The sequence below is a fragment of the Aeromonas sobria genome, from assembly GCF_000820145.1.
Taxonomy (GTDB): domain Bacteria; phylum Pseudomonadota; class Gammaproteobacteria; order Enterobacterales; family Aeromonadaceae; genus Aeromonas; species Aeromonas sobria.
Map to the genome: position 1 here is coordinate 171,430 of NZ_CDBW01000017.1, position 57,671 is coordinate 229,100.

General features: G+C 58.6%; 43 protein-coding genes, 5 tRNA genes and 4 pseudogenes (2 of these 52 only partly in view). 21 read left to right on the forward strand and 31 right to left on the reverse strand.

What is annotated here, in order from left to right; all coding sequences use genetic code 11:
* Both BN1135_RS09440 and BN1135_RS09445 read right to left on the reverse strand, forming a co-directional pair.
* Positions 1-123: the 5' portion of a patatin-like phospholipase family protein gene (locus BN1135_RS09440; protein WP_042020572.1), read on the reverse strand. Its footprint begins 627 nt before the window's first position; 123 of the gene's 750 nt are visible here — the first part of the coding sequence; its start codon is at positions 121-123; the stop codon falls past the left edge of the window.
* A gap of 48 nt (positions 124-171) precedes the next feature.
* Positions 172-1,710 (reverse strand): sensor domain-containing diguanylate cyclase, encoded by a 1,539-nt coding sequence (locus tag BN1135_RS09445; protein ID WP_042020573.1) that lies wholly within the window; start codon positions 1,708-1,710, stop codon positions 172-174.
* A 198-nt stretch (positions 1,711-1,908) separates the two neighbouring features.
* Here BN1135_RS09445 and BN1135_RS09450 point away from each other — a divergent pair, with 198 nt between their 5' ends.
* The 3 genes from BN1135_RS09450 (at position 1,909) to BN1135_RS09460 (ending at position 8,724) form a co-directional block, all read left to right on the forward strand.
* Entirely contained in the window at positions 1,909-2,958 is a 1,050-nt protein-coding gene (locus BN1135_RS09450) for an efflux RND transporter periplasmic adaptor subunit (protein WP_042020574.1), read from the forward strand.
* A complete protein-coding gene (locus BN1135_RS09455) occupies positions 2,958-6,074 on the forward strand; it encodes an efflux RND transporter permease subunit (RefSeq protein ID WP_042020575.1) in 3,117 nt (1,038 codons plus the stop codon). Before BN1135_RS09450 ends, BN1135_RS09455 begins: the two co-directional genes overlap by 1 nt.
* Before the next feature lie 220 nt (positions 6,075-6,294).
* Positions 6,295-8,724 carry a YgiQ family radical SAM protein gene (locus tag BN1135_RS09460; protein WP_042020577.1) on the forward strand — a complete coding sequence of 810 codons (2,430 nt, stop codon included), beginning with the start codon at positions 6,295-6,297 and terminating at the stop codon, positions 8,722-8,724.
* A gap of 196 nt (positions 8,725-8,920) precedes the next feature.
* Here the strand turns inward: BN1135_RS09460 and BN1135_RS22075 are convergent, their stop codons facing one another.
* Positions 8,921-10,915 carry a hypothetical protein gene (locus tag BN1135_RS22075; protein WP_139245083.1) on the reverse strand — a complete coding sequence of 665 codons (1,995 nt, stop codon included), beginning with the start codon at positions 10,913-10,915 and terminating at the stop codon, positions 8,921-8,923.
* 852 nt (positions 10,916-11,767) lie between these two features.
* Positions 11,768-13,024, reverse strand: a complete 1,257-nt coding sequence (locus BN1135_RS09465) for an adenylosuccinate synthetase (RefSeq protein ID WP_042020579.1) — start codon at positions 13,022-13,024, stop codon at positions 11,768-11,770.
* A gap of 170 nt (positions 13,025-13,194) precedes the next feature.
* On the opposite strand from BN1135_RS09465, the gene BN1135_RS09470 reads away from it, so the two are divergent.
* Positions 13,195-14,109, forward strand: a complete 915-nt coding sequence (locus tag BN1135_RS09470; RefSeq protein ID WP_042020581.1) for a LysR family transcriptional regulator — start codon at positions 13,195-13,197, stop codon at positions 14,107-14,109.
* Between the two features lie 129 nt (positions 14,110-14,238).
* On the opposite strand, the gene BN1135_RS09475 is transcribed toward BN1135_RS09470, so the two are convergent.
* Together BN1135_RS09475 and BN1135_RS09480 are read right to left on the reverse strand one after the other, a co-directional pair.
* A complete protein-coding gene (locus BN1135_RS09475) occupies positions 14,239-15,672 on the reverse strand; it encodes a TAXI family TRAP transporter solute-binding subunit (protein WP_042020582.1) in 1,434 nt (477 codons plus the stop codon).
* 83 nt (positions 15,673-15,755) lie between these two features.
* Positions 15,756-16,901 carry a MalY/PatB family protein gene (locus tag BN1135_RS09480; RefSeq protein ID WP_042020584.1) on the reverse strand — a complete coding sequence of 382 codons (1,146 nt, stop codon included), beginning with the start codon at positions 16,899-16,901 and terminating at the stop codon, positions 15,756-15,758.
* A gap of 204 nt (positions 16,902-17,105) precedes the next feature.
* Between BN1135_RS09480 and BN1135_RS09485 the strand changes: the two genes are divergently transcribed.
* Positions 17,106-18,278, forward strand: a complete 1,173-nt coding sequence (locus BN1135_RS09485; protein WP_042020585.1) for an MFS transporter — start codon at positions 17,106-17,108, stop codon at positions 18,276-18,278.
* Between the two features lie 15 nt (positions 18,279-18,293).
* On the opposite strand, the gene BN1135_RS09490 is transcribed toward BN1135_RS09485, so the two are convergent.
* Together BN1135_RS09490 and BN1135_RS09495 are read right to left on the reverse strand one after the other, a co-directional pair.
* Complete coding sequence (locus BN1135_RS09490) at positions 18,294-19,208, reverse strand: LysR family transcriptional regulator (RefSeq protein WP_042020588.1); 915 nt, start codon at positions 19,206-19,208, stop codon at positions 18,294-18,296.
* Positions 19,209-19,362: 154 nt separating this feature from the next.
* Complete coding sequence (locus BN1135_RS09495; RefSeq protein WP_005334909.1) at positions 19,363-20,118, reverse strand: YciK family oxidoreductase; 756 nt, start codon at positions 20,116-20,118, stop codon at positions 19,363-19,365.
* 222 nt (positions 20,119-20,340) lie between these two features.
* On the opposite strand from BN1135_RS09495, the gene sohB reads away from it, so the two are divergent.
* Together sohB and BN1135_RS09505 are read left to right on the forward strand one after the other, a co-directional pair.
* A complete protein-coding gene (sohB, locus tag BN1135_RS09500; RefSeq protein WP_042020589.1) occupies positions 20,341-21,348 on the forward strand; it encodes a protease SohB in 1,008 nt (335 codons plus the stop codon).
* Positions 21,349-21,504: 156 nt separating this feature from the next.
* Positions 21,505-22,773, forward strand: coding sequence for an MFS transporter (locus tag BN1135_RS09505; RefSeq protein WP_263053671.1), 1,269 nt, complete (start codon positions 21,505-21,507; stop codon positions 22,771-22,773).
* A 34-nt stretch (positions 22,774-22,807) separates the two neighbouring features.
* Here the strand turns inward: BN1135_RS09505 and BN1135_RS09510 are convergent, their stop codons facing one another.
* Positions 22,808-23,890 (reverse strand): diguanylate cyclase, encoded by a 1,083-nt coding sequence (locus tag BN1135_RS09510; RefSeq protein ID WP_042020591.1) that lies wholly within the window; start codon positions 23,888-23,890, stop codon positions 22,808-22,810.
* Between the two features lie 175 nt (positions 23,891-24,065).
* Entirely contained in the window at positions 24,066-24,419 is a 354-nt protein-coding gene (locus BN1135_RS09515; RefSeq protein WP_042020592.1) for a DsrE/DsrF/TusD sulfur relay family protein, read from the reverse strand.
* 158 nt (positions 24,420-24,577) lie between these two features.
* Between BN1135_RS09515 and BN1135_RS09520 the strand changes: the two genes are divergently transcribed.
* On the forward strand, positions 24,578-24,970 hold the full coding sequence (locus BN1135_RS09520; protein ID WP_042020593.1) for a DUF1090 domain-containing protein: 393 nt from the start codon (positions 24,578-24,580) through the stop codon (positions 24,968-24,970).
* Between the two features lie 74 nt (positions 24,971-25,044).
* On the opposite strand, the pseudogene BN1135_RS22700 reads toward BN1135_RS09520, so the two are convergent.
* The 4 genes and pseudogenes from BN1135_RS22700 to BN1135_RS09535 all read right to left on the reverse strand — a co-directional run.
* Positions 25,045-25,128: pseudogene (locus BN1135_RS22700) on the reverse strand (YfhL family 4Fe-4S dicluster ferredoxin); the annotation flags it as partial.
* A 24-nt stretch (positions 25,129-25,152) separates the two neighbouring features.
* The gene (locus tag BN1135_RS09525) at positions 25,153-25,401 is read right to left on the reverse strand and encodes a YfhL family 4Fe-4S dicluster ferredoxin (RefSeq protein WP_042020594.1); all 249 of its coding nucleotides are present in this window, start codon (positions 25,399-25,401) and stop codon (positions 25,153-25,155) included.
* 1 nt (position 25,402) lies between these two features.
* The gene (gene trhP, locus BN1135_RS09530; protein ID WP_042020596.1) at positions 25,403-26,764 is read right to left on the reverse strand and encodes a prephenate-dependent tRNA uridine(34) hydroxylase TrhP; all 1,362 of its coding nucleotides are present in this window, start codon (positions 26,762-26,764) and stop codon (positions 25,403-25,405) included.
* A gap of 260 nt (positions 26,765-27,024) precedes the next feature.
* Entirely contained in the window at positions 27,025-27,762 is a 738-nt protein-coding gene (locus tag BN1135_RS09535; RefSeq protein WP_042020778.1) for an EAL domain-containing protein, read from the reverse strand.
* A gap of 237 nt (positions 27,763-27,999) precedes the next feature.
* Between BN1135_RS09535 and BN1135_RS09540 the strand changes: the two are divergent.
* Positions 28,000-28,721: pseudogene (locus BN1135_RS09540) on the forward strand (hypothetical protein).
* 30 nt (positions 28,722-28,751) lie between these two features.
* Positions 28,752-31,928, forward strand: a complete 3,177-nt coding sequence (locus tag BN1135_RS09545; protein ID WP_189987084.1) for a CS1 type fimbrial major subunit — start codon at positions 28,752-28,754, stop codon at positions 31,926-31,928.
* On the opposite strand, the gene BN1135_RS09550 is transcribed toward BN1135_RS09545, so the two are convergent.
* From BN1135_RS09550 to astB, 5 genes are all read right to left on the reverse strand, one after another.
* Positions 31,902-32,192 carry a hypothetical protein gene (locus BN1135_RS09550; protein ID WP_042020598.1) on the reverse strand — a complete coding sequence of 97 codons (291 nt, stop codon included), beginning with the start codon at positions 32,190-32,192 and terminating at the stop codon, positions 31,902-31,904. The two genes, BN1135_RS09545 and BN1135_RS09550, sit on opposite strands and share 27 nt — an antisense overlap.
* 141 nt (positions 32,193-32,333) lie before the next feature.
* Positions 32,334-32,418, reverse strand: a tRNA-Tyr gene (locus BN1135_RS09555).
* Positions 32,419-32,462: 44 nt separating this feature from the next.
* A tRNA-Tyr gene (locus BN1135_RS09560) sits at positions 32,463-32,547 on the reverse strand.
* Between the two features lie 39 nt (positions 32,548-32,586).
* A tRNA-Tyr gene (locus tag BN1135_RS09565) sits at positions 32,587-32,671 on the reverse strand.
* 239 nt (positions 32,672-32,910) lie between these two features.
* A complete protein-coding gene (gene astB / locus BN1135_RS09570) occupies positions 32,911-34,248 on the reverse strand; it encodes an N-succinylarginine dihydrolase (protein ID WP_042020600.1) in 1,338 nt (445 codons plus the stop codon).
* A gap of 356 nt (positions 34,249-34,604) precedes the next feature.
* Between astB and topA the strand changes: the two genes are divergently transcribed.
* Positions 34,605-37,226, forward strand: a complete 2,622-nt coding sequence (topA, locus tag BN1135_RS09575; protein WP_042020602.1) for a type I DNA topoisomerase — start codon at positions 34,605-34,607, stop codon at positions 37,224-37,226.
* Positions 37,227-37,334: 108 nt separating this feature from the next.
* Positions 37,335-37,499 carry a hypothetical protein gene (locus BN1135_RS22080; protein ID WP_162850141.1) on the forward strand — a complete coding sequence of 55 codons (165 nt, stop codon included), beginning with the start codon at positions 37,335-37,337 and terminating at the stop codon, positions 37,497-37,499.
* A 16-nt stretch (positions 37,500-37,515) separates the two neighbouring features.
* On the opposite strand, the gene BN1135_RS09580 is transcribed toward BN1135_RS22080, so the two are convergent.
* From BN1135_RS09580 to BN1135_RS09625, 10 genes are all read right to left on the reverse strand, one after another.
* Complete coding sequence (locus BN1135_RS09580; protein WP_042020604.1) at positions 37,516-37,860, reverse strand: MGMT family protein; 345 nt, start codon at positions 37,858-37,860, stop codon at positions 37,516-37,518.
* Positions 37,861-38,015: 155 nt separating this feature from the next.
* Positions 38,016-39,896, reverse strand: a complete 1,881-nt coding sequence (locus BN1135_RS09585) for a beta-N-acetylhexosaminidase (RefSeq protein ID WP_042020606.1) — start codon at positions 39,894-39,896, stop codon at positions 38,016-38,018.
* Positions 39,881-40,753, reverse strand: a complete 873-nt coding sequence (locus BN1135_RS09590; RefSeq protein ID WP_042020607.1) for a glucosamine kinase nucleotide-binding domain-containing protein — start codon at positions 40,751-40,753, stop codon at positions 39,881-39,883. The genes BN1135_RS09585 and BN1135_RS09590 overlap by 16 nt, the downstream gene beginning before the upstream one ends.
* Positions 40,746-42,503 carry a glycoside hydrolase family 9 protein gene (locus tag BN1135_RS09595; RefSeq protein WP_042020608.1) on the reverse strand — a complete coding sequence of 586 codons (1,758 nt, stop codon included), beginning with the start codon at positions 42,501-42,503 and terminating at the stop codon, positions 40,746-40,748. Before BN1135_RS09595 ends, BN1135_RS09590 begins: the two co-directional genes overlap by 8 nt.
* A gap of 114 nt (positions 42,504-42,617) precedes the next feature.
* Entirely contained in the window at positions 42,618-43,610 is a 993-nt protein-coding gene (locus BN1135_RS09600; protein WP_042020610.1) for an ABC transporter ATP-binding protein, read from the reverse strand.
* An 11-nt stretch (positions 43,611-43,621) separates the two neighbouring features.
* Positions 43,622-44,641 carry an ABC transporter ATP-binding protein gene (locus tag BN1135_RS09605; protein WP_042020612.1) on the reverse strand — a complete coding sequence of 340 codons (1,020 nt, stop codon included), beginning with the start codon at positions 44,639-44,641 and terminating at the stop codon, positions 43,622-43,624.
* The gene (locus BN1135_RS09610) at positions 44,638-45,558 is read right to left on the reverse strand and encodes an ABC transporter permease (RefSeq protein ID WP_042020613.1); all 921 of its coding nucleotides are present in this window, start codon (positions 45,556-45,558) and stop codon (positions 44,638-44,640) included. The genes BN1135_RS09605 and BN1135_RS09610 overlap by 4 nt, the downstream gene beginning before the upstream one ends.
* Before the next feature lies 1 nt (position 45,559).
* On the reverse strand, positions 45,560-46,543 hold the full coding sequence (locus BN1135_RS09615) for an ABC transporter permease (RefSeq protein WP_042020615.1): 984 nt from the start codon (positions 46,541-46,543) through the stop codon (positions 45,560-45,562).
* 118 nt (positions 46,544-46,661) lie between these two features.
* Positions 46,662-48,347 (reverse strand): ABC transporter substrate-binding protein, encoded by a 1,686-nt coding sequence (locus tag BN1135_RS09620; RefSeq protein ID WP_042020617.1) that lies wholly within the window; start codon positions 48,345-48,347, stop codon positions 46,662-46,664.
* 416 nt (positions 48,348-48,763) lie between these two features.
* A complete protein-coding gene (locus tag BN1135_RS09625) occupies positions 48,764-52,201 on the reverse strand; it encodes a hybrid sensor histidine kinase/response regulator (protein WP_042020619.1) in 3,438 nt (1,145 codons plus the stop codon).
* Positions 52,202-52,449: 248 nt separating this feature from the next.
* Between BN1135_RS09625 and BN1135_RS09630 the strand changes: the two genes are divergently transcribed.
* Positions 52,450-52,525: transfer RNA gene (locus tag BN1135_RS09630), tRNA-Gly, on the forward strand.
* A gap of 57 nt (positions 52,526-52,582) precedes the next feature.
* Positions 52,583-52,656: transfer RNA gene (locus BN1135_RS09635), tRNA-Cys, on the forward strand.
* 47 nt (positions 52,657-52,703) lie between these two features.
* Here the strand turns inward: BN1135_RS09635 and BN1135_RS09640 are convergent.
* Positions 52,704-52,997, reverse strand: coding sequence for a hypothetical protein (locus tag BN1135_RS09640; RefSeq protein ID WP_042020621.1), 294 nt, complete (start codon positions 52,995-52,997; stop codon positions 52,704-52,706).
* A 210-nt stretch (positions 52,998-53,207) separates the two neighbouring features.
* On the opposite strand from BN1135_RS09640, the gene BN1135_RS09645 reads away from it, so the two are divergent.
* The 6 genes and pseudogenes from BN1135_RS09645 to BN1135_RS09670 form a co-directional block, all read left to right on the forward strand.
* A complete protein-coding gene (locus BN1135_RS09645; RefSeq protein WP_042020622.1) occupies positions 53,208-53,408 on the forward strand; it encodes a YbfA family protein in 201 nt (66 codons plus the stop codon).
* Between the two features lie 439 nt (positions 53,409-53,847).
* Positions 53,848-54,111: a BufA1 family periplasmic bufferin-type metallophore gene (locus tag BN1135_RS09650; RefSeq protein ID WP_042020624.1), complete on the forward strand. Its 264-nt coding sequence runs from the start codon at positions 53,848-53,850 to the stop codon at positions 54,109-54,111.
* Positions 54,112-54,183: 72 nt separating this feature from the next.
* Complete coding sequence (bufB, locus tag BN1135_RS09655; RefSeq protein ID WP_042020625.1) at positions 54,184-55,032, forward strand: MNIO family bufferin maturase; 849 nt, start codon at positions 54,184-54,186, stop codon at positions 55,030-55,032.
* Positions 55,025-55,777: an HvfC/BufC N-terminal domain-containing protein gene (locus tag BN1135_RS09660; RefSeq protein ID WP_042020627.1), complete on the forward strand. Its 753-nt coding sequence runs from the start codon at positions 55,025-55,027 to the stop codon at positions 55,775-55,777. Before bufB ends, BN1135_RS09660 begins: the two co-directional genes overlap by 8 nt.
* Positions 55,774-56,217 (forward strand): DoxX family protein, encoded by a 444-nt coding sequence (locus BN1135_RS09665; RefSeq protein ID WP_042020629.1) that lies wholly within the window; start codon positions 55,774-55,776, stop codon positions 56,215-56,217. Before BN1135_RS09660 ends, BN1135_RS09665 begins: the two co-directional genes overlap by 4 nt.
* A 97-nt stretch (positions 56,218-56,314) precedes the next feature.
* Positions 56,315-56,694 (forward strand): annotated as a pseudogene (locus BN1135_RS09670) (N-acetyltransferase family protein); the annotation flags it as partial.
* On the opposite strand, the pseudogene BN1135_RS09675 reads toward BN1135_RS09670, so the two are convergent.
* Positions 56,679-56,924 (reverse strand): annotated as a pseudogene (locus BN1135_RS09675) (transposase domain-containing protein); the annotation flags it as partial. The pseudogenes BN1135_RS09670 and BN1135_RS09675 overlap by 16 nt on opposite strands.
* A 582-nt stretch (positions 56,925-57,506) precedes the next feature.
* On the opposite strand from BN1135_RS09675, the gene BN1135_RS09680 reads away from it, so the two are divergent.
* Positions 57,507-57,671: the 5' end (the start) of a bifunctional 2',3'-cyclic-nucleotide 2'-phosphodiesterase/3'-nucleotidase gene (locus tag BN1135_RS09680; RefSeq protein ID WP_042020631.1), read on the forward strand. The gene runs 1,860 nt beyond the window's last position; the window shows 165 of its 2,025 coding nt (coding positions 1-165); its start codon is at positions 57,507-57,509; the stop codon falls past the right edge of the window.

Consider the following 57,671-nt stretch of genomic DNA (forward strand, 5'->3'; position numbering starts at 1 on the left):
GCAGCCAGCGATCAAGTCCGGTTTGATGCCGAGACGCTCAAGAGCGCGGATGACGCCGATGTGGGCCCATCCTCTGGCGGCACCGCTCCCGAGAGCGAGCCCTACGCGGGGTTTACGTGGCACGACTTTCCTCCAAAAAGGGTTGAAGCCATCAGCTTACGTCGAGAGTTATCAGGCGTCACCCTGCCATTTTTCGCTGCGGTTGCGGCCGTTAGCCTTGGCCTGATAGAGCGCCGCGTCGGCACGGCGCACCGCTTCCTGGAGCGGGGTGCCATCTGCGTGGGGGTGATAGCCGAGGCTGATGGTCACCGCCAGTGCAGGTTCAATGGCTGCCCAGTCATTACCGGCCACGGCTGTTCTGAGCCGCTCCGCCATGTCGGCGAGCTGCGTTTCGTTGCAATCGTTGACCAGCAGCAAAAACTCTTCGCCCCCCCAGCGGATCAGGCAGTCTTGTTTTCTTAGCTGTTGCTGACAGAGCTGCACCAGCCGGATCAGCACCATATCGCCCACCGCATGGCCGAAGTTGTCATTGACCCGTTTGAAGTGATCCGCATCGAACATCAGGATCCCCGGCCGCTGTCGCGTCAGCTCGCCCGACTGCTCCAGCTGCGCCAGATAGTGGCGGTTGAAGGCGCCGGTGAGGGCATCATGACAGGAGAGATAGTTAAGCCGCTGGTTGAGACGATGGGATCTCAGGTTGGAGAGCACCGCCAGCAGCATAAAGAGGATGGCGAGCAGGGGGGGCGCTGACTGGCAGAGCATGGCCCACGCCAGCGGCAGCAGGGTAACGCTGTGTACCAGCCGCAAGGGGGTGTCCGGGATCGCCAGGGTCAGTTGCAATGCCCCTTCCCGCCACTGGTACTCTGCGGTTGGCTCGGCGTTTTTCGGCACCACGGGCTGCGGCGTACTGCTGGCCAGCACCTGCTGGTACTGATTGAGCAGCAGATACTTGCCGAGTGCCGGAGTCAGGGTATTGAGTTGCTGCTGCAGGTGAGCAAGCAAGATATCGATGTTGATCATGCCGACCAGGGTGTCGTCTTGGTAGAGAGGCTGCGACAGGGTGATCATGGTGCCAAGGCCAGCGAAATCCTCGTAAGGGCGGGAGATGATGGTCGCTTTGGTCGGGTTGGGGGTGGCCAGTGCATCCTGCCAGGCGTGTTTTTCATAGATGTTGTAGGAAAACCGGTACCGACTGGAGGGGACCCAGGGGTAGAGATAGATGAAGTTATCCACCCCGGTGAAATAGACCCAGGCAATCTCTTTGCCCAAGCGTTGGCTGGCGGTGGCCAGCAAGGGGGAGAGGCTCAGGGCCAGATGCATACTCGCCTCCCGTTCGCTGCCCGGTGGCGGCAGCGGCCCCTCACCCGTTAGGTTACCCGCCAGTCCCGCAGGCAGCTCAGCGGGCAGATGGTCGAGCACCAGTCCCTGATCAGGCAGTGGCTGAATATGATGGTAGAGCTGGCGGGTGAGCACTGACTGGGGGTCGCTGCGCAGTCGCTCTTCGGCCTGACCGCGCATTGCCTCCAGAAATACCTCGGTCTGCTTGAACTGGTCCCGCAGGTAGATGGCGCTGTTGAGGGTATCGCTCTGGTAGAGGCGTTCTATCTGTTTCAGGCTTTGCCGCAGGGTCAGACCAACCAGCAGGATGACCAGTGCCAGCAGCAACAGGGTCAGGCGTGAGAGGGCGGTTCGGTCGGACATCATCGGCATAGGCAGGGATCTGTGTTTGCGAAGAAAAGTGTCGTTAGTGTATGTGAAGAAGACTGAAAACAAACTGAACTACACAAAGCGCAGTGATCTCGCCCCTCTCCTGTTACGTTTTGTCACATTTATACATAGTTACGGCATAGTATGGGGCTAAAATGGCCCCAATCTGGATTTACCTTCCAACTCTTCATGGATCGTTCGATGAAAATGCGTATCTGGCTCGGTGTGGGCCTTTTCTTGATTGTGATTGCTGCTGTCTGGACGATGCGCCACAGCCAACCCGCCGCCAAAGCCCCGACCAGAGAGGTCAATATTCGTAGCCAAACGGTCGCGCAGAGCCTGGCCGAGCCGACCCTCAAACTGGTGGGCAAACTGGTTGCCAACAATTCGGTGGTGATCAGCCCCGAGGTGACCGGTCGCATCGTCAAGATCGCGGTGCAGTCGGGTCAGCAGGTCAACCAGGGCGATACCCTGATTGCGCTGGATACCGGCAAGCAGCAGGCGGCGGTGGCTGAGCAGAGTGCCAGCCTGCGGGATGAAAATCGCAAGCTGGGGGAGATGCGTAAACTGGTCGCCCGTGGCGCCGTGACCCAATCTCTGCTGGATGGGCAGGAGGCCATGGTGGCGCAGGTGCAGGCGCGCCTCGATGCCGCCCGTTATGAGCTCTCCCTGCGCACCTTGCGGGCGCCGTTTGCCGGCACCGTGAGCCTGATTGATCTCAGCGAAGGGGCGTTGGTCAACAGTGGCGATACCCTGCTGCATCTGGACGAGATCGACAAACTGCGCCTCGATCTGGCGGTGCCAGAGCGTTACCTCTCCCTGCTGCGGCCGGGCATGGCGGTCACCGCCACCAGTACCGCCTGGCCGGATCAACACTTTAGCGGCACCCTCACTACTCTGGATAGCCGCGTTTCCAACGATACCCAGAATATCAAGGCGCGGGTGATGATCCCCAATGGCAGCGGCCAGCTGCGTCCGGGCATGCTGCTCAACGTGGCGCTGGCACTGCCCGCCCAGCAACTCACTCTGATCCCCGCCCAGTCGGTGGAGTACGCCGGTGAGCAGCGCTTTGTTTACCGTCTCGAGGCCGATGGCCGGGTCAAACGGGTGCCGGTGGTGCTCGGCGAGACCGAAGGGGAGACCGTCTGGGTCACCGAGGGGCTGAAAGTCGGCGATCGCATCGTGGTCGAGGGCTTGGTCAATCTGCGTGATGGGGTGCAGGTGCGCGATCTGGCCGAGGTGAACGGCTGATGTGGCTCTCCGATATTTCAGTACGCCGCCCGCTGGTGGCGGTAGTGCTCAGCGCCCTGCTCACCGTGTTCGGGCTGGTGGCTTTTTCCAAGTTGACGGTACGGGAGATGCCCGATGTGCAGACCCCGTCGGTCTCTATCACCACCACCTATGAGGGGGCGGCACCCTCGGTGATGGAGAGTCAGGTCACCAAGCCCATCGAGGATCAGCTCTCCGGCATCAGCGGCATCAAGAACATCAACTCCATGACCCGCAAGGGGCGCTCGATGATCACCGTCGAGTTCAAGCTCGGCTGGAACATGGTGGAGGGGATCTCCGATGTGCGCGATGCCCTTTCCCGCGCCCGGCCACGGCTGCCCGATGACGTGGACGAGCCGCTGGTGACCAAGGACAGCGGCAGTGGCGATGTGGCGATCTGGCTCAACTTCAGCAGCAGCCAGATGGATCGCACCGCCATGACCGACTACGCCAACCGGGTGCTGGTCGACCCCCTGAGTCTGGTGGACGGAGTGAGCGAAGTGGCGCTCTCCGGTGACCTGACCCAGGTGATGTATGTGCGGCTGCGGCCCGCCGACATGGCGGCCCGTGGCATCACTGTGGCGGATGTGGAAGATGCCCTCAAACGGGAGAACATCGAGCTGCCGGGTGGCGAGATCCGCAACAACTCCATGACCATGGCGGTGCAGATCGCCCGTCTCTACCACACAGCGGAAGACTTCCAGCAGCTGCAAGTCACCACAGCCGCCAACGGCCAGAGCGTCTATCTGGCCGATATCGCCGACGTGGAGGTGGGGGCCAAGAACGAAGACAGCGCCTATCAGCGCAACGGCAAAGAGAGTCTGGGTATCGGCATCGTCGCCCAGTCCACCGCCAACCCGCTAGCGGTGGCGCAGGGGATTGAGAAGAAACTTGGCGAGATGCAGCGCTTCCTGCCGGAGGGGGCCAAGCTCGAGGTCGATTACGACTCAACCATCTTTATCAAGCAGGCCATCGACGAGGTGTACGAGACCCTGGCCATCTGCGCCGTGCTGGTGGTGGCGGTGCTCTATCTGTTCCTCGGGCAGGCCCGCACCACGCTGATCCCGGCCATCACTGTACCCGTGTCCCTGATCTCCGCCTTTATCGGCGCCTGGTACTTTGGCTTTTCCATCAACCTCATCACCCTGCTGGCGCTGATTCTGGCCATCGGCTTGGTGGTGGATGATGCCATCGTGGTGGTGGAGAATATTCACCACCATCTGCAGCGGGGTGAACCACCGCTGCTGGCCGCCTGGCACGGCACCCGCGAGGTGGGCTTTGCGGTGATCGCCACCACCGCCGTGCTGGTGATGGTGTTTGTCCCCATCGCCTTTATGGATGGCATGGTGGGGCGGCTCTTTACCGAGTTTGCGATCCTGCTTTCGCTGGCAGTGCTCTGCTCCTCGCTGGTGGCGCTGACTCTCACCCCGGCCATGGGCTCCTGGCTGATGCGCCCGCTCGATAAACCGAACCGGCTGACCGCCGGGCTCGATCGCGGGCTCGGTTGGCTGGAGGGGCATTATCGCCACCTGCTGGGTTGGGTGCTGCGTCGCTCCCGCTGGATGCCGTTGCTGTTGCTGCTCTGTCTGGGCGGTATCGGTGCCCTGTTTACCCAGCTGCCGACCAGCCTCACCCCCACCGAGGATCGCGGTGTCATCTATGTCTTCGTCAAGGGGGCAGAGGGGACCAGCATCGAGCGGATGAAGCGCAACATGCAGCAGGTGGAGTCCGCCATCATGCCGATGCTCGGCAAAGGGGTGGTGCAGGCGCTGAGCTTCAGTACACCCGCCTTTGGCCGTGGCGGCGATCAGACCGGTATGGTGATCATCCAGCTCACCGACTGGGCCGATCGCGACGTCACTGCCACCGAGTTTTCCCGTTCGCTCGGCGCCAAGCTCTCCGGCATTCCCGATGTGATGATCCGCACCTTCCAGCCCGGTTTCCGGGGCGGCTCCACCGCGCCAGTGCAGTTTGTGCTGCAGGGTAACGACTATGGCGAGCTCTACCAGCAAGGGTTGGCACTGCAAAAGGCGGCGCTGGCCAGCGGCCTGATGCTGAGCCCGGATCTCGACTATGCCGAGAAGACCCCCGAGCTGCAGGTGACCATCAATCGCGACAGCGCCAGCCAGCTTGGCATTCCGGTCTCCACCGTGGCCAACAGCTTGCAGACCTTGCTGGGCGGGGCGAGCAAGACCACCTATGTGGACAGGGGCGAGGAGTATGACGTCTACCTGCGCGGCAATCAGACCGAGTTCAACGGCATCTCGGATCTCGGTCGCATCTACCTGAAGGCCGCCAACGGCGAGATGGTCAGTCTCTCGACTCTGGCCACCGTCAAGCAGGTGGCGACCGCCAACCGCCTCAACCACTACCAGCGCCAGAAGGCGATCACCCTGACTGCCGATGTGCACCCGGATCACACCCTCGGTGAGGCCCTCGATTTCCTCGATGGCTGGGCCAACGCCAACCTGCCCACCGGCATGACGGTGGATTACGCCGGTGATTCCAAGGATTACCGCGACAATCAGGGGGAGATGGTGCTGGTGTTCGGCCTCGCCCTGCTGGTGGTCTATCTGGTGCTGGTGGCCCAGTTCGAGAGCACCCTGACCCCGGCGGTGGTGATGGTGACGGTGCCGCTCGGTATCTTCGGTGGCCTGCTCGGCCTCTGGCTAACGGGGCAGGAGATGAGCATCTACAGCCAGATCGGGATGATCATGCTGATCGGCATGGTGACCAAGAACGGCATCCTGATCGTCGAGTTCATCAACCAGCTGCGCCAGCGGGGGGAAGGGTTCGAGGAGGCGATCATCGCAGGCTCGGTGCGCCGTCTGCGCCCAATCCTGATGACCTCGCTGACCGCCATTATCGGCGCGGTGCCGCTGATGCTCTCCATGGGGGCGGGCTACGAGAGCCGGATGGCGGTGGGTACCGTGGTCTTCTTCGGGCTGTCGTTGGCAACCCTGGTCACCCTGCTGGTGGTGCCCGCTATCTATCATCTGCTGGCGCGCCGCGCCGGAATGACCGGCGCGCGGGATCAGCAAGTGGACGAAGCGCTGGCCGCCAAGGGGGCAGGGGAGTCGCACCCTCCGGCGCTCTGATCAGCGCCTTGGCCTGAACTCTGGCCTGAACCCTGACCTGAATCCTGACTTGAACCCAAGCGGGGCCAGTTGTCAGCCTCATCATCACAAGGGCGCCTGCGGGCGCCCTTGCTATTGCTGGCTGCGGCCTATTCCGCGGTATCTATAGGGACAAAAAGCCATCGCTCCCCTTGGCCGCAACCGGTATAATGCGCGACCCGAATTTTTCCAGGTGTTCAAAATGCAGCCGGTACCCAACCTTTTCTCCTATCCCCGCTATTGGGCCGAGTGCTACGGCACGGCGCCCTTCCTGCCCATGTCCCGCAAAGAGATGGACAAGCTGGGTTGGGACAGCTGCGATGTCATTCTGGTGACCGGGGATGCCTATGTGGATCACCCGAGCTTCGGCATGGCGGTGATTGGCCGCATGCTGGAATCCCAGGGCTTTCGGGTCGGCATCATCGCCCAGCCGGACTGGTCATCGAAGGATGACTTTATGCGCCTTGGCAAACCGAACCTCTTCTTCGGGGTGACCGCGGGCAACATGGACTCCATGATCAACCGCTACACCTCCGACAAGAAGCTGCGCCACGACGACGCCTACACCCCGGGGGATGTGGGCGGCAAGCGGCCGGATCGCGCCACCCTGGTCTATACCCAGCGCTGCAAAGAGGCGTTCAAAGAGGTGCCGGTGCTGATTGGCGGCATCGAGGCATCCCTGCGCCGCATCGCCCACTACGACTACTGGTCCGAGACCATTCGTCGCTCCATCCTGCTTGATGCCAAGGCCGATATCCTGATTTACGGCAACGCCGAGCGGCCGCTGATCGAGGTGGCCCACCGCATCGCAGCGGGGGAGAGCATCGACACCATGCAGGATATTCGCGGCACCGCCGTGATCCGCAAGGAGCCGCTGCCGGGCTGGAAAGGGGTGGATTCAAGCAAGCTCGACCAGATTGGCCGCATCGATCCCATCATGAACCCCTATATGGAAGGGGCCCCCTGCTCGGATGACGCCACCGACGCGGCCCCTGCGGCGCAAGAGGCCCAGCCGATGCTGGTGCAGCCGCCCAAGCCCAAGCCGTGGGAGCTGACCTATGTCAAGCTGCCAGCGTTCGAGCGGGTCAAAGAGGACAAGGTGCTCTATGCCCACGCCTCGCGCATTCTGCACCACGAGACCAACCCCGGCTGTGCTCGCGCCCTGTCGCAGGCCCACGGCGATCGCATCATCTGGGTCAACCCGCCCGCCTTCCCGCTGGAAACCGACGAGATGGATGGCGTGTTCGGCCTGCCCTACCAGCGGGTGCCGCACCCGGCCTATGGCAATGAGAAGATCCCGGCCTTCGAGATGATCAAGACCTCGGTCAACATCATGCGCGGCTGCTTTGGCGGCTGCTCCTTCTGCTCCATCACCGAGCACGAAGGGCGCATCATCCAGAGCCGCTCGGAAGAGTCGATCTTGAAAGAGATCGAAGATATCCGCGACAAGGTGCCCGGCTTTACCGGCGTCATTTCGGATCTCGGCGGCCCCACCGCCAACATGTACAAGCTGCGCTGCCAGAGCCCCAAGGCCGAGCAGACCTGTCGTCGTGCCTCCTGTGTCTGGCCCACCATCTGCGCCCACATGGACACCGACCACACCCCGACCATCAACCTCTATCGCAAGGCGCGTGACCTCAAGGGGATCAAGAAGATCCTGATCGCCTCCGGGGTGCGTTACGACATCGCGGTGGAAGATCCCCGTTATATCAAGGAGCTGGCCAAGTACCACGTTGGCGGCTACCTCAAGATTGCACCGGAACACACCGAGGAGGGGCCGCTCTCCAAGATGATGAAGCCGGGCATGGGCAGCTACTACCAGTTCAAGGAGCTGTTCGACAAATACTCGAAAGAGGCGGGCAAGCAGCAGTACCTGATCCCCTACTTCATCTCCGCCCACCCGGGCACCACCGATGAAGACATGGTGAATATGGCGCTGTGGGTCAAAGAGAACCGCTTCAAGCTCGATCAGGTGCAGAACTTCTACCCGTCGCCGCTGGCCAACGCTACCACCATGTATTACACCGAGAAAAACCCGTTAAACAAGGTGAGCCGTACCGGTGGCGATGTGTTCGTGGTCAAGGGTGAACGCCGTCGCCGCCTGCACAAGGCGCTGCTGCGCTACCACGATCCGGCCGGTTGGCCGATGATCCGCGAAGCCCTGCTCGCCATGGGCAAGGGCCACCTGATTGGCAATGGCCCCGGCTGTCTGGTGCCGCCAGAAGGGCGTGGCGAGGCGGTGGCCTCACGCAGCACCAACAAGGGGCTGAAACCGGCCCTGACTCGCCATAGCAACATCAGTCACCAGCGTGGCAATGGTGGTAATGGTACGGGTAACAAGGCCACTGGTGGCCAGAGCAACGGACGTGGCACCAGTGCTGCCCGCAGCGAGGCTGGCGCAGCTAATGCCCCGGCGGCCAGCAAACATGGCGGCAAGGCGGGCAATGGCAAACCGGTTGGTAGCCAGTTGCAGAAAGGGGCAGGCAACGGCAAGCCCGCAGCTCCAGATGCTAAACCGGCAGGGCAGGGGAAACCCGCTCACAAGGGCAAGGCGCCAACCCGCGCTGGCTCTGTCAAACCGGGTGCCAAACCTGCGGCCAAAGGGAATGGCGCCAAGCGACCTGCTCGGTAATATTTCCTGACTGGAAAGCGATATAAAATAAAAAGGCGACCGGATGGTCGCCTTTATTGATATGAGAGTATGAAGATGGAATTGTTTTGACCGAAATCTACGAGAACTGATGTTAGGGTTATTATATTTGTACATTTTGCATCTAAGATGATGGTGTTCTCGCTGAGTTATATTGTCAAAAATAAACTAAATCATTTCATTTACTATAGATACGTTGATATTTTTGCTGTTCAGATTCGCCATTGTTAACGTTTCCATATTTTTCTGCATGTTGCTTGCAACAACTACCACATTTGCAGATATACAGGCCTTCATCACACTGCGCTGTTAAATCTCTACTGTCTATTATATTGTAACACTTATAGTTTAAACAGTGGTTAATGTAATAATTATTACCACATTGAATACAATCTGGATTATTGCAATGAAACACAGTGGCGCGATAAGCTGCATGGGTCGGTTTCATTACAAAATCATTTTTGTACTCGTCATAGATCAACGTTTCTGTCTTTGCATATTTTTTATTTGCGGTCATCAGTACACCACACTGGCGGCAGTGTAAGCGGGTATAGATCTCTCTTACTCGATTAAGATAACCTGCCAACTTAACCGCAAAATCAATTTTTAACGGCTTGTTTTCCGATGAATAACTATAGCCGTAGTGTGCTAACCAATCGTAAAAACTATAATCTAAAAAATGGCGTTCTAAATATGGTGTAAATTGAGGGTCGCCACAACGCTTCGAACGGCAAAGAAATATATTTGGATCATAATTTCCTGTGTTAATTATTTGCTTGTAAGTCATCAATTCTGTATTGATTTTTTTACCTTTGCGATTATAAGCGACATTATATTTATTATAGTTTGCCTCTGTTTCACTTTCTGTTTCGGTTCTCCAGTAAAAGGCTTCACACGAAAGTCTAATGCCAGAGTCATTTCCCGCCATCAACTTTGACATTCTTGAACAAGAAGGGAATAGTGATAATATTGCTGGATTATTGATATCAAAGCGCTTATTTTGCAAGGCAATCCATACCTCATTAAATATAGTATTGGCTACCTGCTCTAACGGTTTTCTGGCGTGTAGCAAGGGAAGTGCTTTAGTTAAGATAAATACTTCAGGGTCATTTGCTACTGAGGTTTTATAAAATCCTTCTATAATAGGGCGAAACTCCTTTTTATAAAACTTATGTTTAATCTGTGCCTTTAGAAATAAATCTCGTACTAAAGGATGGTGGCTAAAATCAGCCATGGTGGGATAAAGTGAATGATAGGCTTCCCAAACGAGCGGTGCTACGTGAGTTGATTCGATACCTTTATATAACTCTTTAACCATAATAGCTAAATTATCGTGATACTTTGCTATCACTTGCGGTATATCTAGCACCCTATACAGGCTCAGATAGAGGATGCTATTAAATGACAGGTGATCGATAAGATTACCCGTTATTTTTACAAGTATTGAAGGCTCTGCGTCAATAGATGTACCTGTCAAAGCATTAAGCCATGCTTTAAACTCCACTATATTTTTTTCAATAAAATTAGCACTAAAAAAACATGGCGAAATGTATGCTAAGATTTTTGAAAAACCTTCAGTTTGTACGATTTTTTCAATGACTGAGCGTGATATTAGTTCTAATGGAATGCCGGAGTTTAGTGCATCGGCTAAGCTATAATCTTCAACGTATTTATCAATTGTTTGGCTTGTCACCCAATCTAGCAAATAGTGCTGTGATACAAATTCCTTAAAGCCAAGAGATAATGCCAAGTTATCGATGTGTGATTTAAAATTAGTCGCAACATTTTTGCCATAGCAACCATTATAGATTTTCAATAAGTATTTTTTAAATGCTTCTTGTCGCAGCAATGATGATTGCTTTGATTCTTTTAAATATTTAAATGCAATTATAGGAATATGTATATCTTCGACTTTGAATAAAAACACATCATTAGCGCAAGGCTTACCATTGTTACCTTTGATTTGGCGATACAATACGATGTCCTCATTATTTAATGAGGGGGTGTTAAATAACGCATCTCGGTGAACATAGATATCATCACCAATCAAAGAAGAGATAAATCCAAAGTTATTATCTCTTTCTTTTTGTCTGTTATATCCACCAAACCATTTAACTTGTCCCAGTTGCCATTCGCTGCTAGGGCCAAGTTTTTTGATATCTATGTCACTCATCATGATTTCCATATTAAAAATTACCCGACATTTAGCGATCAATAGATACATTGAAAATATTGGGAGAGATTTTAGACAAACTCATATTTCTGTGGTTCGAATTTGTTGCATTTCACTATGCTCGGTACCAACCAACCAACCAACCAACCAACCAACCAACCAAAAACAAGTTACTGCCCGTGGATTACAGATTCCAACATGCTTCATTAACCATCCCGTATGTTGGGCTAAAAATCGTAGGTTGGTGCTGAATGAAGTGAAGCCCAACGTTTACCGAGAAATGTAACTGGAGTTTGTTTTACCGAACTGCGACATCCATGTTTATCCCGCTCTGGTTGGCGCAATAATACTCGCCTGTTGGGCTTCGCTGCGCTCTGCGCCAACCTACGAAAATGAAAGACGCTACCGCCCGTGGATCACAGCTTCCAATATGCTCCCTTGACCCGCGCTGGCAGTAACCCATCGCAGCTCAACAGGTTCTGTATGGCTATGGTAAGCCAAACGAAACTGCTTAGGTGAGCCATAAAGTGATACAGCCATCAGAAATGTCTCGTTTTTTGACCGGCATCAAACTCTCTTGCTCCCGTTTCCATCCCTCCGTCCCGACATCTGGGACACCCACATTTTTGACCGCACTTTTTGATTGCTGTGTGCATCCCGTATGTTGGGTTAAAAATCGTAGGTTGGTGCTGAACGAAGTGAAGCCCAACGTTGACCTGGCAGTGCAGGGCGCTTGGCTTGCGCCATTGCATCGGGTGAGCATCGGATGACCCAAGGGCGAGAGCTAAATGGCAGCCATAAAAAAACCGGCATCATGGATGCCGGTTTTTTGTTTGACGATGAGCGGGCTGCTTAGCGCAGGATCATCTCGTCACGGCCCGGGCCGACGGAAACCATCGGAACCGGCACACCCAGCAGTGCTTCAATGCGCAGCACGTAGTTCTGAGCGGCTTTAGGCAGGCTTTCGAAGGTGCGGCAGCCGGTGATGTCTTCACTCCAGCTTTCCATCACTTCGTAGACAGGCTTGAGGGCTGCAGTCTGTGGCCAGATCGGGTTCTCGGTGTGAGCACCTTCATAAGCGACGCAGATCTTCAGATCCGGCAGGCCGGTCAGGCAGTCCAGCTTGGTCAGGGCAACTTCGGTCGCCGCTTGCAGCTCAACACCGTTCTTGGTGGCGACGGCATCGAAGTAGCCAACGTCACGGGGACGACCGGTGGTAGCACCGAACTCGTTGGTGATCTTGCGGAACTCGTCCTGGTTCTCCATGGCGGTCAGCAGGGTGCCGGTACCGACAGAGGAGCTGAATGCCTTGGCCACGGCGATGATGCGCTCTGGGCGCAGTGCCGGCAGGCCGCCACCGATACCGGCATAAGCACCGGAAACGTGGGAGGAGGTGACCCATGGGTACTCACCATAGATGAGGTCACGGCCAGCACCCAGCTGCGCTTCGAACAGCAGGGTCTTGCCTTCTGCCTGCAGCGCTTTGAGCGGCATGCTGACGTTGCAAACGGCGTCGATCCACGGTGCAGAGACTTCCAGCAGCCAGTCGGCCATCTCTTGGGCGGTCTGGGTGAATTCGAAGGTCGGATAGATAGCCTTCATCTGCGGCAGTTTCCAGTCCAGCATGAACTGGATGCGCTCGACCAGTACGTCCGGCTGCTTCAGCCAGCCAACCAGGATCGCTTTCTTCATCACGCGATCGCCGTAGGCAGGAGCAATACCTTGACGGGTAGAGCCATAGGCGCCATCGCCCAGACGCAGCTCTTCCAGGGTATCTTCCAGCGCGTGCAGCGGCAGGCAGAGGGTTGCGCGATCAGAGATTGCCAGCTTCGGAGTCACGCCGGAGGCTTTGACTTCATCAAGCTCAACGGTCAGTTTCTCTGGGCTGATCACCATGCCAGGGCCGAGAACAACCAGGCAATCCGGGCTGAATACGCCACTGGGGATTTGGTGCAGCTTGAATGTGCCAAGATCGTTGACCACGGTGTGGCCAGCGTTGTTGCCGCCCTGGAAGCGAATGCTGGCGCCAGCTTGACCTGCCAGATAATCAACGATGCGGCCTTTGCCTTCATCACCCCAGTTAGCACCTACGACTACGATAGACGACATGACTCTTTCTCCTAAGACGTTAGGCGTCCATCCTAGGAGCCTGATGCGGATTAGAAAAATTAATTATTTTTATAATTCCGATAAGAAAGCCATATAATGGTGGCCAATTAAGCGGCAAACGGCCCAATTTTGCCGTGCAGACCGCGTCAATAGCGGGTTGAGGGACTCTTATGCTGGATATTCACTGGCTGCAAACCTTTGTCACCCTGGCCAGATTGCAACATTTTGGCCAAACCGCCACCGAGCTGCACATGACCCAGCCCAATGTCAGCCTGCATCTCAAGCGGCTGGAGCAGGCGACCCGGGTGCGGCTGATCGAGCGCAGCCCGTTTCGGCTGACGCAGGCGGGGGAGCGATTGCTGCAAAGTGCCGAGCGCACCATCGCCGAGCTGCAGCTCTGTCAGTCCGATCTCAATGCGCTCAATCAGTTGAGTCAGGGCACGCTGGCCATCGCCGCCAGTGACATCATCTCGCGGCTGTTGCTGATCCAGCCGTTCCAGCGCTTCAAGCGGGAGTTTCCCGGCATCGATCTCACCCTGTTCAACACTACCTCGGATCAGGCCGCCGAGCTGGTCAAGGCGGGCAAGGCGGATCTGGGCTTCGTGATGGCGCAAAAGCGCAGCGAGCCGCTGTTCTATACCGAGCTGCAGCAGGTGACCTGGTGTGCGCTGGGCCACGGGCTGGCACGTTGGCAAGAGCGGGCCATCGCGGGAGAGAGCGATCCCCTCGATGAGCCGACCCTGATCTTGTTGGGTCATGACACCCGTACCCGGGCGGTGATCGATCCGTCCCTGCCGCTGCTGGCCTTGCCCCCCTGCCGCATCATGGAGGTGGGCAGCGTGGATGCCCAGCTCGATTGGGCCGAGGCCGGCTTTGGCGTCGCCATAGTGCCGGATTTTTCCTTGCATCCGCGCCTCAACCTGACTGCGCCGGTCACCAGCCTGAGCGATTTTCCCGGCACCAGTCTGGGCTATGTGGTGCGTCAGAATCAGGTGCTGTCGCGGGCCATCAAGCAGTTGTTGCACTGGGTGGAGGAGGAGATCCAGAAGCCCAATCCCTATCTGACCCGGGGTGGGGCGCAGTAGCAGGGCAGTCAGGTTGCGCGACAATATCTACAAGCCAATTGTCACGAGTCACAAGCCAATTAGCGCAAGTGGGCACTCACAATCAGGGCAGCCGAGGCTGCCCTGATGCATTTCTCTGTGCTGCCCGATTCAGGGTTGCAGCGGCGCTGCTGCGCTGGTGGTGGGTGAGAGGGGTGCGTCAGTTTTATCCTGCGGTGGGGTTTCGCTAGCAACCGCGCTGCTGGCCGGCTGTTTTTCCTGCTCTTGCGGCGCACTGGCCGCAGAAGCGCTCTGTGGCAACTGGGTCGAAACGGCTGCCGATGCAGCAGGAGCGGTTGGCGCAGCGGCGGAGGCCGGGGGGATCAGGCTGGCGTTGGTCACAACCTCGGTGGCTGGCGTTGTCAGCTCAGGGGTAACCTCGAGAGCGGCCTCGGGCAAGGGGGCGCTCTCGGTGGCCAGCGCTGCGCTCCCGGTGGCCAGTGCTGCGCTGCTGGTGGCGGTGGCATCCGATGGGATGTCGGGAAGGGTTGTCGTCCCTTCGGCGGCACTGGCCTGTGCCGCCGTTTGCTCTGCACCTGAGGTCAACGGCGCCACTGTTAACTGTTCTGGCGCTAATTGCTCGGGGGTCAGTGATACCGGCTCGGGTGGCTGATCCGACATCCCCGGGTGCAAAGGCAGCTCGGTTTGGGCCTGCAACTGCTCGGGGGTTACCTTGCTCAAGGCTGGATGGAGGCGGCTGAACTGCTTGACCCGGGCCAGCAGGGTATCGCGCACCGTACGAACGATGGGGTCCGGCAAGCTGTCCAGCGTCACCAGTTCGGCACTCATCCCGATATTGTTGAGAGAGCTGGTCTGCCCCGGATAGAGGTTGGCCGCGATGCGGCTGCGCTGGTAGTAGGGATGACGTTTGAGCAGCTTGTCGACCTGCTCCCCTTCGATGGGGATGAGGCGAACTTTGCAGCGATTGATGAGATCGCCAATAGAGAGGCTGGGATGACCCTCGACCACAAAGGCGGCATCCAGCGAGCCATCACACAGCCCTTCCAGTGGTTCACTGTTCGACTTGAGCTGGTAGGCGACAAACTGCCCCGGCTGCCACCCCATGGCCGCCATCAGGGCCTTGCTGGTGATCTGTTCACCGGTGCCGGGGTTGCCCGGATAGACCCGCTTCCCTTCGATATCCGCCAGGGTGGTGATGCCGCTATTGGGGGCGGCCAGCAGGGTCAGCGACTCCTGATAGAGACGAAACAGACTGCGCAGCTCATGGTTGGCGCCCTGCCCGCTGAAGGGGCCGCTGCCGTGCAGGGCGTGATGCAACACATCGGACTGCACCAGCGCCAGCTGTACTTCCCCCTTGTTCAACGCCTTGAGGTTGGCCATGGAGCCACGGGTGCTCTGCACGGTGCAGCTGTCCCCATGGAGGGCATGGCCGGCATTGAGCACCCGGCAGATGGCACCGCCAGTCGGGTAGTAGACGCCATTGAGCGGGCCGGTGCCTATGGTCAGTGCCTGGCTGCTCAGGGGGAGCAGCGCAGGTAGCGCACAGAGGGGAAGAATAAGGTGACGCAAGATCCGTAGAGACATAATTGACCGTTAACTGAGTTGAGCTGTGGCTGACGATGCCGGGTAACAAAGGATGGGGCTGACCCCATCCCGTTGCCGCTTGACTAGGGCTTGCTGTGGTTGAGGATCGCCCCTTCCATCCGCGCCAGCGCGTCGGTCAGCCGTGCCCTGGTGCAGCCGAAGTTGAGCCGCACGAACTGGCCGTCGCCAAATTGGGCACCCGGTGAGAGACCGACTCCGGCCTGCTCGAAGAAGGCGATGGGGTCGGCAAGGCCAAGGGCGCTCACATCGATCCAGGCCAGATAAGTAGCCTGATGGCTGGCCAGCTTGACGCCGGGCCAGCGGGCAACCGCCTGCTGGATCTGGGCCAGATTGGCCGCCAGATAGTCGAGTTGCTCGGTCAACCACTGCTCGCCACCCTCATAGGCTGCTTCGGCGGCGACAAAGCCCAGCAGGTTGACATCGGCGCTGATGCCGCGCATCGCCTGCTGCAGCCGGAAGCGCAGACGGGCGTTGGGGATGATGGCGAAGGAGCAGCACAGACCGGCGATATTGAAGGTCTTGCTCGGGGCCATCATCACCGCGCAGCGTTCGGCCGCTTCTGGACTGATGGCGCCGTAGGGAATGTGGCGGGCATTTTTATCCAGCAGCAGATCGCAGTGGATTTCATCGGAGCAGATCACCAGATTGTGGCGCGCGGCGATGGCATCGATGGCCAGCAGTTCGTCACGGGTGAAGATGGTGCCGCCCGGGTTGTGGGGGTTGCAGAGCAGTAGCAGATCTGCGGCGGGGGCCTGACGCTCCAGCTCTGCCAGATCCAGCACCCAGCGGCCTGCCTCTTCAATCATCGGCACTGTGAGCAGCGGACGGTCGTTGAAACCGGGGGCCTGCAGGAAGGGGTAATAGACCGGCTTGGGAGTGATAATGCCGCGGCCATTCTGGCTCCACGCCTTGCAGGCGAGGTTGAGCCCGGGCACTACGCCCGGCAGGAACACCAGCCATTCGGGCTCGATAGCCCAGCCATAGCGGGTCGCCATCCGTTCGATAATGAGTTCGATCAGGCGCGGCGAGGGGCGCGAGTAGCCAAAAATGCCGTGGGCAACCCGGGCGGTCAGCGCCTCGACCACCGCAGGGGGGGAGGCAAAGTCGGTATCGGCAACCCACATGGGCAGCACATCCTGATCCTTGTACTTGTCCCACTTCAGGCTCATGGTGCCACTGCGCTCTATTTCCCGATCAAAATCAAACATGCGAACTCCTTGTGCTGGTCGGATGGGGGTTCACTCTACGGGGTCACGGCCCGAGTCGCAAGGCGTACACAGTCCCATGCCAGCTGATGTAATCCTTGGGCAAACCTTGAGCCAGCTGTTGATAATGACATAAGATATGTGCCGCTATTTTATACGGCCGTAGTCAGTTGGCCCGCCTTTTTCCTTCCAATCAGTGGTAACGCAATGAGCTTGTCGATAGCGGCGGTAAAACGTCCGGATCCGGTGTCCCTTTCATTTCTGGCGGTGACCTTCATGACCGGCGTCGCGGTGGCGCTGCAGGTGCCGACCTTGAGCCTGTTTCTGGCCGAGGAGGTGCAGGTGCGCCCCGTTCTGGTGGGGCTTTTTTACACCATCAATGCGGTGGTGGGCATTCTGGTCAGCCAGTGGCTGGGTCATCGCTCCGACAACAAGGGGGATCGCAAGCGACTGATCCTGCGCTGCTGTTTTGCCGGAGTTGCCCTTTCGCTGCTGTTTGCCTGGAACCGCAACTACTGGTTATTGGCGAGTCTGGGGGTGTTGCTGGCGGCACTGGCGGCCACCGCTAGCCCACAGCTGTTTGCCCTGGCGCGGGAGTATTCTGACAGCCGTAACAAGCGGGCAGACATGTTCAGCTCGGTGATGCGGGCTCAATTTTCTCTGGCCTGGGTCATAGGCCCGCCCATCGCCTTTGCGCTGGCCATAGGCTATGGCTTCGAGCTGATGTACCTTGCCTCGGCGCTGGCCTATCTGCTCTGCGCATTTGTGGTGTGGCGCTGGTTACCCTCCCTGCCGCTACCCAAAATGGCTGAAGAGACCGAGCGGGTCAGCAGCTGGCGGGATCCGGCCGTGCGGGCGCTCTTTATCGCCTCCACCCTGATGTGGACCTGCAACAGCATGTACCTCATCAATATGCCGCTTTATATCACCCGGGAGTTGGGACTGGATGAGAAGCTCGCAGGGATATTGATGGGCACTGCCGCTGCCATCGAGATCCCCTTTATGTTGCTGGCAGGCTACTACACGGCCCGTTTTGGCAAGCGCCCCATGATGTTGCTGGCGGTGTTGTCCGGCGCTTTTTTTTATACCGGACTGGTGACCCTCACTGATCAATACGCCCTGATTGGGCTGCAACTATTCAATGCCATTTTCATCGGCATAGTGGCGGGAATCGGCATGTCTTACTTTCAGGATCTGATGCCGGGACGGGCAGGAGTGGCGACCACCCTGTTTGCCAACAGCATCCGTACCGGTTCCATTATGGCGGGGGCCATCGCCGGTGTGGTGGCGGAGGTGTGGAGTTTTCACGGGGTCTTTATGGTGGCACTGGTATTGGCGCTGGTGGCACTGGCCGCCTGCTGGCGGGTGCCCAACGTCTGACGGGGGATTTAGCTGTTACTTGCCGTGCCGGGGCTGGGCGTGCGGGAGCTGGGATGACTCACTCTGATATTCGTTGCGCAGGCAGCGCAGCAGCAGTTCGGTAGCGGGGCCGAGGGATTCGGGAGAGAGGGTCAGCAGATAGGTGTAGAGGTGGCGCTCGTTGCCACTCTCCAGATCCAGCTGTATGAGTGAACCTTCCGCCAGCTCCCGCTCCACCAGATGGCGCGGCAGCCAGGCGTAGCCAAGGCCAAGACGCAGCATGGCGGTCACTTCGTGGTAGTGGGTGGCCTTCCAGCCGATGTCATCCGCATCGTTCCAGTCTACCGAGCGGTGAATGGGGGGATGCAGGCTTATCTGGTTGTGGCCGGTCAATACGTCGCTGCGGATCGCGCCCTTCTCCTGTGCCAGCGGATGGCTGGCGGCGCAGAGGGGCAGCAGGGATACCTCGTCCAGCGGCAGGCCTGCCCGATCGCCGGGCAGGTGCTCGGAGAGCATCAGGTCTCCCGGTTGCAGGGCATTGAAGTGGCAGTGAATACGTTCGTGCAGATTGACCCGGCAACCCCGGCTGCGGGGATAGAAGCTGGCCAGCGCCCGATAGAGGCGATCCCTTGGCTGCAACGCCGAGACATAGAGGTTGATCTGCGGCTCCCAATGGCGCTCTAAATTGTTGGCCAGATTCTCCAGCTCTTCCACCTGCTGGCTCAACTGACGGGCCCGCTTGAGGAAGATCTCTCCCGCAGGGGTCAGCACCGCCTTGCGACCGCGCACCTCCAGCAAGGGCACCCCCAAACTCTGCTGCAACTTCGCAACCGCATGATTGAGGGAGGATTGGCTCTTATTCAGCGCCTCAGCCGCCTGGGCGTAGCCGCCGCAATCGACTACCGCCTGAAAGATCCGCCATTGCTCAAACGTGCTCTTGGGACGAAACATAATTCAACCTGATTGGAGATAGGATGGTCAGGGGCTGCTACAGGGAGCCGGAGCTCCCTATTCAATTTAATCCCTGCGGCACAACACTCTGGGTATTTTATTGATTTATTTGGGCTGGGCCACGCAACTTGTTTATTTAGGCTGCGCCATCTGTTTATTTCGGCTGAGCCACAAAGGTCTGGCCGGTTTTGCCGCGGCTGTCTGATCCCATCAGGTAGAGGTAGAGCGGCATCAGATCGGCCGGGGTCTTGAGGTTCATGGGATCTTCCGCCGGGAAGGCGCTGGCGCGCATCTTGGTACGGGTGCCGCCCGGATTGAGGGTATTGACCCGCACGCCGGTGTTCTCCAGCTCGTCGGCCAGCACTTCCATCATCCCCTCGATGGCGAATTTGGAGATGGCATAGGTACCCCAGTAGGCGCGCCCTTTGCGCCCCACGCTGGAGGAGGTGTAGACAATGGAGGCATCGCCCTGCGCCTTGGCGGTCTGGCGCAGCAGTGGCAGCAGCGCCTGAGTCAGCAGGAATTCCGATTTGACGTTGACCTGCATCACCTCGTCCCACTCCTTCTCCTGAATGTGTTCAAACGGGGATAGGGTGCCAAGCAGACCGGCATTGAACAGCACGCCGTCGAGGCGGCCAAACTGCTGGGCGAAGGTTTCGGCCATGCCACGGTAGTGGGCGGCGGTGGCCCCTTTCAGATCCACCGGCACGATGGCGGGCAGCGGATAACCGGCGGCTTCAATCTGGTCATACACGGCTTCGAGTTTGGCGCTGGTGCGGCCGAGCAGGATCACGGTGGCACCGTGGGCGGCGTAGGTGAGGGCGGCTTCGCGGCCGATCCCGTCGCCGGCACCGGTGACCAGAATGACTTTATCCTTGAGCAGATCGCGGGGCGCCTGATAATCGAGCATGACAACTCCTGTTAACAAATTCCGGCCATAAGTGCATGGCAATCGGCGCCAAGTGTACTGATCCGCGCGCCTGTTTGACCAGCTAGCGACAAGAAAAATGTGAACAAAATAGAGAGGTTGTGATGGTACAGTTGGTTTTTCGGCACGCTGACTGCGATTTTTTGCGCGCATCCGCCAAACTCCCTAGAATGTGACGAAAACCGATCCATTCTGGAGTCCATCGTGACATTTCTGACCGAATACGGCCTGTTTCTGGCCAAGACAGTGACTTTCCTGCTGGCCATCGGCGCCATCATCCTGATGATCGTCAGCAGCCGCCAGCCGAAAGCGCGCAAGGGAGAGCTGGTGGTGACCGATCTTTCGAGCGAGCTGGAGCAGGGGCAGTTTGCGCTCAAGAGCGCGCTGGCCAGCAAGGCCGAGCGCAAGGTGCTGGAAAAGCAGCAGAAAGAGGAACAGAAAAAGCGCGCCAAGGCGGGTGATGAGCGCAGCCGCCTGTTCGTGATCGATTTCAACGGCAGCATGGATGCCAAAGAGGTGGCCTCCCTGCGCGAGGAGGTGAGCGCGGTGATCGGCGTGGCCCAGCCCGGCGACGAGGTGCTGCTGCGGCTCGAATCCGGTGGCGGCGTGGTGCACGGTTACGGCTTGGCTGCCTCCCAGTTGCAGCGGCTGCGCGATCGTGACATCAAACTCACCGTGGCCATCGACAAGGTGGCGGCGAGCGGCGGCTACATGATGGCCTGTGTGGCGGATCAGATCCTGGCGGCCCCCTTTGCGATCGTCGGCTCCATCGGGGTGATCGCCCAGCTGCCGAACTTCAACAAGTTGCTGAAAAAGCACGACATCGAATTTGAAATGCACACCGCCGGCCAGTACAAGCGCACCATCACCATGTTCGGTGAGAACGACGATCTGGGGCGCGAGAAGTTTCGCGAGGAGCTGACGGCGATCCACGAGCGCTTCAAGGCCTTTGTGGCCGAACACCGCCCGCAACTCGATATCGATCAGGTCACGACCGGTGAGCACTGGCTGGCGAGTCAGGCCAAGGGGCTGGGGCTGGTGGATACCCTCTGCACCAGCGATGACTACCTGCTGGCGCAGGCCAGCCACCACAAGGTGATCGGCATCAGCTATCGCAAGCCAAAAAGCCTGGCCCAGAAGCTGGGGCAGCAGGGCGCTCAGGCGCTCGAAGCCGGATTGGGCCGTCTGTGGCAACAGAGCCCCTGGCGCTAAGCCCACCCCTCTGGCATTAGCCCGAGGGGAATCCCGTGATAAAAAGGCCAGCCGATGCCCACCGGCTGGCCTTTTTGCATCCGGTTGCACCTTGTCGGTGAGCGAGCGTTGTTTCTATTGAAGCCCTCTGTTACAACTGAATGCTTTCCCCGTTTAATGAAGGATCTTGTGGTAACAGCTGCGGGGTCATGGAGCATAGCTATGTTATGGAGCACCTTCAGGCACTTTACCCCGCTGGTCTGGATCGTCATTCTGGGCACCTTCATGGTGCGCACCAGCTACTACATGGTGTGGCCCTTCCTCTCCATCCTGCTCTATCGGGAGTATGACCTGTCGGCCACCTTCATCGGCCTGTTGCTGGGGGGCTCTATGGCCCTCTCCACTCTGGTGAGTTTTTATGGCGGCTGGCTCTCTGATCGCTTCGGGCGGCGCAGCATACTGCTGACCGGTTGTCTGGTGGCGATGCTCTGTTTCGGCCTGCTCGGTTTTTCGCACACTGTGTTCTGGCTCGGGATCGGGGTGATGGGCAGTGGCCTCTCGTCGGGGCTCATCGATGCCCCCGGCAAGGCATTGATGGCTGACAGTCTGGCCTCGGCCAAGGCGCGGGAGCTGGCACTGCACCTGCGCTATTTTTTGCTCAACCTGGGGGCCGCGCTGGGGCCGCTGCTCGGGGTGACCCTCGGGATCAACGCCCAGCAGGAGACCTTCCTGTTTTTGGTGGTGAGCTATCTGCTGCTGGCGCTGGCCTTTGGCTGGGGATTTCGCCAGGCCGGTAGCACTGGCAAGCCGGGGACGGCTGGCCCCGGCTTGCGGGATGCCATCAAGGTGTTGCTGGCGGATCGCGCCTTCCTGCTGCTGGTGATGGCCAACCTGTTGATGGTGCTGGTCTACTCCCAGTTTCACTCGCCGCTGGTGCAATACCTGACCCGGGCTGGCATGCCGCAGGTGGCCGAGCTGATTGCCCTGCTGGTGGCGACCAATGCCCTCACCGTGGTGCTGCTGCAATTTCCGCTGCTGCGGTTGCTGTCGCGCTGGCCGGTGCGGGTGCGGCTTCATATCGGTATGGCGCTGTTTCTGGCGGCCCAGCTGCTCTTCGCGCTGGGAGACCCGACGGTGCGCAGCCACTGGTTTGGCGCCGTGCTGCTGCTCAGCATCGGCGAGACCATTCTGTTCCCTCTGCTCAACGTGCTGATCGACCAGATGGCCCCCGCTCATCTCAAGGGGAGCTATTTTGGTGCCAGCGCGCTGGCCGGGTTGGGAGGGGCTGCAGGCGCCCTACTGGGAGGCTGGATCCTCGAGCAGTGGAGCGGCCAGCTGCTCTATGTGCTGATGGCGCTGCTCTGTGTGGCGATTTTTGTGCTTTATGAGTGGGGGGCCAGAGTACAGCGTCCCGCTGCGGCCACGTCTGTGGTGGAGCGGAACTGACCCGGTTAACGCAGGGATCCTTGATGCTGAATGTTCAGTGAGTGCTACCCGGTGTCTTTTCTTTGAGCGCTTTCTTGGCTGCGTACATCCTCTCGTCTGCCAGCCGGATCAGGTTTAGCCCGTCGTCGTAGTGCTCCGGCCCGGTCTGCACTATGCCGATGCTGAGGGTGAGATTGCCCAACTGTTCCTTGACGGTGTTGACCAATCGTTTGAGATAGATATCCCGCGCCTGACTCTCGTTGCAGTTGGGCAGGATCAGGCAGAACTCGTCTCCGCCATAACGAAAGCAGCTGTCTTCGGCGCGAAAGACCTGACGGATGCAGTGGCCGACGATACGCAGGATCTCGTCGCCGCGCTGGTGTCCTTCGGTATCGTTGATTTGCTTGAAGTTGTCGATATCGAGATAGGCGAGGGTCATGGGTTCGGCACGGCGCTGACAGGTGCGCAGGCTCAACAGCAACAGCTCGTTGAGGTGGCGAACGTTGAGCAATCCGGTCAGGGCATCGGTGCGGTTCAGCTCCTCCAGCTGCCTGGTCCGTTCGCGTACTTTCTGCTCCAGACTCTTGGCATAGTTCTCTGACTTCTCTCTGGAGGACTCTATTTCCGACACCAGACTGCGAATGTAGGTTTCAAAGACCAGGGTGATGTCGAACAGAAAGAGCTTGTCCAGTGCGGCCAGCATGACGAGGCGCTCCGGTTCATCGTGGATCTGCTCGAAAATATCCTCGATCAGCAGGGCCTTGAGGGTGTTGATGGCGGCCAGATAGAGCTTGGGTTCGACCCCGATCCGCTTGTGAACCAGCCCGATCCGCAGCCGGTTGTTGACGTACTCCAGATCGTAATGGCCGCTGAAGAGATCGAGCACATAACGCCGTTGCGCGGTGCGTAACCGGATGAGGGTGTCGGCATCCCCGATCAGCAGGGCGATTTCGGTGATGGCCGTCTGTTGCTGGTAGAAGCGATCGACCAGGGCATCGATCCGTGGTTCTATCTTGCTGCAATAGCTTGCCAGCCGTACTACATCCTGTTCATTGAGCAGCAATAACTCCTTGCGATGGGCAATCTCGAATTCGGTGATCCTCATCTGTTCAAGCAGGGTCTGTTCGGTCGGATTCATCGTCGTCCTCGGTCTATGACTGGGCATTACGCTGTCCGTGAGGTGGGACAAGCAAGAAAGAGTCTCAATTGATAGTGTAGTCAGTGAGACTGGCGGCGCGCGCAATGCCCCCGCGTGGCGGGGGACATGGAGGGTCAGATGAGGGCTAAAGAGGCAAGAGATCCGGAGGTTGTGATCAGAAGGTCAGCACCTTGTCGGCGGCCAGGGTCCACTGGGCCAGCATCGGCAGGGTACCGACCTCAATCCCCTCGATCAGCGGCAGGGCTGTGATGCCACGGGCATCGGTGCAGGTCTTGCACAGGCGGATGGTGACCCCTTGAGCCAGCAGGATCTCCAGCATCTGGCGCAGGTTGTACCCTTCAGCCGGAGCCTGACCGGCCAGTGCCGCGTTCACCGCATCGGACATCAGGAACAACTTCAGGCTGGCGCCACCCTGTTCGTTAAGGGCGATAGCGAGACGCAGGGCGTTGAACAGGGATTCGCTGCCGTAGGGTGCGCCGTTGGCAATCACCACAATCTGTTGATTCATAAGAGACTCCTGATCCTAAAAAGCGTCATTGTAGAACCAATCGGGTGACGATTGCGTGATGTTGCACAACTTCTGTCGCACCTTTTCCCTGCTTGCTTGACCCGTGGGCGGAACGCGGTTCTTATTGTCAGTTCGCAAACATGACCGGGTGAATCGAGATGTGGAAAGTGGTGGGAATAGGGTTGCTACTGTTGGCGGGTCAGGCCTCTGGCAGTGAAGCGGTCGGTTGCAAGGCGCATCTGCAGGCCGTCAACGACCAGCTGGTGTTTGCCAAAGCACATAACAATGCCGGACAGACCGCCGGGCTGGAGCAGGCCGCGCGCAATATCAAGGCCAACTGCACCGACGAGGGGCTGCTCAAGGAACAGAAAGAGCGAGTTCACAAGCTGCGTGGCGAGGTGGACGAGCGTCTGCTCGAGTTGCAGGAGGCAAGAGTGAGTGGCAAGCCGGAGAAAATTGCCAAGCAGCAGGCCAAGCTGGAGGAGTCCCAGACCAAGATGCTGGAGGCCCAGCGCGAGCTGGATCAGCAGATCCGGCTGGTCGGTAAGTGATAGCCTGCCACTGAACGCAGGATCAAAAAAGGCCGATTGCTCGGCCTTTTTTCGTTTTACCGTCTGTGTATCCGCTACTGCCGGTGCATCCGCACGAACTTCTCCATCAGCTGATCGTCGGTTTTCACATGGGCGGGATCCCGGAAGATGCAGTCCATGTAGAGCAGGCGCTGATGCCGGAGTTACTGCCTGTGCATCCGCACAAACTTCTCCATCAGCTGATCTTCCGTTTCCACATGAGCGGGATCCCAGATGATGCAATCGATAGGGCAGACGCTGATACAGGTCGGTTTCTCATAGTGACCGACGCACTCGGTGCAGCGACTGGGGTCGATCTCGTAGATCTCCTCGCCAAGCGTGATGGCCTGGTTGGGGCACTCGGGATCGCACATGTCACAGTTGATGCACTTGTCGGTGATGAGCAGTGACATTTCAAGCGGCCGAATGAGGCTGACGGGTATCCTGACGCTCGCCGAGATTGCGCAGCAGGATGCCGAAGTTGACGTCAACTTCTTTCGGCACAGGTACATAGACCACGTGGCCGTTGCCCGGCGCGGTATCAATCAGCTCGCCCTTGCGGTTCTGCATCTGCTCCAGATTGAAGCTGAGGTTGCCCTGCGGGGTCATCAGCTCCAGGCTGTTGCCCACCAGGAACTTGTTCTTCACCTCGACCTCGACCATGTCGCCGTTACGACCGGTGATCTCGCCGACAAACTGCTGGGTGTCGGAGACGGAGTAGCCGTAGTCGTAGTTCTGGTACTCGCTGTGGTTGTGACGGCGCAGGAAGCCCTCGGTGTAGCCGCGGTGGGCCAGATTTTCGAGGGTGCCCATCAGGCTGCGATCGAACGGACGGCCCGCCACTGCATCGTCGATGGCCTTGCGGTAGACCTGAGCGGTACGGGCGCAGTAGTAGAAGGACTTGGTACGGCCTTCGATTTTCAGTGAGTGAACGCCCATCTTGGTCAGTCGCTCAACGTGCTCGACCGCGCGCAAGTCCTTGGAGTTCATGATGTAGGTGCCGTGCTCGTCCTCGAACGCGCTCATGTACTCGCCCGGGCGGTTGGACTCTTCCAGCAGCACCAGCGCATCGGTCGGTTTGCCAAGGCCTAGCGTGTTGTCCGGGCGAATGGCGATGGGCTCCTGACGGTGGACGATCTGGCCCACGTCATCTTCTTTACCTTCGTGCACCTTGTACTCCCAGCGGCAGGAGTTGGTGCAGGTGCCCTGGTTAGGATCACGCTTGTTGATGTAGCCGGAGAGCAGGCAGCGGCCGGAGTAGGCCATGCACAGAGCGCCGTGGACGAACACTTCCAGCTCCATCTCCGGCACCTGCATGCGGATCTCTTCGATCTCGTCCAGCGACAGCTCACGGGAGAGGATGGCGCGGGTCAGGCCCATCTGATGCCAGAACTTCACCGTGGCCCAGTTGACCGCGTTGGCCTGCACCGAGAGGTGAACCGGCATATCCGGGAAGGCTTCGCGCATCATCATGATGAGACCGGGGTCGGACATGATCAGCGCATCCGGCTTCATCTCCACCACAGGGCGCATATCGCGGATAAAGGTCTTGAGCTTGGAGTTGTGGGGCTGGATGTTGGCCACCACATAGAACTGCTTGCCCAGCGCATGGGCTTCGTTGATGCCCAGCTGCAGGTTTTCGTGATCGAATTCGTTGTTGCGCACCCGCAGGCTGTAGCGGGGCTGGCCGGCATAGACAGCATCGGCGCCATAGGCATAGGCGTAACGCATGTTCTTGAGGGAACCTGCGGGGGAGAGCAATTCTGGTTTAAACATGGCGGACTCTTTATATCTGATTGCAAATCAGGACGATGCCACCTGATGGCATCGTAGTGGTTGAGTAGCGGTGCAAGATGACCCTCCGAGAGGAGGCTCAATGCCGCGCGACCCGATGACGGCATATCCGGGGCCTATCTACAGAAGGTGCACCAGATATTCGGGGTGCGAGATTGTACTCGCCCCCACGTCATCATGCAATTTGGCAGCAAATCATTGGCTGCGCGAGCCGATAGGACGCCGATATGAAATAGCGCCGATCAGGCCCAACGGGAGAGGGGGGAAGGTATGGCGTAGGCGTAACCCTGCTGATAGTCACAACCGAGGCGGTTGGCTATCTCGATATGGGTCTGGTTTTCTACCCCTTCGCACACCACCTTCATGCCGAGCCGCTGCAGGTACTCCACCAGTCCGGTCAGCATGCGCAAGGCATGGCTACTCTTGGCCGCTTGCAGCAGCAGGGAGCGATCCAGCTTGATGATCTCGTAGGGGAGCGCCATCACTCGCTGAAAATTGCACTCCTGGGTGCCAAAGTCATCGCAGGCGATATGAGCACCGTGGCTGCGCAGTACTTCGATAAGAGACCGCTCCTTGCGCTGTAGCGGAGCGTACTCCACCACTTCGAACCAGATTGCGATATCCAGCTTGCGGGCTTGCAGCAGTACCAGCAGCAACAGGTTCTGATAGGTAGCACAACCCAGCGCCGGATTGAGGTTGATGGAGAGCATGCAGGACTTCCCTTTCGCCAGTGCTGGCAAGTCGCGCAGGATGGCCCTGAGCATCACGATATCCACATGCAGGGACTCGTCACCGCTGAGAGAGGGAAAGTCGATCCCCTGATAGCATTGGCGCTCGGGATCCCAGCGTCTGGCCAGCACTTCAAAGCCGATGACCAGATGGTCTCGATCCACGATGGGCTGGTAAAAGGGCACGGCAATGTCCGCTGTCGTCAGGGATGCCACGTTACTGACCGGAAACTCTTCTTTGAACGCAAACATGGCACTCACCTGTTGACGGATATGGTTGCCCATAATACAGGAGGGGCGGGAGGACGCTCTGTAGGAATCCTCTGATAATGTGGTCGAATCTGCCAAGTCAATATAGGACTATTCTGATTAACTTCCCCTCTGGTTATAAATAGACTGGCCCCAGTGATATGCAGCCAGTTTGTATTTTTCTAATCAATTATTCTGATAAGACAAACCACTGCATGTAAAAACCAGTCTGGAATCGTCATGAAGAAAATATATTTTATCTTGTCGCTGATATTCAGCGGCAACGCGCTGGCATCGGCCGAAATCAGCATAGGTACGCTTTATGACTATATGTCTGGCCAGCAGAGCACCTATTTGAAGCGCATTCGTAATCAGGGTGATGCGACCGCCTTCGTCAAGGTTGCCATTCACGAGATCACCTACGATGCGGCGGGCCAACCGCAGGAGTCAGCAGAGCTGACCGAGGGGCGCCGGACGCTGATTGCCAGCCCGTCCCGCATGATTATTCCGGCCAACGGGGTGCAGGCGACCCGGCTGCTGTTTATGGGAGAGCGGGACAAGGAGCGCTATTTCAGGGTCCGTTTTATTCCTGTGTTGCCAAAACAGGAGGATGGGTTCGATCTGGATGCCAATGCGGTTCAGGAGAATCAACAGCAAGTCTCGGCCGGGGTAAATATATTAACTGGCTTTGGTGCCATTATTTTCGTGATGCCAAAAGAGAATCATTTTGATACCCAATTTATAAAGACAGACACCATGACCACTGTCGTGAATAAAGGCAATGCCACCGTAGTGCTGGATTTTTTTGAAGAGTGCGATGGGCGGAAAAAAACTGTTCCACCCCAAGCAAAATCCATCTGTTGCCAAATATGCAGAAGCAACTGATGAAAAAGAGCGATCACCTTTATCGGTTTGAACTGATTGAGGGTGACAAGAGCAGAAACATGGTGATTGGTCACTGATGTTTCTTATATCCGAGAGAGGAGAGAGTGATGAAAGTATGGATAGCTGCGCCTCTGGCAATGCTGGTGTCGGCCAATCTGATGGCTGCCGAACGTATTGAGCATCAGGTCACGGTGACCGCCCAGATCCCGACCGAGGCTTTCTATGTACAGCCGACCGGCGGGGACAACTGGATGAGCACGCCGCAGAAGCTGGCCTACAACCCTTATACCAAGAAGCTGGACAAGCTGCATTATCCGAATGTCACACCCCGGCTCTTTGTCGATACGCACCGCGCATTGCAGGCGGTTGAACAAGGTCGGGCAGATGCCTATATCGGCAACCTCCATGTGGCCAATCTGTTTATCGAGCGTCACCCGGCGTTGGCGGTGGTCGCCCAGTCTCCCTTGTTGATGGAAACCCTGCATCTTGGCGTCGCCAGCCAGAAACACTCCCTTGCTATCCGGCTTGATACTGCCATTCAGGCGCTGACGGTCGAGGCGCGCAGTGAACTGGAGAAACGCTGGCTGGGGGAGAGCCTGGAGCCCAACTTCATGGGGCACAGCAATTTCTTGCTGCGCCCTGATGAGCGAGCCTGGCTCTCGATGCTGCCACAGCTAAAGCTGGGATTGATCCCCGGCTGGGTGCCCTTCTCTTATCACGATGAGGGTGGCAATCCGGTCGGCTTGATGGTGGATTATCTGGACGTGCTGCAAGAGACGCTGGGGCTGGCATACAGCCGTGTGCCGGTGCAGGGCTGGCCCGATCTGCAGCAGTTGCTGCTGCATCACGATGTGGATCTGGCGGTATTGCCCACCCGCATCATCGAGCGACTGGTTGGGTGGCATGCCAGCGAGCCCTTCGCATCATTCCCTATGGTACTGGTGACGGCGCGCGGCAGCCTGCCGATCGGGGATCTCTCCGATCTGGCTGGCAAAAAGCTGCTGCTGACCGACAGCATGCTGATCCCCCAGCTCAGGGCACTGGTGCCTGATCTTGAACTGACCACGACCCGCCATGCCAGCGAGGGGCTCGCCCGTGTCGCTGCAGGGGAGGGGGATGCCTATATCGGCAATCTGGTGGTGGTCTCCCGTCTTATCACCGAGCAGTTTGATGACCGACTCCATATTGCCGCGCCCACTCCCTTCAAGGATGAGCTGGCCGTTGCAGTACGTGAGCCTTACGCCCCCTTGCTGCCCTTGGTCAATCGGGTGTTTGCCAGCATGAGCGACAAGGAGAAGCGCCAGATCCGCAATAGCTGGCTGGCGCTGAACTATAGCGAGGGGATCCCCCGAGCAAAACTGTTGCGCACTTTGCTGCCCGCCGGGGTGGCGATCACGCTCTTTATTCTGGTGCTGTCGGTGGCTTACTGGCGGCTGCGTCAGGAGATAGTCCGTCGTCATCAGGTTGAGGCCGCACTGGCCAGAGCCAAGGCCAGGGCGGAGTCTGCCGCCACCCAGAAAGGGGAGTTTCTGGCCACCATGAGCCACGAAATTCGCACTCCGATGAATGGCATCGTCGGTATGGCGGAACAGCTCACCTTTACCGAGTTGACCCTGGATCAGCGCCAGATGGTGGAGGTCATCAACCGCGGTGCCCAGGGGCTGCATGCGCTGATCGACAACGTGCTCGACTTCGCCAAGCTGGAGGCGGGCAAGATGCAGCTCGAACAAGCTCCGTTTCTTGTCCGGGAGCTGCTCGACAGTGTGCTGACCATGACGGTGAGCGAGGTGCACCGCAAGGGGTTGCGCGTCTATCTGTGGGCGGATGCCGGTGTGGCGGCCCGGGTGAGCGGTGATGTGCTGCGTCTGCGCCAGATCCTCTTCAACTTTGTCAGCAATGCCATCAAGTTCACCGAGCGGGGCTTTATCGAGATCTCGGTGCAACTGCTGGCGCAAGGGGAGGGGCAGCAACAACTGCGGTTTGGCGTGCGCGACAGCGGTATTGGCATGAGCCCCGAGGCGCTTGGCCGGATCTTCAATGCCTTTGAGCAGGCGGAGAGCTCCACCACCCGCAGTTATGGTGGTACTGGCCTGGGGCTGAGTATCTGCCAGACCCTGGCCACCTTGATGGGGGGCGAGATCCGGCTGGAGAGTGCCCCAGGACTTGGCACTTTCATCACCCTGACGGTCACTCTGCCCGTCTTGGCACAGAGAGAGCCGGATCTTCGTCTCAACGGTGTGCAAGCCTACATCGATCTGCATGACGAGAAGCTGTGCCACACCCTGCTGTTGCATCTCGATGCACTGGGGGTGATGCGAACGTCGCAGTTTGGTGATGCCCGGTTGCGTTTCAGTGACCATGAGCTGGCGGCTGAGGGGAGCATCCGGGTGCTGCCGCTGGCGACCCCCCTCGGCTATCGCTGTGATGAGGGGCATTATCTGCTTAACAGCAACCCCATGACCTGGCATGCGGTGCGGGAGGTCTGTTATCGCCAGCTGGGCTTGAACGATGATCCTGCACCGCAATCGATGCGAAAGAGCGCACAGGGCGCGCCCATGCTGCCCTATCGGGTATTGCTGGTGGAAGATAATCCCCTCAACCAGTCGTTAGTGATACGTCAGCTCAGGCAGCTTGAGCTGAGTTGTGATCTGGCAGATCACGGCCAGCAAGCCCTCGAGATGGTCGCGCAGCACTCCTATGATCTGGTGCTCTGTGACTGCCAGATGCCGGTGATGGATGGTTATGAGTTCACCCGCAGGATACGGACTGCAGAAACAGGCGAGCGGCTGCTGATCATCGCCATGACGGCCAATGTGCTGCCGGAGCAGGCTACGCGCTGTTTTGCTGCCGGTATGGACGATCTGTTGGGCAAACCAGTGCTGCAGGATGCGCTGCGTCAGATGTTGCAGAAGTGGCAAATCTTACCCGCGCCAACCTTGATTGATGTAGCGGCCATGGCGGCATTCTTTGGGCAAGGTGACAAGTTGCGGCAGATGTTTCCGCTTTTTCGCCAGGAGCTTGAACAGTCGATGGCACAGGAGCCACTCGATGACAATGGATTGGCCAACTGGGTACATCGTCAGGCGGGAACCATCAGTATGATGATGGCGCCGCAGCTGGCTGAGCAGGCATGGCAATTGGAAGAAAAAATCCGCCAGTTTGGAGCGCCAGCTTGTACTGATGAGCTAACAAGGTTTCGTGCCCAATTACAGCAAATCATCGGTGAGTTGACGTTATTGAGCGAGAGAGATGGGCACTCAGTTATCGAGGGAGAACTGGAGTAAGTGGAACTGTTCACTCATAAAATTGCGGGGGCTGTGGCCATTGCCTGCGGTGGCCAGCCACTCCCAGTCCAGTTTTGGCGAGCCGGCTTTGAAGCGCTGATAGGCAACACCTTGATGGATGGTCAGAAAGAGGGTCGTGGGGAGCCCCAGCTTGTTGCTGTAGCGCACCATCAGCTCGCCCTGATAGTCGTTGCTGATTCTGACTTTGAGCGCCTGCAGTGTCAGACCGGTTGCATGGCCATGCTCGTCCCAGACTTCAAACATGATGTGAATACTCTGATGTTGATGCTGCCACAATCAGCGATATTGGATGCAGTTACAACTGTCAAATCTGACAAGGTCGGGAAAAATCAGGAGGATGGCAGAAAGCGAAAGCCCGGCGCGAGGCCGGGTTTTCTTGAATGATGGTGGAGGGAGAAGGATTCGAACCTTCGAAGGCAGAGCCGTCAGATTTACAGTCTGATCCCTTTGGCCGCTCGGGAACCCCTCCACAGGGGTAAAGCATATGTTATTCGGCCATATCAATCTGGAAAATGGTGGAGGGAGAAGGATTCGAACCTTCGAAGGCAGAGCCGTCAGATTTACAGTCTGATCCCTTTGGCCGCTCGGGAACCCCTCCACGGGGTATTTCCTGATTGTCACTACTTTCGCACTTGAATGGTGGAGGGAGAAGGATTCGAACCTTCGAAGGCAGAGCCGTCAGATTTACAGTCTGATCCCTTTGGCCGCTCGGGAACCCCTCCCCAAGTGCGAGGCGCATACTAGCAGATCCCCAGCGTTTGTGAACCCCTGACAGGCTGATATGACAGTAAAAAATGACTGTTCGTTGTTTTTTGATACAGCAAGCTCAAAATTCAAACTTATCAGCTAGTTGTAAGCTGATTTTCTGCGCAAACCCGCACAGTACAGCTTGGCGAACGTGGTGAAGAGGAGGCCAATAGCAGAAGACCGCCAGTGTCGGCGGTCTTTTCGGGCATCACATTTAGCGCTGGAACGGATAGATGGATCCGAGTTTGAGGATCTGGGTCAGCTCGTCCAGCGCGCTGCGGGACTCCTGCACCAGTGACGGATCCCGCAGGTCATCGAGGCTCAGACGGTCGCGGTAGTGGCGATCGGCCCAGTTGTCGAGGCGGGCGAACTGGCGGTCGTTGATAAGGCAGGCCGGATTGACGGCGGCGAGCTCGGCGTCGTTCATGGCAACCCGCAGCCGCAGGCAGGCCGGGCCGCCACCATTGCGCATGCTCTGTTTTACATCCATGTAGTGCACAGCCTTGATCGGGGTGTCCTGCGTCAGCAGCTTGTCGAGATAGGCCGAGACCGCCGGATTGTCGCGGCACTCGGTGGGGGCAATGATCGCCATCTCGCCATTGGGCAGGGTGAGGATCTGGGTGTTGAACAGGTAGGATTTCACCGCATCCAGCACCGAGACCTCGGCGGTCGGCACTTCGATAAAGTGCAGATCTCCTTCGCCAAACTTGCCGCTGATCTCGGCCAGCACCTCATCGGTGGATAGGAAAGCCTGCTGATGGAAGAACAGTACGTTCTGGTTGCCCACCGCGATCACGTCGTTGTGAAACACCCCCTGATCGATGACCTCCGGGTTCTGCTGGATAAACACCACGCTCTCCTCGCCCAGGCCGTGCAGGCGGGCGATGGCCTGGCTCGCTTCCAGTGTCTGGCGAGCCGGGTAGCGCTTTGGCGCCGGGCGGGAGTGGTCGAAGGCACTGCGGCCATAGACGAACAGCTCAACCCCCGCTTCGCCATAGGCGCGGCAGAGCCGAGTGTGGTTGGCAGCCCCCTCGTCGCCGAAATGATCATTTTCCGGCAGATGGAGGTGGTGGCTGAAGTGGCGATCGTTGTTGAACACCGCGCGCAGGATGCGGCCGGTGACATCCGGCTCGAGGGAGCGGTGAAACTTGTTGGTCAGGTTGGCAGGGGTGAAGTGAATGCGGCCATCCCGGGTATCGGCACTGGGGGAGACAGTGGCGGCGTTGGCGGTCCACATGCTGGAGGCCGAATAGCAGGCTGCCAGCACGGCGGGAGCCTGTTTGGCGGCCTGCTCCAGCACCCGGGCATCGTTGCCGGTGAAGCCGAGGCGGCGCAGGGTGGCGAGATCGGGGCGCTCCTGTGGCGCCAGAACTCCCTGGGTCATGCCAAGGTCGGTCAGCGCCTTCATCTTGCGTAGCCCCTGTTTGGCGGCCTCTTTCGGATTGGAGGCTTCCTGGGCATTGCTCTGGGAGGCAACGTTGCCGTAAGAGAGTCCGGCGTAGTTATGGGTCGGGCCGACCAGACCGTCGAAATTGACCTCGAAGTGCTTCATTGAGTACATCCTTTTCGATTTTTATGAGAGGTTGCGGTTCCTTCCGCGCGTGCTGCGTCGGGGTTGGGCCATTATAAGGAGATTTTATTTTTTTGTAACAAGCCGGTAACTAGCAGCCGCTTTTATGTCGTTTCAGATATAAAAAGAGGGGCGGTATGGCAGAAAAATGAAAAAGCGGTTGCGTCTGGCCCGCAGCCTTCGCATTAATAAATAAAGACGCAATAAAAGATGTAATGCGGTTCGGGCTGGTCAGGCAAATTTGCTCACAAGATTGCTTTTTCGCGCCAAATCTCTTATACAGCCCCACAAAACCGCACACCAACCCCGTCGGGTGCAATGAGGATAATAGTTACAGCATGGGCAAATCACTGGTCATAGTGGAGTCTCCGGCCAAGGCCAAGACGATCAACAAATATCTGGGCAAGGACTACGTGGTGAAATCCAGCGTCGGTCATGTTCGCGATCTGCCCACCAGTGGCAGCGCCAGCACCGAGCCCAAGAAACCTGTCATTCGCGGCATCAAGTTGAGCGAAACCGAGAAGGCTGCCAAGGATCGCAAGGCTCTGTTCGCCCGGATGGGTATCAATCCGACCGCTGGCTGGCAGGCTAACTACCAGATTTTGCCCGGCAAGGAGAAGGTGGTCAGCGAGTTGCAAGCGTTGGCTGAAAAAGCTGACATCATCTATCTCGCAACCGACTTGGATAGAGAAGGAGAGGCGATCGCCTGGCACCTGCGCGAGATCATCGGAGGTGACGACAGCCGCTATAAGCGGGTGGTGTTCAACGAGATCACCAAGAGCGCCATCCAGGAGGCGTTTGCTCAGCCATCCGAGCTGAACATCCACCGTGTCAATGCCCAGCAGGCCCGTCGTTTCCTCGATCGGGTGGTGGGTTACATGGTCTCTCCGCTGTTGTGGAAGAAGCTGGCTCGCGGTCTTTCTGCGGGTCGAGTGCAGTCCGTAGCGGTGCGCCTCATCGTCGATAAAGAGCGTGAAATCAAGGCGTTCGTACCGGTCGAGTTTTGGGATCTTAATGCCGACCTGCTGACCGGTGAGCAGTCTGCCCTGCGTATGGAAGTGGTCAGCCGCAACGGCGCCGACTTCAAGCCGGTGACCCAGGCCGAGACCTTCGCTGCCGTGGCTGCCCTGGAAGGGGTCGATTACAAGGTAGTGAACCGGGAAGACAAGCCGACTGGCTCCAAGCCGTCCGCGCCGTTCATTACCTCCACCTTGCAGCAGGCGGCCTCTACCCGCCTGAGCTTCGGGGTGAAGAAGACCATGATGATGGCCCAGCGTCTCTATGAGGCGGGTTACATCACCTACATGCGTACTGACTCCACCAACCTCAGCAAAGAGGCGGTCGAAGCGCTGCGTGAATACATTGGTGAGCAGTATGGCGCAGCCTATCTGCCCGCTGAACCGCTGCTCTATGGTGCCAAGGCGGGAGCCCAGGAAGCGCACGAGGCGATCCGTCCCTCCAGCGTGCTGGTCACGGCCGAAATGCTGGAAGGGATGGAACCGGATGCCATGCGTCTGTACGATCTCATCTGGCGTCAGTTTGTCGCCTGTCAGATGACCCCGGCCCAGTACGACTCCTCTACCCTGACCGTCAAGGCCGGTGAGTTCGAGCTCAAGGCCCGTGGCCGTATCTTGCGCTTCGCTGGTTGGACCAAGGCGCTGCCGCCGATGGGTCGCAAAGGCGACGACAGCCAGCTGCCTGCGGTGACCGTGGGCGAGGTGTTGAAGCTGGTCCAGCTGGATCTGCGCCAGCACTTCACCAAGCCGCCTGCACGCTTTACCGAAGCGGCGCTGGTTCGCGAGCTGGAAAAACGTGGCATCGGCCGTCCTTCCACTTACGCCTCCATCATCTCCACTATCGTCGATCGTGGTTATGTGCGGGTCGAGAGCCGCCGCTTCTTCGCCGAGAAGATGGGTGAGATTGTCACCGATCGTCTGGTGGAAAACTTCGTCGAGCTGATGAACTACGAGTTCACCGCCAAGATGGAAGACAAGCTCGATGGCGTTGCTGAAGGGAGCCTGGAGTGGAAGCAGGTGCTGGACAGCTTCTACGCCGAGTTTACTCAAGAGCTGGAAAAAGCGGACAAGCCATCAGAAGAGGGAGGCATGCGTGCCAACCAGATGGTGATGACCGATATAGATTGCCCGGATTGCAGCCGCAAGATGGGGATCCGTACCGCCACTACCGGTGTGTTCCTCGGCTGCTCCGGTTATGCCCTGCCGCCGAAAGAGCGTTGCAAGAAGACTATCAACCTGGTCTCCGCCGACGAGTTTGTCTCCACCACCGACGGGGATGAGGCCGAAACCGAAGCGCTGCGCGCCAAGCACCGCTGCGAAGTCTGCGGCACCGCGATGGATGCCTACATCATCGATGACAGCCGCAAGCTGCACGTCTGTGGTCGCAACCCTGACTGCGATGGCTACGAAATCGAAAAAGGCCAGTTCAAGCTCAAGGGCTACGAAGGGCCGAGCATCGAGTGCGACCGTTGCGGCAGCGAGATGCAGCTCAAGAACGGCCGTTTCGGCAAGTACATGGGTTGCACCAACGAAACCTGCAAGAACACCCGCAAGATCCTGAAAAACGGCGACATCGCACCGCCGAAAGAGGATCCGGTGCCGCTGCCTGAGCTCAAGTGCACCCAGTCCGATGCTTACTTCGTGCTGCGTGACGGTGCGGCCGGTCTGTTCCTGGCGGCCAGCAACTTCCCCAAATCCCGCGAGACTCGCGCGCCGCTGGTGGAAGAGCTGCAACGCTTCAAGGATCGCATCTCGGCCAAGCACAAGTATCTGGCCGGTGCCCCGCTCACCGATCCGGATGGCAACCCCGCCATCGTGCGCTTCAGTCGCAAGACCAAGGAGCAGTACGTGATGAGCGAGGTTAACGGCAAGGCGACTGGCTGGACCGCGCACTACGACAACGGCACCTGGCAACAGAGCTTGCCCAAGCCGAAGAAGGCGTGATGAAAAGAGGCCCCGACAAGGGGCCTCTTTGCTTATGGATAGCGGTATACTGAGACAGCTGCAAGGAGTGCAGCTGTCGTCAATCGCGAAGTACACAAGGAGGTTGAGATGGAGATTAACGAGATCCGGCCGGGCATGAGCTGCATGACTCGGGAAGGGGCGGCCTATGTGCTGGAGGTGGACCGGCAGAGCCTGCTGGTGCTGCTGCAGCGTGAGGACGAGACCATACCGGTGCAGGTGCGCAGCGACGAGATCCTGGCGCCGCTGGAGTGATCCGGCAGTGACCCCCTCAAAACGGCAGTAGAAAAAGCAGCTCGGCCAAGTCGGGCTGCCATTGCCACTCCTTCATGCTGATCCGCCCGCCGATCACCGGTACCCCCTCTTGTTGCAATCGTCCCGTCTGCTCGGCAAAGCCTTGCGACCCTTTGGGTAACGAGATAGTGCCCGCGGCGCCCAATACCCGATGCCACGGCAGTACCTTGTCGGTTTCCCGCAATACCTTGCCCACCAGTCTTGCCCGTCCGGGCAGCCCGGCCAGATCGGCCACCTGACCATAACTGACTACCTTGCCCGCCGGGATCAGGGCGATGATCGCCTCGATTCTTGCCACTTTTTCATGGGAGGGGTGAAACATGGATGCCTGTTATTACGGTGGTACGGATGGGCCATTGTGGCCTCTTGGCGGGGCCGCGAGCAAGAGTGCGGGGAGGGGGCGTAATATCGGACATCAGGGCTGGCGGGGGCTGAAATGAAAAAAGGCGGCCAAGCGGCCGCCAAATAGAGACAACATTACCTCTGTGGCATCCGGTAGCGCACCTGCAACTGATCGAGGATCTGCAGCTGGCCCGGCAGGCGGGCGGCGAAGTGATCCCAGCCCTTGTGGGCAGGATCGCTCCAGGCCACCTCGGCCGTGGCCAGCATGCGCGGGAACAACATGTAGTCGAGACGATCACGAGAGGTGATCAATTCTGACCACAAGGGGCTCAACACCCCGAGGATGTTATCGTTGGCATGGAAATCGGCTGGCGCAGGATCGCAAGCATAGACCTGCTCCAGATTGAGGGTCCCCGCCCAGTAGAGGCCGGGTTCATGAATGTCCTGGCTCCAGGCCAGATCCAGATAGAGAGACTGGGCGGGCGCCATCACCACCGGATAACCGGCTGCAGCAGCATCCAGCCCCGCCTGGAAGCTGGTCCAGGCACAGACGGCGGCGTTGCGGCTCACCTTGTCGCCGTGCAGGATCTCCTCCCAGCCGATCATCCGCTTGCCCTTGTCGGCCAGATAACGCTGGCAGTGGCGCAGCAGATGGCCCTGCAGCTCGCGGCAGTCGGAGTAGCCCTGTTCGGCCATCAGCTGCTGGCAGGCGGGGCTGTCGGTCCAGACCCCGGTCGGCACCTCGTCACCCCCCATGTGGATCTGCGGGCCGGGGAAGAGCTCGCACACCTCGTCCAGCACCGCCTCCAGAAAGCGGTAGGTGCCGGGCAGGGCGGGGTTGAGCACGTTGTCATCGAAATGCTGGACCGAGAGGTAGCGGGAGTGATCCGCCGCCTCCACCAGCAGCTCCGGCAGCGCCTTGATGGCGGCGTGGCAGTGGCCCGGAATGTCGATCTCGGGAATGACGGTAATGCCGAGCTCACCGGCATAGCTCACCAGCTCCTTCACCTCGCTCTGGGTGTAGTAGCCGCCATAGGGTTCGGCGCCGCCGCTGAGCTGGGGGCCGATCGCCAGATCGTGGCCGCGCCAGGCGCCCACGTCGGTCAGTGCAGGGAAGGCCTTGATCTCGATCCGCCACCCCTCGTCATCGGTCAGATGCCAGTGGAAGCGGTTGAACTTGTAGAGGCTCATCAGTTTGAGCAGGCGCTTGATGGTTGCCGGGTTGTGGAAGTGGCGGGCGCAGTCGAGAAAAATGCCGCGAAAACCGAAGCGCGGGGCATCCTCCAGCGTGACGCAGGGCAGGCTTTCGCCATGTTGCAGATACCACTGGGCCAGAGTCACCAGCCCGTGGCGCCAGCCCGCTTCGTCGGCGGCGGCAATCACCACCTCCTGCGGCGTGATGGTGAGATGGTAGGCTTCGGGGGCCAGTTTGGCCTCGGTCAGCCGGATTTCAGCGTCGTGATCCTGCTCCAGCGCCAGCGATGTCAGCTCGTTGAAGTGGGCCAGCAGCTTCGGCACATCGCGGGGGGCGCTGACATGGGCCCGTTCGGCCAGTCGGAAGTTCCCCTCCAGCAGCACCAGATGGGCTGGTTGCGGCACTATGCCGTAGAGAGGTTCGTCGCACTGGGGGTCGACCTCAGGCAGGTCGGGGCGGGTGACCGGCGGGTTTTCCAGCCCGAGCTCCTGCGCTGCCAGCGTCACCGGCAGCAGCTGGGCGCCGGTAGTGGCTTCCGGCAAGCTGAGAAAGAACCCCTGCGGCATGTCGGAGAGCTTCTTGATGGGGGTCTGGCGGCAGCAAAAGCGCAGCTCGCAGCTGCCAGCGTTCGGGACAATCACTTTGTAGCTGCCGCTTTGGCGCTCCAGCTCGCCCCCTTGCAAAGAGTCGGGGTCGATATGGCGGGCCAGACAGAAGTGCAGCTTCCACCGGGTGCCCGGCAAGCTGGACAAGGCGAAGGTGAACCAGACATCCTCGGCGTCACGTCGGGCGACCTGGGTGTGGATCAGGGGTGTAGACATGGAAAATCCTCTGATTGGGCAAACAGGATGGCACCATCGAGCGCATCTGCCTGGGGGGGGATCAGGTTGAGCTGGCCGAGACGGGGAGCGAGGCGGGTGCCAATTCCCCCCAGCAGGGCGATTTGTCTGGCACCGAGCTGGGTCATCCCCTCCAGCAGGATCCGCAGCTGTTCGCAGGTTTCGTCCAGCAGCTGGTTGGCGAGCTCGTCACCATCACTGGCGGCATCGAACACCCAGGGGGCAAAGTGGCCATAGTCCGCCGGAATGGCGCGGGCGGCCCAGCGCACCACCTCCGCCTGATCCCGCTTGAAGCGATCAAGCAGCCGCACCGCCAGCGTGCTGGGGGGCAGAATGCCGTCGTGGCAGAGCAGGGATTGCTGGATGGCGCGCAGCCCCAGCCAGGCGCCGCTGCCTATGTCTGAAATAGGGAAGCCGCGGCCGGAGCAGGTGCGGATCTGCCCCTCCTGATAGACCAGCCCCGCTGAACCGGTACCGGCGATCAGAATGGCTCCTTCACGGCCACCAAAGGCGCCGAGGCAGGCACCGAAGGCATCGGAGGTGAGCCTGACGCTGGCAAAGGGGAAGGGCATCTCGAGCAGGGCGTGGTAGCAGTCGGCCAGCTCGGCGGAGGCGAGCGCCAGTCCGACCCCCATCTGCTGTTCGCACTCTATTCCGAGCCCGGCCGTGATCCGGGCGCTGGCAATGGCGGCCAGCACATTGGCGTGGGCATGGGCAATACCCAGCTCCAGATTGGAGCCGGCAGCGCGCCCTTCACCGAGCAGCTTGCCCGCTCGATCCCGAATGCGGGCGCGGGTGTGAGTACCTCCGCCATCGACGCCGACCCAGTACTCAATCATGGCGACCTCCCTGCTCATTTCGATCACTCAGGGCATTTTGCCAACTGATGGCCAGTGCAAACCAGGCGGCGTGGGGGATCCACTGCTCACCCCAGCGCCAGTTCTGATCCAGCCGATCCTTGTACTCCTGCGGGATAAAGGCCACCTCATTTTCGTCATCGAATCCGGCAGTGATGCCGTTGCAGATGCCCCCCTGCGCGTTGGGATAACCGGCGGTATAGGCGGGGTTGTTGATGCCGTGGCCCGCCAGCATGCAGGTGTTGAACGGGTTTTGCCCGAGGATCCAGTCGAGCTGGCGCTGGCCGTAAACCATCAGCGGCTGGCTCTGGCGGGGGAAGTGGCGGGCGGCGGCAAAGGCCATGGTCGCCAGCGACGCGAGGCGGGCGTTCTCCCCCTGCCACCAGTAACCGGATTCGTTGTGGTGGGGGATAAAGAAGCTGACGCGCGGCGCTTCATCCACCCCTTTCACATATTGGCGGGCGAGAGAGAAGGGGTTGCCCGCTCGGGCGGTCAGCGCCAGCTCGGCGGCCAGTGCCTGCTCCACCACGGTTTGTGCCCGGGCCTTGTGCCCCTGATCCGGCTCTACGCCTAGATATTCCAGCAGCGCCAGCACCGGCAGACCCGCTTCGGCGGCGTGATAGTAGGGGCGCGAGCCATCCTCGTTGGCCGACCAGTAGTGACCCAGCTCCGGATGAGGGTGCTGGCGGGCGCAGAGCTTGCTGGCGCGGGCTCTCGCCTCGGCCAGCCACTCGCAGCCGAAGGTGCGGGTCAGCTCCACCGCCGCCAGCAGGGCGCAGTAGTCGTCGATGATGTTCTCGCAACCATCGTCCAGATAGGCGAGGTTGTGCTCGTACAGGTGCTGGTAGCCGCGTTTGGCCGCCTCGGCATAGCGGCTGGCATCGAAGTCGCCGCTGACGCTCTCGCGGGCGGCGCGGGCCAGCGCGGCGATGGCCATGCCACCCCCTTGGCGGAAACCGGCCTGCCAGTTTGCGGATTTGATCCCCTGCTGGGTGGCATAGGCGCACAGCTCGCGCTGGGCGGGGTCCTTGCTCCACTTGTCGAACAGGGTCATGAAGAAGAAGCCCGACTCATCCTGCATCCGGCAGAGGAAATCGGCGCCATGCAGCGCCTCGTCATTGAGCCGCTTGCAGAGGTTCACTCCGTCGATATCGCGGCGTGGCGCCAGCAGTTCGCGGCATTTGAGCAGGGCCCACACTACCATGGGGGTCTGCTGGGGATTGAGGTAGTTGGCGTAGGAGAGGTGGCTCAGGTATTTGCTCATGTCGCCGCTGGCATCGAACCAGCCGCCGTGCACATCTTTGTGCTGGTCGGTACCAAACAGGCGGGCGCTGCGGTCGGCCCGATCGAAGGTGCCGCTGGCGCGCTGGCCCTTGAAGTAGTGAATGACGTCGGAGAGGCAGCGACTGGCCAGCAGATCCTGGCCGATGGCAAAGTGGGTAGAGCGGACAATGCGCTGCTCCGTAGCGGCTGCGCCTATGGGGGCAGTGATCGCCTCTAGCCGATAGTGGCCGGGCTCCTTGAATGCGGAGAAGTCGGCACGCCAGTAAGCGCGGCCCTGCCAGCCGGGGACACTGCCAGCCGCTTGTAGCGGGGTTTCAAACAGGATCTGGCCATCATCCTGGCGCAGCAGCCTGACATAGCCGCCGAGATCATGGGCGGGGGAGGTTTGCAGCAGGGCTACCTTGTGCCCGTCGCACTCGTAGCCCACTTGATTGATCAAGAGTTCCATCAAGGTATTACTCCTGTGGTTCACCGACGAACGGTGAGGCACATCACGGGGCTGTGGCTACCCCGTATCGAGGCATGGCCGGACAAGGCTGTCCGGCCGGTATAAGGCTCACCATCACTCGTAGAGGTAGCAGCGCACGAAGTGGTTGTCGGCAAGCTTGGTGATAGCAGGCAGGCTCTCCTTGCAGCGGGGCATCGCCTGATTGCAGCGTCCGGCAAACGGGCAACCGCAGGATTCCGGCGTCCAGAGCGGGATCTCCCCCCTGCGGCCACCCTCCAGCTCGGCGTGGATGCTCTTCTCGGGGTCGGGCACCGCCGAGATGAGCAGCTGGGTGTAGGGGTGCTGCGGGTGGTGCAGGATCTCGTCCACCTCGCCCCACTCCACCATGTGCCCCACATACATTACCGCCAGATCTTCCGCCACATAGCGGGCGGTGGCGATGTCGTGGGTGATGTAGAGCATGGAGACCCCCAGCTCGTTCTTCATCTGCTCCATCAGGTTGAGGATGCCGATGCGAATGGAGACGTCGAGCATGGAGGTGGGCTCGTCCGCCAGCACCACTTCCGCCTCCACCGCCAGATTGCGGGCGATGTTGACCCGCTGGCGCTGGCCGCCGGAGAGCTGGTGCGGATACTTGGCCGCCGTTGCCTTGGCGGGGGTCAACCCCACCTTCTCCAGCAGGGAGTAAACCATCTCCGGCAGATCTTTTTTATCGATCACCTTGCTGTGCAGCAGCAGGGGGCGGGCGATGTGGTGGTAGATGGTGTGGGTCGGGTTCAATGAACCGAACGGATCTTGCCACACCATCTGCACGCTCTGGCGATAGTCCAGCAGGGCGGTGCCCTTGTTGAACTCCTCCAGATCATGGCCGCGATAGAGAATGCGCCCGGCACTGAGCTTGTACATCTTGGCGATGATCTTGGCGATGGTGCTCTTGCCGGAGCCTGACTCCCCGACCACCGCCAGGGCGCGGCCCCGGTGCAGGTTGAAGGTGATGTCGGAGAGGGCCCGCATCTTGCCACTCTTGATGGCATTGGAGTTGATGGGGAAGTCCTTGTAGAGGTGCTGGACTTCGATGATGGGTGCATCGGTTTTGGCGATTTGCATGACAGACATCCTTAACAGCCAGCGGCCTTGTCCAGATAGATCACGGAATCTTGTTGCAGCCCCTGCTCTTCATAGAGGTGGCAGGCGGTCTGTTGCCCGGGGCGGATCTCGGCCAATTGGGTGTACTCCTGACGGCAGCGATCGTGCACCTTGTTGCAGCGAGCTTGAAAGCGGCAGCCGACCGGCACCTCCAGCAGGTTGAGCGGGGTGCCGGGGATCCCTTCCAGCACGGTTTTCGGGCCGTGCAGGGGCGGGAAGGAGTTGCCGAGCCCCTTGGTATAGGGGTGCAGTGGCGCGGTCAGGATCGCCTTGGAGGGGGCAACCTCAATCAGTTCACCCGCATACATGATGCCGATGCGATCGCAAAACTCCACCATCAAGGAGAGGTCGTGGGTGATGAACAGAATGGAGAAGTTGAACTTCTCTTTCAGGGCGTAGACCTTCTGCAGGATCTCCCGCTGCACCACCACATCCAGCGCCGTGGTCGGCTCGTCCATGATCAGCAGCTCTGGGTTGAGCGCCATGGCGATGGCGATCACCAGCCGCTGGCGCATGCCGCCGGAGAACTGGTGCGGGTAATCCTTGAGCCGGCTCGGATGGATGTCGACGATGGTCAACAACTCCTGAGCGCGTTTAATGGCCTCGTAGCGGGTCATGCCGGGGTTGTGGGCCAACAGCACGTCGCAGAACTGCTCCTCCATCCGCAGCACCGGGTTCAAGGCGTTCATGGCGGACTGGAACACCACCGACACCTGTTGCCAGCGGTAGGAGCGCAGCCGCTCCTCGTTGTAGTGGAGGATGTTCTCGCCCTTGAACAGGATCTCGCCGCCGCTGATGTAGGCGGGCGGCTTGTGCAGCCGGGCCACCGAGAAGGCGACGGTGGATTTGCCGCAGCCCGACTCACCGGCGAGACCGAAGATCTCGCCCTGTCTGATATCGAAGCTCACCGAGTTGACGGCGCGCACGTCGCCATTTTCGGTGATGTAGTCGACGCAAAGATTGCGTACTGACAGCAGGGGATGCTTGTTCATGCTGTCTTCTCCTGAGCTGCAGAGAGCGGTGTTGCGACCGGAGCGGCCAGTTTCTTCCAGCGATTGAGCCCTTTGTGGGAGCGCAGCTGCGGGTTGGCGATCTCGTCGATGGCGAAGTTGAGCAGGGCCAGGCCAGCCCCCAGGGTGGCGATGGCGAAGCAGGGTGCCAGGATCTCCCACCAGGCGCCGATCAGGATGGCACTGGAGGTCTGGGCGTTGTAGAGCATGATGCCCCAGCTCACTACGGTCGGGTCGCCGAGCCCCAGGAACTCCAGGGTCGCTTCGGTGACGATGGCGTAAATGATCGAGCCGATGAAGCTTACCCCTATGATTGAGATGAGGTTGGGCAGGATCTCCACCAGAATGATGCGCCAGGCCGGTTCACCCAGCACTTCGGCGGCGATGACGAACTCTTTCTCGCGCAGTGCCAGGGTCTGGGCACGGATGACCCGCGCACCATAGGCCCACGAGGTCAACCCTATTATCACGGCAATCACCGTCGGTGACGCCTCCCCGATAAAGCTCGCCAGCACCAGTAGCAAGGGGAGGTTGGGGATCACCAGCACCACGTTCATCAAAAAGGTGAGGCACTCATCGATCATGCCGCCGAAGTAACCGGCAGTGATGCCAATCGCCACCGCCAGGGTGCAGACCAGGATACCGGCGCTGAAGCCAACCAGCAGCGAGACCCGTGCACCGTTGGTGAACTGGGCCCAGATATCGTGGCCCATGCGGGTGGATCCCATCACGAACTCGGCACTGGGCGGCTGGTGCGGGCGAGCCACCCGTTTGGTCGGCTCGTTGCTGGCTAGTATCGGGGCAAAGATGGCCATCAACACGAAGGCTACTACTATGGCGAGGCCGCAGGCGGCTTTGCGGTTGCCCAACAAGATTTTCAGAATAGTCGGCATACGCATCTTATTTGCCTCCTGAACGCAGACGGGGATCCAGGAAGACGTAGAGCACGTCGGCCAGGAAGTTAAAGGTGAGCATGGTGATGGTCATGATGAGCAGCTGCCCCTGAATAAGCGGGTAGTCGCGCGCCAGAATGCCCTGATAGAGGGTCAGTCCCAGCCCCGGGTAGTTGAAAATAACCTCGGTGATGAGGGAGCCACCGATGACGAAACCGAGCGCCATGGAGAGGGCGGTGACGCTGGGCAGAATGGCGTTGCGGGCGCCGTAGTTGAAGATCACCCGGTTGCTGGAGAGCCCCTTGGCCTTGGCCATGGTGATGTAATCCTCACCGAGCAGGTTGATCATGTTGTTGCGCATGGTGATGAGGAAGCCCCCCACCTGCACGATGGCCAGGGTCAGCACCGGCATGATGGCGTGGGTCATGATGCTCTTGATGTGCTCCCAGCCCCAGTCAGCCGGGATCTCCGGGCTGTAGGCATAACCGATGGGCAGCCACTCGAGGCTGACCCCGAACAGGAACAGGGCGAGCAGGGAGACCACCACCGGCGGAATGGCCTGCATCACCAGGGTGAGCGGGGAGAGAATACTGTCCATCCGGCCACCGCGATACCAGGCGGCGAAGATGCCGACGATGGAACCGATGGAGAAGCTCAGAATGGTGGAGGTGCCGACCAGAAACAGGGTCCAGCCAATGGCACGGCCCAGCACGTCAGAGACCTGCTGCGGGTAGAAACGCACCGAGGTGCCGAGATCCCAGGTGAAGACGCTCTTCACATAGGTGAGAAATTGGGTGCCGATGGGGCCGTCAACAAAACCGAAGGTGGCTTTGAGGGCTTCCAGGGCGGCGGGTTCCATCATGGCGCCAGCGCGGGCAAACATCACGGAGACAGGATCCCCAGGCATGGCTCGAGGTAACAGGAAGTTGATGGTGGCGGCTACCAGAAAGGCAACCAGGTAGAAGGAAAAGCGTCTCAGAATGAATCCCATGATAGTACCTTTTACTGCAAGCCTGCCCCGCGTCGGGTATAGCTACCCCAACCCCGGCAGAGCCGGGCAAGAAGGGGATTAACGGGGAAGATGGCCCCCCGCAGGGGGCCGGGATTGTTTAGCTGTTTGGCTTGAGGGACAACACGTGCAGCAGACGCTCAGGGGTGTCCGGGTGGAGCTGAGGTTTGGCTACCGGGTTATCAGCACTGAACCAGCCGTTGAAGCGCTTGGTGCTGTACTCATACCAGGTCGGGTTGTTGAAGACCGGAATGATGGTCTGGTTGGCACCAACACGATCCTGGATGGCGAACATGATCTCCTTCTGCTTGGCCGCATCGGCGGTCTGGGTAAAGTCATCGATCAGCTGGTCGAGGGCCGGATCCTTGAAACGGGGCGCGGCGAAGCGGTTGCCACGGTCACCCATGTTGCGGGAGTGGAACGCGGTCTCGAAGTACTTGTGCGGGTTGGCCCCGGCAAAGTAGCCCTGCAGCGCCACGTCAAAGTCACCAGTGATCAGGTTCTCGGTCCAGACGGTTGCTTCCGGGGTGGAGGTCTTGGCGTTCAGACCCAGTGCCTGCAGCCCTTCTACGCCGATCTGTACTGTGTTGACCCAGTCAGTCCAGCCGTTCGGCACCAGTACCTTGAACTCGATCTTTTTGCAGCTCGGGGTGTCGAGGAACTTGTCGCCGTCACAATCCTTGTAACCGGCCTCTTTCAGCATGGCCTTGGCGGCTTCCAGATCGAACTTGTTGTACTTGCCGTACTTCTTGTCCACTTCCGGGTTGTTCCAAGAGTCGAAGGCTTTGCCCAGACCTGACGGGTATTCGTTGACAGTGGGGTAGCCGTAGCCCGCGATATCCACCATGGACTGGCGGTCCATCGCCATGGAGAAGGCGCGACGGAAGTTGATGTCGTTGAAGGCTTCGTTGTTGCCCGGGTTCTTGGTCTGGAAGTTGACGTTGAACGCCACGGTACCGGAGGCCGGGAACCAGTATTTGTTGTTCTTCGGATCGTTGCCGACATAGAGGCGCTCGATATCCGGTACGAAGGAGCCGAACCAGTCGATGTCACCCTTCATGACCGCTGCCAGCACCTGGTCGTTGGTGGCCATTTGCGGCATACGCAGGCAGTCGATGGCCAGGTTGGCGTTATCCCAGTAGTGCGGGTTGCGGCACTGGGTATAGAGCTGGGCGGAGAAGTTGTCCACTTCGGTGAATGGGCCGGTACCGACCGGTTTATCGTTGGTGAAGGCAACCGGGTCTTTCACCGATTTCCACTGATGCTCCGGCACTATGGGCACCAGCACCAGATCATTCACCACGTTGGTGTTGACCTCGGTCAGGTCGAACTTGACCTTGTTGGGGGCCAGCTTCTCGACGCTCTTGATCTGGGTCCAGATTGAGCGCTCATCCAGCGCCTTGTTGGCCTTGACCAGATTGAAGGAGAAGATGATGTCATCGGCATCAAAGGCTTCGCCGTCAGACCACTTCACGCCATCACGCAGATCGAAGGTGACGGATTTCAGGTCATCGCTGAACGCATAGTTGGTGGCCAGACGATAGACGGGTTTACCCCCTTGCATATCGTTGAAGATCACCAGCGGTTCATAGATGAAGTGGCGGGTAGTGTGCAGCAGGCCCGCTTGCAGGAAGGGGTTGAAGTTCTTAACCCAGGCGGTCTCTTGTTGCGCGACCATGGTCAGTACGGTTTTGTTGTCTGCGGCCATGACGTTGCTGGCAGCGCCGGCAAGCATCATGGTTCCCAGCATTACAGCGGTAGAGATTTTGGATACTTTGGCAAGCATATGTTTTCCTTTCTTATTTTTTGGCATTCCTGAGGGATTCGCCTTGTTTTGTGTGAGCACCGACGTCGCATGCTGAGGAGGTCGGCCCTCGGTGTTGGTCAGGTGTCTAACCTTTGTCGTTCTGTTTTCCAACGCCCTTAGCAAACCAGACTTAACAGAAAAACAACAACTATTGATTTCGTTGTTTCCGTAAAAATCGACGAGGTTACGTCAAATTCGTCAAAATCCATTTTTATCAGTTTAAAATCATGGGTTTATGTTATTTGCCTTTGCGTAAGAAGTGGCTACAAAAAAGCGGTAGATGACAAATTTGTGAATTGGATCTGCTCGCTGTAGCAGGGCTTTACGAGGCTTTGTTTTGCGCAAAAAGAAACCGGCTTGCCAATTGTGACCCAGCGCCCGTTTAGGGCACAGGGTCACACCTTGCGATTGGCGAGTTGACGCAGGGTTTGGGCGCTGTGTTGCAGCTGCTGGCGCTGGTGGTCATTGAGCGGGCAATGACCCAGCACGTACTCGGTGGTGGCCACTACTGTCTTCCAGCGCGGTGATTTTGGCAGGGTATCCAGACTCAGGTATTTATCGAGGGTGCGGGTCTGCGGGCTGGACCTGTCCATATAGACCCGCCACAGCTTGCTCTTCTCCGCCAGCACCAGTTTGCCTTTGCCAGTGCCCTGCTGCCAGGCATCCAAGGTGAGTTGCATGGTCTCTACCAGCGCCCGGCGCAGCGGCTCGTCATCCTGCTGACGAATGAGGTCATCGGCCAGGGAACGGAACTCGCCGCCAAGGCGGCTCAACTCGCCCAGCAGCTGCTCATCTTCGATGATGGCCTGCCGGGAGAGGTTCTTGAGGGCATTTTCGAGCGCCATCACCCGGTTCTCATCCTGACGCAGCTCGGTGGTCAGGGTGAGGGCAAAGGCCGCCTGTCCCCCCAGTGAGATGGGCAGGGCGCGGGCATTGAGCACGTCTTTCTGCCCGGCCACCAGAAACTCCAGATTGTGCTCCCGCTCGCTGGTCAGGTTGGGCCACTGCTGTTGCAGCGGGGTGGCCAGCCACTCATCAAGGCGTTGCCCCTCCATGGCTGTCGGCTGCTGGCCCAGCAAGCGCGCCAACACCCGGGAGGCAAACAGCACTGTACCCTGCTCGTCGATGAAGATCATCGGGTCGGCCCCTTCGCCGAGCAGGGCCAGCAGCCGCTGCTGATCCTGATGAAGCCGATCCTGCAGGGTGAGGCGATGTTCGATCTCCTGTTTCAGCAGCCGGTTTTCAACCAGTGAAGCGCGGCCAGCCTTGGCCTCCAGCAGCGCCTTGACCCGGGCAAACAGCTCCTCCTTGCAGAAGGGTTTGACCAGATAGTCGTTGGCACCGGCCCCAAAGCCCTCCTCGATATCCTTGGGCTGGTTGAGGGCGGTGAGCAGCAGCACCGGCAGCATCTCTTTCGGGTGCTGCTGGCGCAGGCGGCGGCAGACGTCAAACCCGGAGAGGGTCGGCATCATCACATCGAGCAGAATGAGATCGACCGGTTCCTCGGCCAGTTTGGCCAGTGCATCGTGGCCGTCGCTGCTGGGCAGGATGCGGTAACCGCAGGGCTGCAGCAGATGGCGCAGAATGTGCAGGTTGATGGGCTCGTCATCCACCACCAGAATGAGCGGTGCACCTTCGGGGGGAGGGGGCAGATCGTCGCTCTCCCAGTCCGGCAGGATCAGCGGCTGCTGGCGCACCAGTTGATGCTCGATCTGGCGGCTGTCGAGCGTCAGATTGGCGGCTTTGCCGGTGGCCAGCGGCAGGGTAAAGGCGAAGGTGGAGCCGACGCTCGGCTCGCTCTCCACAAAGAGTTCGCCTCCCATCAGGTGCACCAGCTGGCGGGTGATGGAGAGGCCAAGGCCAGCCCCTTGCTTGCTCACCTCCGGGCTCATCTGTACCAGCGGTTCGAAGATATGTTCCAGATAATCCGGGGCGATACCGATGCCGGTGTCGGTCACCTTGATACGCAGGAAGTTGTTCTCGACGATGGCACTGAGTACCACCTTGCCCTGCGGTGTGTACTTGATGGCGTTGCCCACCAGGTTGTAGAGCACCTGTTCGAGCCGCTGTTCGTCGGCCTGTACCGGCGGCAGTTCGGCCGGGCTGATATCCACCAGAGTGAGGGGTTTGGCCTGCACCAGATGCTGGCAGAGATCCAGCACCAGCCGGATGACCCCTTTGGATGAGACTGGCTGGGGATGGATCTCCAGCTGGCCGTAACGCATCTGGTGGTAGTCGAGCAGATCGTCCACCAGACGGGCCAGACCGTCGGCACTCTTGATGATGAGGCCAAGCTGCTTTTGCTGCCCTTCCGTGAGGCTCTGCTGGCTGGCGAGCATCGACTCTGCCATTCCCTTGATGCCGTGAATGGGGGTGCGCAGCTCGTGGGAGGTGTTGGCCAGCAGTTCATCTTTGAGCTTGTCTGCCTGTTGCAGGCTGAGGTTCTGCTTGTGGGTCAGCTTGACCTGTTGTTGCAACTCCTGGGTCTGCTGCTCGATCAGTTCGATTTTATCCTTCACCGAGCGCTGCATATGGCGAAACGCCTCGGCCAGCCGGTCGATGTCATCGCCGGTGCGCTCGATGGCGATGGGGTGATCCAGCGCGCCGTCAGCCACCTGCTCGGCAGCCGTAGTCAGGGAGCGCAGCGGTGCGGTAATGGAGTGGGAGAGCCAGCGGGAGAAGAGGATCAGCAGCAGTACCGAGCCCGCCCCCAGCACGATCACCAGGGTTTCGAGCTGACGGATCGGGGCATAGGCTTCCCGGGTGGAGATCTCGGCGATAAAGGCCCACTCGGTGTCGAACACCTTGACCTGGGTGTAGGCGGCCAGCACCTCGTCATCCTGATAGGACCTGAACAGTCCGACCCCTTGCTCACCCGACAGTGTTTTGGTGATCAGCGGGGTTTGTAATGGCCTGAAATTGGGGTTGAAGCTGTTCTCGACGCTGAACTCCGGTGCCAACCAGGCATCAGCACGCATCCGTTTGTCGGGGCCAATCAAAATGGTCTCGCCGGTTTCTCCTAGTCCTTCCCGCTCCGCCATGATCTGGTTGAGCTTGTCTGGCAGCAGCTCGAAAATCACCACCCCGCGTACATAGTCGTACTGCATCACGGGCGCTGCCATGTAGGCCACTATCTGGCCGGTCAGTTCATTGCGGCCAAAATCGGTGAATTCGAAAATCTGCTGTGGCTTTTGGCCACCATCGAGGCGGCGTTTGATCTTGGCGAAGGTTTGGCCCAAGCCGCTGCCCTGATAGGGGCCGGAGAGCAGGTTGGTGGCAAAGTTAGGGTGCTTGGTGACGGAATAGACCACGTCACCGTTGAGATCCACCAGAAAGATGTCGCTGTAGTTGGACTTGCGCACCATATCGGCATAGCCGCGATGAAAGCGCTGATGGACCCGGCCATACATTTCATCAGCCAGGATCACGGCACTGATGGAGGGCTCGATCTCCACCTGGGGTTCCGGTTTTTGCAGTTGATCCCAGGAGCCGGGCAGATAGCGGGCCTGGGCGCGGGAGCGAGCTTCCTGTGGTGTGGTGCCGAGCTGTTCGAAGGCGCCGGTGAAACCGTAGAAGCGGCCGATACTGTTGCCGGCAAAATCCTGTTGGGAGAAGTTGATAATCTGCTCTTTGAGGTTGTTGAAATAATCCTCGAGCTGACTCTTCTTGATATTACGGACCGAGACCAGATGGTTGGAGGTCTGGGTTGTGAGGTCCTTGCCGTGGCTGTAGAGGAAGAAGAGGGTGATGACCAGGAATGGCACCATCCCCAACATGAAAAAAGCCAGCATTAGCTGCGGCCTGAGTCCACGAAGCTTGAAGATCCATTTCATCTTGTGATTTTCAATTGAGAATCCGGTTATTAAGCCGTTCAAGTTTCGAACTAAAGCCTAATCATTTCAATGACTTTATCCCAAATTCGCTTGGTTGGTCACAGCTGGGTGAGGAAATTTACAGCAAACCGTTTAAACCCTGAGCAAACAGTTGGCCAAGGGGCTTAAAATGACAAAAAAGGGTTGTGCTGGCGCTCGTGATCCGTATAATTCGCCTCGTTGTCAGGCAACTGGCACGCGGCAATAAAGCGGGAATAGCTCAGTTGGTAGAGCACGACCTTGCCAAGGTCGGGGTCGCGAGTTCGAGTCTCGTTTCCCGCTCCAATTTTCCATCGCACCAACGATGGATATCACTTTCAAGACAATCAGTCTTGTCAGCATGGCGCGTTAGCAAAGCGGTTATGCAGCGGATTGCAAATCCGTTTAGTCCGGTTCGACTCCGGAACGTGCCTCCATATTTTTCCTCTCCTTTGTAATAAAATCCTTTATCGGTTCCTCGTGGTCAGTATCCTTGCTGAACCAGCAGTTGTTCGCATCCTGCCTGTTTCCACTCCCGCTCAAGATAGTGGCTCACATCCGTCATGTTTTGCCCCCGATATTGAAACTGCACTTCGGTATTGCGTTGGTTGAGATCTGCCATCTGTTGTTTCAGTGCACCGCATTGCCACAGACTGACGGTGGGCACGCCCCGTTCGGCCAGCACGATGGCATCGTCTCTATTGAGTTGCCACTCCTCCAGTTGGGTCCAGCTCAGGGCTGCCATCAGCGCCAGCATTGCTACTTCTGTCAGTTTCATCTGTGTGTCCCTTCACCATGTTTCTCCAGTGATAACTGTGGCAAAGCGCACGATTTTCGCAAATGTGTTAATTGTTGGTTAATGACGTAAATTGTTTTCATAAAATCCATCAAAGCGCCCTTTTTTATGAAAAAAGAGGTCATTTCTGTAGTAATCCTACATGGGGAGGAGTAATCTTTACTCAGTGGTCTTACCAGTAGGAGTTGCATCATGTTTCATCCCTTTTCCCTGACTCAGATTATTCTTCGTCGCATCTATGTACTGCTGGTGGGGACTCTGGCTTTCCCCGTAATGCTGTTTCGCAGTGATCGCGCTCGCTTTTACAGTTATCTGCACCGGATCTGGAACAAAACCAGCACCAAACCGGTGTGGCTCAAAATGAGCGAACGCGGCGAGCGGATCTTCTACTAAATCCCCTTCACGCTATTCAAAAAAAGAGAGACAGCTGCGGCGGTCTCTCTTTTTTATCTGCTTGCTGCAAGCCCTGGCTCCCAACATCACCCCATTTATTGATTTCTTGTTTCTTACAAGTTGCATCTGGCCCAGCCTGTTGGCGGGGCTTTTTTATGTCTGAAGCACCTCTTTTGATGGTGGCGGTAAAGAAGAGTAACGGGATGAAACGCGTCAGATGGCGCTTTTCTTGTTCATGAATTGGTGGTCGGAATGAAAAATTTTATTTGGATAATAGGCACTTTAAATCAAGTGCTTACAAATTTTTTTTTGAGCTTTTTAATTCTTTTTGTGTTTTTTTTGAAAGGAAACGCCCCGTTTGCCGGTTCTATTGCAGGTACCCGGTTGCGACAAATCGGGGATATCAGCAACATCCAACGACATCAAAAGGAACATGAACATGAATGTTAAAAAAAGCACTGCTATCGCCTCCGCCCTGACCGGTCTGCTGGCGCTGGGCACCCAATTTATCGCGGCACCAGCCATGGCTGCCGATGAAAAGGAGAAGTGCTACGGCGTGGTCAAGGCCAGCAAGAATGACTGTGCGACCAAGAGCAGCTCCTGCGCCGGTACTGCCAAGGAAGATGCTAAGGGGGATGCCTTTGTGGTGATGCCGAAAGGGCTGTGCGAGAAGCTGGTCGGCGGTTCGCTGCAACCCAAGTAAGAGACATCGGGCAGGGGATGGCCAGCGGGCCGTCCCCTGCATCTTCTCTGATTGGCGAAAGCGAGTCTTGCGATGAACCCTTTGATTGGTATCGGATTACGCACTCCCCATTACGACGAGATCCGGCAAACGCTGCCGGCAGTCGGTTGGCTGGAGGTGCACAGTGAAAATTACTTCGAACGGCACAGCCACGGTTTTCAGGTGCTCACCGAGCTGGCGCAGCACTATCCCATCAGTTTGCACGGCGTTGGCATGTCCCTCGGTTCGGCCGACCCGCTCGATCCGCATCATCTGCAACAGTTGGTGACACTGGCCGCGGCGATCAAACCGGTACGGATCTCCGAACATCTCAGCTGGGGCAGCATTGGCGGACGTTACTTCAACGATCTGCTGCCGGTGCCCTATACCCGCGGCTCCCTGCGCAACATGAGCGACAAGATCCAGCAGGTACAACAGACCCTGGGTTGCCGCATGCTGATTGAAAATCCTTCCTCCTATCTGCAACTGGCCGGGGAGATGAGCGAATGGGAATTTCTCGCCGAACTGCAGCAGCGCAGCGAGTGCGGCATCCTGCTCGACCTCAACAATCTCTATGTCAGTGCCTTCAATCACGGCTTCTCTTGCGATGAGTATCTGGCGACGATCGATCTCGCCACCGTCGGGGAAATCCATCTGGCCGGTTATACCGAAAAACAGCTGCCGGAAGGTTCTCTCTATATCGATACCCATAGCGCCCCTGTGGTGGAGCCGGTCTGGGAACTCTATCGCCAGATCTGCCGTAAGCAGGCCATTCCCACCCTGATTGAGTGGGATCTCGAGATCCCGCCGTTGCCGGTCTTGCTGGCAGAGGCAACACAGGCTAGTGCCATTCTGGATGAGGCGCACCCCATAAGTGCGCCACGGGAGGTGGCCCATGGCTGAACTGGTACAGCTGCAACGGCACTTTGCTGACGGCCTGCTGGGGGAGCCTGACGCCATTGCCCCTCACATCAGCTCCCGGCTCTTTCCTGCCGAATCGGTGCTGCAGGTCTATCGCAACCACTTCATCCTGAGCCTTGGCGAAGTGCTGGCGAGCAGTTATCCCGCCGTTAAGGCCATGGTCGGGGAGGACTTTTTTGCAGCGGCGGCCCGTGGCTTCGTATTGGCCGAGCCGCTCAGGGAAGGGAGCGTTATGCACTATGGCGCCGGGTTTGGCCCGTGGCTTGCCCGCTTGCCAACCACTACCGGATTGCCCTGGCTGGAGGCGCTGGCGCAGTTCGAGTGGCAGCTTGAGCGTGCCAGTCTGCTGCAGCTGGAATCTCGCTGCTGGCCAGCCGATCGTCTGGCCGCATTATCGCCGCAACAATGGGAGCGGCTGCGACTGTTGCCAGCCACGGATCTGCTGCTGGTTGCCAGTGACTATCCGGTGCTGGCCCTGTGGCAGATGGCGCTGCACGGTGGTGATTCGGTGGAAGCGCTTGATGCTCCTGTCTGGCTGGCATTGAAGAAACAGCTGGATTGCCGGGTCGTGCCCTTGTCCCTGACGGCTGGTGAGTGGGCGCTGTTGCAGGGCTGTCTCGCTGGTACAGCGCTGGTCGAGCTGCTGGCGGCAGACCCTGCGGCCAGTGAATACCTCACCCGCCTGATAACCCTTGGCCTGCTGGTGGATATGGAGGTGATGCCATGATGGGAAACAAATGGCTGGCGTTGGCCAGTTCGAGTGGCGATTTGCCGCGCTGGAGCAGTGCAGGTGTGCTGTTGTTGGCGCGGCTGTGGGTCGCCTCGGTCTTTATCACTTCAGGCTGGCTCAAGCTGACGGCGTGGGATTCAACCCTCTATCTGTTTGAATCCGAGTATCAGGTGCCTTTGCTGCCCTGGTTGTGGGCCGCCTATCTGGGGACGGCCGCCGAGCTGCTACTGCCGCTCTTCCTGCTGGCTGGGCTTTTTACCCGTCCGGCCGCCTTGCTGCTGTTTGGCTTCAATATCATGGCGGTGATCTCCTATCCGACCCTCTGGCCAGGCGGCTTTTACGATCACCAGCTGTGGGGATGGATGCTGCTGACCCTGACCATCTGGGGCGGCGGTGTGCTGAGCATGGATCACTGGCTGACACGTCGCAGCCATTGATTTATCAGTGATTTGTCCAATGACAAAGAGCGCCATAAGGCGCTCTTTGTCATAATGACGTCCGGCGAAATTTCCCATGAGAGAAAAGGAGCAGCCAATGATTATTCGTCAGGCAAGGGCCGCGGATATTCCCGCGTTGGTGGAATTGCGCATGAGGCTTTTTTGCGAAGTGGGGGAGCTGGACCACCCGCAGGCAGATCCGGTTTTGTGGCAGGCCACTGCTGACTACTTTACCCGGTCGATGAGTGAAGAGAGGGCTTTATCCTGGTTGGCTGAGGCTGATAAGCAGGAGGGTGGCAAGCAGATTGTGGCGGCGGGCACCCTGGCACTGTTTGTACGGCCACCCTATCCCGGCAATCTGGTGGGGGGGGGTATCTAGTCAACATGTATACCCTACCGGAATGGCGTCAGCAGGGGCTCGCCACCGCCTTACTCGATGCTATTACTGCTTATGCCAAGGCTCGTGAGCTGGGCAAGAGGATATCGAGCTGATTGACCAGTTGAGTCATGGGGACGTGGCGGAAGATGGTCATGCCGATGATGGCCCAGACCAGTCGCTCCATGGTCATACGGCGACGGCGCAGGGTAGCGCCCTCCTCTTCGCCGAGCAGAGTGGTTATGAGCTCGGGGGGAATTAGGTCGGAGAGTGACTCAAACTGGGCGGCCTTGCTGGCGTGGAGGAAGTCGAGAGCCTGTGCGATACGCATAAAAAATCCGAAACCAATTAACAGGTTTCGGATTTTTACACATCAGGAGGATCGGTCAATGGATCCTTAACTGATCGGCATTACAGCTGCGGCGGTCTCTCTTTTTTTATCTGTCTACGGCCAGCAGGCACACCACATTTGAGCCATCTTGCTAGCCGGATATTGTTCACATCTTGTACTTGGCCCTGCCTGTTGGTCGGGCTTTTTTACGTATTAAACACGCTTGGGGGTAGGTGTGCTGCACCAGCTATGGCGACTGAGGAGAAGGAGTGAGGGAGGCGTGGAGTAACTGCACAAGCAAAAAGAGGCAAAGACGCAGGAGGCAATCAACCCAGTAAAGTGTGTCGTTGGGTCGCAGGGGAGGGAGATGGTCAGGATTGGCTATATGTGCCAGGTGGTGCTGAATGGCGCCTGTTGCGTAGGATAACCATTGCACTTGTTAGTTTAAAATCCTGCACATATCAGAAACTGTGAATTTTAATGTGGTTACCATGGTTGTAAATCCACATAGATCACAGATATACACGCCAGCAGGCGGTAGGATGCCTCGACTGGCACTAACAATAAGCGAGAAAAATAACCATGCACTTCACTCTCAAACTGAGCGCGGTGGCAGTACTGCTTGCGCTCTCTGGATGCCAAAGCAGTGACGACAGTACCCCCGGTGATGTCAATCTGCGGCTGATGGAGACCTCCGACATTCACTCCAACCTGCTGAGCTTCGACTACTACCAGAACAAACGAGAT

What these genes read in the sequence shown, in the direction of transcription:
- BN1135_RS09585 (WP_042020606.1), bottom strand. Translation starts at nt 39,896, where the DNA reads ATGTCTACACCCCTGATCCACACCCAGGTCGCCCGACGTGACGCCGAG.
- BN1135_RS09620 (WP_042020617.1), bottom strand. Translation starts at nt 48,347, where the DNA reads ATGCTTGCCAAAGTATCCAAAATCTCTACCGCTGTAATGCTGGGAACC.
- BN1135_RS09610 (WP_042020613.1), bottom strand. Translation starts at nt 45,558, where the DNA reads ATGCGTATGCCGACTATTCTGAAAATCTTGTTGGGCAACCGCAAAGCC.
- BN1135_RS09665 (WP_042020629.1), top strand. Translation starts at nt 55,774, where the DNA reads ATGATGGGAAACAAATGGCTGGCGTTGGCCAGTTCGAGTGGCGATTTG.
- BN1135_RS22080 (WP_162850141.1), top strand. Translation starts at nt 37,335, where the DNA reads ATGGAGATTAACGAGATCCGGCCGGGCATGAGCTGCATGACTCGGGAA.
- BN1135_RS09515 (WP_042020592.1), bottom strand. Translation starts at nt 24,419, where the DNA reads ATGAATCAACAGATTGTGGTGATTGCCAACGGCGCACCCTACGGCAGC.
- BN1135_RS09480 (WP_042020584.1), bottom strand. Translation starts at nt 16,901, where the DNA reads ATGTTTGATTTTGATCGGGAAATAGAGCGCAGTGGCACCATGAGCCTG.
- BN1135_RS09535 (WP_042020778.1), bottom strand. Translation starts at nt 27,762, where the DNA reads ATGTTTGCGTTCAAAGAAGAGTTTCCGGTCAGTAACGTGGCATCCCTG.
- BN1135_RS09550 (WP_042020598.1), bottom strand. Translation starts at nt 32,192, where the DNA reads ATGTTTGAAGTCTGGGACGAGCATGGCCATGCAACCGGTCTGACACTG.
- BN1135_RS09615 (WP_042020615.1), bottom strand. Translation starts at nt 46,543, where the DNA reads ATGGGATTCATTCTGAGACGCTTTTCCTTCTACCTGGTTGCCTTTCTG.
- astB (WP_042020600.1), bottom strand. Translation starts at nt 34,248, where the DNA reads ATGAAGCACTTCGAGGTCAATTTCGACGGTCTGGTCGGCCCGACCCAT.
- BN1135_RS09645 (WP_042020622.1), top strand. Translation starts at nt 53,208, where the DNA reads ATGTTTCATCCCTTTTCCCTGACTCAGATTATTCTTCGTCGCATCTAT.
- BN1135_RS09605 (WP_042020612.1), bottom strand. Translation starts at nt 44,641, where the DNA reads ATGAACAAGCATCCCCTGCTGTCAGTACGCAATCTTTGCGTCGACTAC.
- BN1135_RS09450 (WP_042020574.1), top strand. Translation starts at nt 1,909, where the DNA reads ATGAAAATGCGTATCTGGCTCGGTGTGGGCCTTTTCTTGATTGTGATT.
- BN1135_RS09455 (WP_042020575.1), top strand. Translation starts at nt 2,958, where the DNA reads ATGTGGCTCTCCGATATTTCAGTACGCCGCCCGCTGGTGGCGGTAGTG.
- bufB (WP_042020625.1), top strand. Translation starts at nt 54,184, where the DNA reads ATGAACCCTTTGATTGGTATCGGATTACGCACTCCCCATTACGACGAG.
- BN1135_RS09580 (WP_042020604.1), bottom strand. Translation starts at nt 37,860, where the DNA reads ATGTTTCACCCCTCCCATGAAAAAGTGGCAAGAATCGAGGCGATCATC.
- BN1135_RS09495 (WP_005334909.1), bottom strand. Translation starts at nt 20,118, where the DNA reads ATGCTCGATTATCAGGCGCCCCGCGATCTGCTCAAGGATAAAGTCATT.
- BN1135_RS09660 (WP_042020627.1), top strand. Translation starts at nt 55,025, where the DNA reads ATGGCTGAACTGGTACAGCTGCAACGGCACTTTGCTGACGGCCTGCTG.
- BN1135_RS09595 (WP_042020608.1), bottom strand. Translation starts at nt 42,503, where the DNA reads ATGGAACTCTTGATCAATCAAGTGGGCTACGAGTGCGACGGGCACAAG.
- BN1135_RS09490 (WP_042020588.1), bottom strand. Translation starts at nt 19,208, where the DNA reads ATGTTTCGTCCCAAGAGCACGTTTGAGCAATGGCGGATCTTTCAGGCG.
- BN1135_RS09505 (WP_263053671.1), top strand. Translation starts at nt 21,505, where the DNA reads ATGAAGGATCTTGTGGTAACAGCTGCGGGGTCATGGAGCATAGCTATG.
- BN1135_RS09510 (WP_042020591.1), bottom strand. Translation starts at nt 23,890, where the DNA reads ATGAATCCGACCGAACAGACCCTGCTTGAACAGATGAGGATCACCGAA.
- BN1135_RS09600 (WP_042020610.1), bottom strand. Translation starts at nt 43,610, where the DNA reads ATGCAAATCGCCAAAACCGATGCACCCATCATCGAAGTCCAGCACCTC.
- BN1135_RS09625 (WP_042020619.1), bottom strand. Translation starts at nt 52,201, where the DNA reads ATGAAATGGATCTTCAAGCTTCGTGGACTCAGGCCGCAGCTAATGCTG.
- BN1135_RS09590 (WP_042020607.1), bottom strand. Translation starts at nt 40,753, where the DNA reads ATGATTGAGTACTGGGTCGGCGTCGATGGCGGAGGTACTCACACCCGC.
- BN1135_RS09465 (WP_042020579.1), bottom strand. Translation starts at nt 13,024, where the DNA reads ATGTCGTCTATCGTAGTCGTAGGTGCTAACTGGGGTGATGAAGGCAAA.
- BN1135_RS09445 (WP_042020573.1), bottom strand. Translation starts at nt 1,710, where the DNA reads ATGCCGATGATGTCCGACCGAACCGCCCTCTCACGCCTGACCCTGTTG.
- BN1135_RS09470 (WP_042020581.1), top strand. Translation starts at nt 13,195, where the DNA reads ATGCTGGATATTCACTGGCTGCAAACCTTTGTCACCCTGGCCAGATTG.
- BN1135_RS09460 (WP_042020577.1), top strand. Translation starts at nt 6,295, where the DNA reads ATGCAGCCGGTACCCAACCTTTTCTCCTATCCCCGCTATTGGGCCGAG.
- BN1135_RS09545 (WP_189987084.1), top strand. Translation starts at nt 28,752, where the DNA reads ATGAAAGTATGGATAGCTGCGCCTCTGGCAATGCTGGTGTCGGCCAAT.
- BN1135_RS09525 (WP_042020594.1), bottom strand. Translation starts at nt 25,401, where the DNA reads ATGTCACTGCTCATCACCGACAAGTGCATCAACTGTGACATGTGCGAT.
- BN1135_RS22075 (WP_139245083.1), bottom strand. Translation starts at nt 10,915, where the DNA reads ATGAGTGACATAGATATCAAAAAACTTGGCCCTAGCAGCGAATGGCAA.
- BN1135_RS09650 (WP_042020624.1), top strand. Translation starts at nt 53,848, where the DNA reads ATGAATGTTAAAAAAAGCACTGCTATCGCCTCCGCCCTGACCGGTCTG.
- BN1135_RS09475 (WP_042020582.1), bottom strand. Translation starts at nt 15,672, where the DNA reads ATGTCTCTACGGATCTTGCGTCACCTTATTCTTCCCCTCTGTGCGCTA.
- trhP (WP_042020596.1), bottom strand. Translation starts at nt 26,764, where the DNA reads ATGTTTAAACCAGAATTGCTCTCCCCCGCAGGTTCCCTCAAGAACATG.
- BN1135_RS09485 (WP_042020585.1), top strand. Translation starts at nt 17,106, where the DNA reads ATGAGCTTGTCGATAGCGGCGGTAAAACGTCCGGATCCGGTGTCCCTT.
- topA (WP_042020602.1), top strand. Translation starts at nt 34,605, where the DNA reads ATGGGCAAATCACTGGTCATAGTGGAGTCTCCGGCCAAGGCCAAGACG.
- BN1135_RS09640 (WP_042020621.1), bottom strand. Translation starts at nt 52,997, where the DNA reads ATGAAACTGACAGAAGTAGCAATGCTGGCGCTGATGGCAGCCCTGAGC.
- BN1135_RS09520 (WP_042020593.1), top strand. Translation starts at nt 24,578, where the DNA reads ATGTGGAAAGTGGTGGGAATAGGGTTGCTACTGTTGGCGGGTCAGGCC.